Origin of the sequence: Cryobacterium sp. 10C3 (assembly GCF_034314285.1) — a bacterium.
Lineage (GTDB): Bacteria > Actinomycetota > Actinomycetes > Actinomycetales > Microbacteriaceae > Cryobacterium > Cryobacterium glucosi.
On sequence record NZ_JAVIWF010000002.1, the window covers coordinates 3,495,242 to 3,550,390 of the forward strand.

52 protein-coding genes, 1 tRNA gene and 5 pseudogenes (1 of these 58 running past the window's edge) are annotated in these 55,149 nt (G+C 68.3%); 28 read left to right on the forward strand and 30 right to left on the reverse strand.

Annotated features, from left to right (window positions below):
- Positions 1–47 precede the first annotated feature (47 nt).
- The 5 genes from RGU41_RS17540 (at position 48) to RGU41_RS17560 (ending at position 4,903) form a co-directional block, all read left to right on the forward strand.
- Complete coding sequence (locus RGU41_RS17540) at positions 48–278, forward strand: SDR family oxidoreductase (protein ID WP_134558324.1); 231 nt, start codon at positions 48–50, stop codon at positions 276–278.
- 57 nt (positions 279–335) lie between these two features.
- Complete coding sequence (locus tag RGU41_RS17545; protein WP_134449129.1) at positions 336–1,718, forward strand: M24 family metallopeptidase; 1,383 nt, start codon at positions 336–338, stop codon at positions 1,716–1,718.
- Between the two features lie 7 nt (positions 1,719–1,725).
- On the forward strand, positions 1,726–2,784 hold the full coding sequence (locus tag RGU41_RS17550) for a zinc-dependent alcohol dehydrogenase (protein ID WP_322136953.1): 1,059 nt from the start codon (positions 1,726–1,728) through the stop codon (positions 2,782–2,784).
- Positions 2,781–3,839: a 2,3-butanediol dehydrogenase gene (locus RGU41_RS17555; RefSeq protein ID WP_134449127.1), complete on the forward strand. Its 1,059-nt coding sequence runs from the start codon at positions 2,781–2,783 to the stop codon at positions 3,837–3,839. Before RGU41_RS17550 ends, RGU41_RS17555 begins: the two co-directional genes overlap by 4 nt.
- A gap of 83 nt (positions 3,840–3,922) precedes the next feature.
- Positions 3,923–4,903: a zinc-dependent alcohol dehydrogenase gene (locus tag RGU41_RS17560; protein WP_134558322.1), complete on the forward strand. Its 981-nt coding sequence runs from the start codon at positions 3,923–3,925 to the stop codon at positions 4,901–4,903.
- Positions 4,904–4,981: 78 nt separating this feature from the next.
- Here the strand turns inward: RGU41_RS17560 and RGU41_RS17565 are convergent, their stop codons facing one another.
- The gene (locus RGU41_RS17565) at positions 4,982–6,067 is read right to left on the reverse strand and encodes an SDR family oxidoreductase (RefSeq protein WP_322136954.1); all 1,086 of its coding nucleotides are present in this window, start codon (positions 6,065–6,067) and stop codon (positions 4,982–4,984) included.
- Positions 6,068–6,329: 262 nt separating this feature from the next.
- On the opposite strand from RGU41_RS17565, the gene RGU41_RS17570 reads away from it, so the two are divergent.
- From RGU41_RS17570 to RGU41_RS17580, 3 genes are all read left to right on the forward strand, one after another.
- Positions 6,330–6,977 (forward strand): helix-turn-helix domain-containing protein, encoded by a 648-nt coding sequence (locus tag RGU41_RS17570; RefSeq protein ID WP_134449124.1) that lies wholly within the window; start codon positions 6,330–6,332, stop codon positions 6,975–6,977.
- A 177-nt stretch (positions 6,978–7,154) separates the two neighbouring features.
- Positions 7,155–8,363, forward strand: coding sequence for a metabolite traffic protein EboE (eboE, locus tag RGU41_RS17575; protein ID WP_322136955.1), 1,209 nt, complete (start codon positions 7,155–7,157; stop codon positions 8,361–8,363).
- Complete coding sequence (locus RGU41_RS17580) at positions 8,360–9,421, forward strand: 2,3-butanediol dehydrogenase (RefSeq protein ID WP_322136956.1); 1,062 nt, start codon at positions 8,360–8,362, stop codon at positions 9,419–9,421. The genes eboE and RGU41_RS17580 overlap by 4 nt, the downstream gene beginning before the upstream one ends.
- 21 nt (positions 9,422–9,442) lie before the next feature.
- Here the strand turns inward: RGU41_RS17580 and RGU41_RS17585 are convergent, their stop codons facing one another.
- Complete coding sequence (locus RGU41_RS17585) at positions 9,443–10,135, reverse strand: GntR family transcriptional regulator (RefSeq protein ID WP_322136957.1); 693 nt, start codon at positions 10,133–10,135, stop codon at positions 9,443–9,445.
- On the reverse strand, positions 10,132–10,515 hold the full coding sequence (locus RGU41_RS17590) for a VOC family protein (RefSeq protein ID WP_322136958.1): 384 nt from the start codon (positions 10,513–10,515) through the stop codon (positions 10,132–10,134). Before RGU41_RS17590 ends, RGU41_RS17585 begins: the two co-directional genes overlap by 4 nt.
- 324 nt (positions 10,516–10,839) lie before the next feature.
- Here RGU41_RS17590 and RGU41_RS17595 point away from each other — a divergent pair, with 324 nt between their 5' ends.
- The 3 genes from RGU41_RS17595 to RGU41_RS17605 all read left to right on the forward strand — a co-directional run bounded on the left by RGU41_RS17595 (position 10,840) and on the right by RGU41_RS17605 (position 14,680).
- Positions 10,840–12,909, forward strand: coding sequence for an alpha-ketoacid dehydrogenase subunit alpha/beta (locus RGU41_RS17595; RefSeq protein WP_322136959.1), 2,070 nt, complete (start codon positions 10,840–10,842; stop codon positions 12,907–12,909).
- A 115-nt stretch (positions 12,910–13,024) separates the two neighbouring features.
- On the forward strand, positions 13,025–14,353 hold the full coding sequence (locus tag RGU41_RS17600; RefSeq protein WP_322136960.1) for a 2-oxo acid dehydrogenase subunit E2: 1,329 nt from the start codon (positions 13,025–13,027) through the stop codon (positions 14,351–14,353).
- 15 nt (positions 14,354–14,368) lie between these two features.
- Positions 14,369–14,680 (forward strand): hypothetical protein, encoded by a 312-nt coding sequence (locus RGU41_RS17605; RefSeq protein ID WP_322136961.1) that lies wholly within the window; start codon positions 14,369–14,371, stop codon positions 14,678–14,680.
- An 18-nt stretch (positions 14,681–14,698) separates the two neighbouring features.
- Here RGU41_RS17605 and RGU41_RS17610 read toward each other — a convergent pair whose 3' ends face one another.
- Positions 14,699–15,109 (reverse strand): helix-turn-helix domain-containing protein, encoded by a 411-nt coding sequence (locus RGU41_RS17610; protein ID WP_322136962.1) that lies wholly within the window; start codon positions 15,107–15,109, stop codon positions 14,699–14,701.
- 92 nt (positions 15,110–15,201) lie between these two features.
- Between RGU41_RS17610 and RGU41_RS17615 the strand changes: the two genes are divergently transcribed.
- Together RGU41_RS17615 and RGU41_RS17620 are read left to right on the forward strand one after the other, a co-directional pair.
- The gene (locus RGU41_RS17615) at positions 15,202–16,056 is read left to right on the forward strand and encodes an NAD(P)H-binding protein (protein WP_322136963.1); all 855 of its coding nucleotides are present in this window, start codon (positions 15,202–15,204) and stop codon (positions 16,054–16,056) included.
- 167 nt (positions 16,057–16,223) lie between these two features.
- Positions 16,224–16,721 (forward strand): GNAT family N-acetyltransferase, encoded by a 498-nt coding sequence (locus RGU41_RS17620; protein WP_134449115.1) that lies wholly within the window; start codon positions 16,224–16,226, stop codon positions 16,719–16,721.
- Between the two features lie 213 nt (positions 16,722–16,934).
- On the opposite strand, the gene RGU41_RS17625 is transcribed toward RGU41_RS17620, so the two are convergent.
- Positions 16,935–17,951, reverse strand: coding sequence for a zinc-dependent alcohol dehydrogenase (locus RGU41_RS17625; RefSeq protein WP_134449114.1), 1,017 nt, complete (start codon positions 17,949–17,951; stop codon positions 16,935–16,937).
- A 78-nt stretch (positions 17,952–18,029) separates the two neighbouring features.
- Positions 18,030–18,413 carry a VOC family protein gene (locus RGU41_RS17630; protein ID WP_134449113.1) on the reverse strand — a complete coding sequence of 128 codons (384 nt, stop codon included), beginning with the start codon at positions 18,411–18,413 and terminating at the stop codon, positions 18,030–18,032.
- Between the two features lie 99 nt (positions 18,414–18,512).
- Here RGU41_RS17630 and RGU41_RS17635 point away from each other — a divergent pair, with 99 nt between their 5' ends.
- Both RGU41_RS17635 and RGU41_RS17640 read left to right on the forward strand, forming a co-directional pair.
- On the forward strand, positions 18,513–19,076 hold the full coding sequence (locus RGU41_RS17635) for an isochorismatase family protein (RefSeq protein WP_134449112.1): 564 nt from the start codon (positions 18,513–18,515) through the stop codon (positions 19,074–19,076).
- A 145-nt stretch (positions 19,077–19,221) separates the two neighbouring features.
- A complete protein-coding gene (locus RGU41_RS17640) occupies positions 19,222–20,019 on the forward strand; it encodes a hypothetical protein (RefSeq protein WP_322136964.1) in 798 nt (265 codons plus the stop codon).
- Positions 20,020–20,044: 25 nt separating this feature from the next.
- Here the strand turns inward: RGU41_RS17640 and RGU41_RS17645 are convergent.
- Together RGU41_RS17645 and RGU41_RS17650 are read right to left on the reverse strand one after the other, a co-directional pair.
- A pseudogene (locus RGU41_RS17645) lies at positions 20,045–20,862 on the reverse strand (shikimate 5-dehydrogenase).
- 88 nt (positions 20,863–20,950) lie between these two features.
- Complete coding sequence (locus RGU41_RS17650; protein WP_322136965.1) at positions 20,951–21,808, reverse strand: PhzF family phenazine biosynthesis protein; 858 nt, start codon at positions 21,806–21,808, stop codon at positions 20,951–20,953.
- Between the two features lie 60 nt (positions 21,809–21,868).
- Here RGU41_RS17650 and RGU41_RS17655 point away from each other — a divergent pair.
- Positions 21,869–23,083: pseudogene (locus RGU41_RS17655) on the forward strand (alpha-amylase family protein); the annotation flags it as partial.
- A gap of 207 nt (positions 23,084–23,290) precedes the next feature.
- On the opposite strand, the pseudogene RGU41_RS21070 reads toward RGU41_RS17655, so the two are convergent.
- A pseudogene (locus tag RGU41_RS21070) lies at positions 23,291–24,084 on the reverse strand (DUF2461 domain-containing protein).
- Between RGU41_RS21070 and RGU41_RS17660 the strand changes: the two are divergent.
- Positions 24,083–24,679 carry a hypothetical protein gene (locus tag RGU41_RS17660; RefSeq protein ID WP_322136967.1) on the forward strand — a complete coding sequence of 199 codons (597 nt, stop codon included), beginning with the start codon at positions 24,083–24,085 and terminating at the stop codon, positions 24,677–24,679. The pseudogene RGU41_RS21070 and the gene RGU41_RS17660 sit on opposite strands and share 2 nt — an antisense overlap.
- A 37-nt stretch (positions 24,680–24,716) precedes the next feature.
- On the opposite strand, the gene RGU41_RS17665 is transcribed toward RGU41_RS17660, so the two are convergent.
- On the reverse strand, positions 24,717–25,205 hold the full coding sequence (locus RGU41_RS17665) for an Lrp/AsnC family transcriptional regulator (protein WP_134449106.1): 489 nt from the start codon (positions 25,203–25,205) through the stop codon (positions 24,717–24,719).
- Positions 25,206–25,350: 145 nt separating this feature from the next.
- Between RGU41_RS17665 and ald the strand changes: the two genes are divergently transcribed.
- Entirely contained in the window at positions 25,351–26,466 is a 1,116-nt protein-coding gene (ald, locus tag RGU41_RS17670) for an alanine dehydrogenase (RefSeq protein ID WP_322136968.1), read from the forward strand.
- Here the strand turns inward: ald and RGU41_RS17675 are convergent.
- The 3 genes from RGU41_RS17675 to RGU41_RS17685 are packed head-to-tail and all read right to left on the reverse strand — an operon-like array spanning position 26,463 to position 30,111.
- Entirely contained in the window at positions 26,463–27,953 is a 1,491-nt protein-coding gene (locus tag RGU41_RS17675) for an alpha-amylase family glycosyl hydrolase (protein WP_322136969.1), read from the reverse strand. The genes ald and RGU41_RS17675 overlap by 4 nt on opposite strands.
- Positions 27,954–27,995: 42 nt before the next feature.
- Positions 27,996–28,481 carry a DUF1003 domain-containing protein gene (locus RGU41_RS17680; protein WP_134449103.1) on the reverse strand — a complete coding sequence of 162 codons (486 nt, stop codon included), beginning with the start codon at positions 28,479–28,481 and terminating at the stop codon, positions 27,996–27,998.
- Between the two features lie 25 nt (positions 28,482–28,506).
- Positions 28,507–30,111, reverse strand: a complete 1,605-nt coding sequence (locus tag RGU41_RS17685) for an APC family permease (RefSeq protein WP_134449102.1) — start codon at positions 30,109–30,111, stop codon at positions 28,507–28,509.
- A gap of 301 nt (positions 30,112–30,412) precedes the next feature.
- On the opposite strand from RGU41_RS17685, the gene RGU41_RS17690 reads away from it, so the two are divergent.
- Positions 30,413–30,652 (forward strand): cell wall-binding repeat-containing protein, encoded by a 240-nt coding sequence (locus RGU41_RS17690; protein WP_322137389.1) that lies wholly within the window; start codon positions 30,413–30,415, stop codon positions 30,650–30,652.
- Positions 30,653–30,729: 77 nt separating this feature from the next.
- Here RGU41_RS17690 and RGU41_RS17695 read toward each other — a convergent pair whose 3' ends face one another.
- The gene (locus tag RGU41_RS17695; protein ID WP_322136970.1) at positions 30,730–31,392 is read right to left on the reverse strand and encodes a TetR/AcrR family transcriptional regulator; all 663 of its coding nucleotides are present in this window, start codon (positions 31,390–31,392) and stop codon (positions 30,730–30,732) included.
- A gap of 164 nt (positions 31,393–31,556) precedes the next feature.
- Positions 31,557–31,727 (reverse strand): hypothetical protein, encoded by a 171-nt coding sequence (locus RGU41_RS17700; protein WP_322137424.1) that lies wholly within the window; start codon positions 31,725–31,727, stop codon positions 31,557–31,559.
- On the opposite strand from RGU41_RS17700, the gene RGU41_RS17705 reads away from it, so the two are divergent.
- From RGU41_RS17705 to RGU41_RS17715, 3 genes are all read left to right on the forward strand, one after another.
- Positions 31,663–32,040 (forward strand): Hpt domain-containing protein, encoded by a 378-nt coding sequence (locus tag RGU41_RS17705; protein ID WP_322137390.1) that lies wholly within the window; start codon positions 31,663–31,665, stop codon positions 32,038–32,040. The two genes, RGU41_RS17700 and RGU41_RS17705, sit on opposite strands and share 65 nt — an antisense overlap.
- A gap of 158 nt (positions 32,041–32,198) precedes the next feature.
- On the forward strand, positions 32,199–33,731 hold the full coding sequence (locus RGU41_RS17710) for an alkaline phosphatase (RefSeq protein WP_322136971.1): 1,533 nt from the start codon (positions 32,199–32,201) through the stop codon (positions 33,729–33,731).
- 11 nt (positions 33,732–33,742) lie between these two features.
- Positions 33,743–34,276 (forward strand): hypothetical protein, encoded by a 534-nt coding sequence (locus RGU41_RS17715; protein ID WP_322136972.1) that lies wholly within the window; start codon positions 33,743–33,745, stop codon positions 34,274–34,276.
- Between the two features lie 127 nt (positions 34,277–34,403).
- Here RGU41_RS17715 and RGU41_RS17720 read toward each other — a convergent pair whose 3' ends face one another.
- The 4 genes and pseudogenes from RGU41_RS17720 to RGU41_RS17735 form a co-directional block, all read right to left on the reverse strand.
- Positions 34,404–36,044, reverse strand: coding sequence for an HNH endonuclease signature motif containing protein (locus tag RGU41_RS17720; protein ID WP_322136973.1), 1,641 nt, complete (start codon positions 36,042–36,044; stop codon positions 34,404–34,406).
- A 58-nt stretch (positions 36,045–36,102) separates the two neighbouring features.
- Positions 36,103–37,938, reverse strand: a complete 1,836-nt coding sequence (locus RGU41_RS17725) for an APC family permease (RefSeq protein ID WP_322136974.1) — start codon at positions 37,936–37,938, stop codon at positions 36,103–36,105.
- A gap of 174 nt (positions 37,939–38,112) precedes the next feature.
- Positions 38,113–39,618 (reverse strand): annotated as a pseudogene (locus tag RGU41_RS17730) (carboxylesterase/lipase family protein); the annotation flags it as partial.
- A 222-nt stretch (positions 39,619–39,840) separates the two neighbouring features.
- Positions 39,841–40,572, reverse strand: a complete 732-nt coding sequence (locus RGU41_RS17735; protein ID WP_322136975.1) for a flavodoxin family protein — start codon at positions 40,570–40,572, stop codon at positions 39,841–39,843.
- Positions 40,573–40,656: 84 nt separating this feature from the next.
- Between RGU41_RS17735 and RGU41_RS17740 the strand changes: the two genes are divergently transcribed.
- Entirely contained in the window at positions 40,657–42,042 is a 1,386-nt protein-coding gene (locus tag RGU41_RS17740) for an MFS transporter (RefSeq protein WP_322136976.1), read from the forward strand.
- Between the two features lie 101 nt (positions 42,043–42,143).
- Positions 42,144–42,216: transfer RNA gene (locus RGU41_RS17745), tRNA-Arg, on the forward strand.
- A gap of 85 nt (positions 42,217–42,301) precedes the next feature.
- Here RGU41_RS17745 and RGU41_RS17750 read toward each other — a convergent pair.
- Positions 42,302–42,907: a helix-turn-helix domain-containing protein gene (locus RGU41_RS17750; RefSeq protein WP_241985103.1), complete on the reverse strand. Its 606-nt coding sequence runs from the start codon at positions 42,905–42,907 to the stop codon at positions 42,302–42,304.
- A 78-nt stretch (positions 42,908–42,985) separates the two neighbouring features.
- On the opposite strand from RGU41_RS17750, the pseudogene RGU41_RS21075 reads away from it, so the two are divergent.
- Positions 42,986–43,375, forward strand: a pseudogene (locus tag RGU41_RS21075) (class I SAM-dependent methyltransferase); the annotation flags it as partial.
- 246 nt (positions 43,376–43,621) lie between these two features.
- On the opposite strand, the gene RGU41_RS17755 reads toward RGU41_RS21075, so the two are convergent.
- Positions 43,622–44,728, reverse strand: a complete 1,107-nt coding sequence (locus tag RGU41_RS17755) for a DNA alkylation repair protein (protein WP_134448768.1) — start codon at positions 44,726–44,728, stop codon at positions 43,622–43,624.
- A 160-nt stretch (positions 44,729–44,888) separates the two neighbouring features.
- Entirely contained in the window at positions 44,889–47,681 is a 2,793-nt protein-coding gene (locus RGU41_RS17760; RefSeq protein WP_322136977.1) for a cation-transporting P-type ATPase, read from the reverse strand.
- 260 nt (positions 47,682–47,941) lie between these two features.
- On the opposite strand from RGU41_RS17760, the gene RGU41_RS17765 reads away from it, so the two are divergent.
- Both RGU41_RS17765 and RGU41_RS17770 read left to right on the forward strand, forming a co-directional pair.
- Positions 47,942–48,220, forward strand: coding sequence for a hypothetical protein (locus RGU41_RS17765; RefSeq protein ID WP_322136978.1), 279 nt, complete (start codon positions 47,942–47,944; stop codon positions 48,218–48,220).
- Between the two features lie 150 nt (positions 48,221–48,370).
- Positions 48,371–48,787: a PLD nuclease N-terminal domain-containing protein gene (locus RGU41_RS17770; RefSeq protein WP_322136979.1), complete on the forward strand. Its 417-nt coding sequence runs from the start codon at positions 48,371–48,373 to the stop codon at positions 48,785–48,787.
- Here the strand turns inward: RGU41_RS17770 and RGU41_RS17775 are convergent.
- From RGU41_RS17775 to upp, 6 genes are all read right to left on the reverse strand, one after another.
- Positions 48,731–49,681, reverse strand: coding sequence for a DNA-3-methyladenine glycosylase family protein (locus tag RGU41_RS17775; protein WP_134562043.1), 951 nt, complete (start codon positions 49,679–49,681; stop codon positions 48,731–48,733). The genes RGU41_RS17770 and RGU41_RS17775 overlap by 57 nt on opposite strands.
- Before the next feature lie 109 nt (positions 49,682–49,790).
- Positions 49,791–49,961 (reverse strand): hypothetical protein, encoded by a 171-nt coding sequence (locus tag RGU41_RS17780; protein ID WP_166788304.1) that lies wholly within the window; start codon positions 49,959–49,961, stop codon positions 49,791–49,793.
- 173 nt (positions 49,962–50,134) lie between these two features.
- The gene (locus RGU41_RS17785) at positions 50,135–50,326 is read right to left on the reverse strand and encodes a DUF1918 domain-containing protein (RefSeq protein ID WP_134448813.1); all 192 of its coding nucleotides are present in this window, start codon (positions 50,324–50,326) and stop codon (positions 50,135–50,137) included.
- A gap of 45 nt (positions 50,327–50,371) precedes the next feature.
- The gene (locus tag RGU41_RS17790; protein ID WP_241975294.1) at positions 50,372–50,839 is read right to left on the reverse strand and encodes a MarR family winged helix-turn-helix transcriptional regulator; all 468 of its coding nucleotides are present in this window, start codon (positions 50,837–50,839) and stop codon (positions 50,372–50,374) included.
- A 307-nt stretch (positions 50,840–51,146) separates the two neighbouring features.
- Positions 51,147–51,848: a winged helix-turn-helix domain-containing protein gene (locus tag RGU41_RS17795; RefSeq protein WP_134448772.1), complete on the reverse strand. Its 702-nt coding sequence runs from the start codon at positions 51,846–51,848 to the stop codon at positions 51,147–51,149.
- Between the two features lie 567 nt (positions 51,849–52,415).
- A complete protein-coding gene (upp, locus tag RGU41_RS17800; RefSeq protein ID WP_134448773.1) occupies positions 52,416–53,048 on the reverse strand; it encodes a uracil phosphoribosyltransferase in 633 nt (210 codons plus the stop codon).
- A 33-nt stretch (positions 53,049–53,081) separates the two neighbouring features.
- On the opposite strand from upp, the gene tadA reads away from it, so the two are divergent.
- Positions 53,082–53,561 carry a tRNA adenosine(34) deaminase TadA gene (tadA, locus tag RGU41_RS17805; RefSeq protein WP_206750881.1) on the forward strand — a complete coding sequence of 160 codons (480 nt, stop codon included), beginning with the start codon at positions 53,082–53,084 and terminating at the stop codon, positions 53,559–53,561.
- Here the strand turns inward: tadA and RGU41_RS17810 are convergent.
- Positions 53,530–54,279, reverse strand: coding sequence for a glutamine amidotransferase (locus RGU41_RS17810; RefSeq protein WP_322136980.1), 750 nt, complete (start codon positions 54,277–54,279; stop codon positions 53,530–53,532). The genes tadA and RGU41_RS17810 overlap by 32 nt on opposite strands.
- On the reverse strand, positions 54,276–55,149 hold the 3' portion of the coding sequence (locus RGU41_RS17815) for a cation diffusion facilitator family transporter (RefSeq protein WP_134562045.1). The gene runs 89 nt beyond the window's last position; only the last 874 of its 963 coding nucleotides appear in the window; the start codon falls outside the window, past its right edge — the gene reads right to left on this strand; the stop codon is at positions 54,276–54,278. The genes RGU41_RS17810 and RGU41_RS17815 overlap by 4 nt, the downstream gene beginning before the upstream one ends.

A 55,149-nucleotide genomic window follows, 5' to 3' on the forward strand; every position in this document is an offset into this window, starting at 1 on the left:
CGGCCCCGACCGGACACCAGACTTCGTACTGCAAAGGAGCAGAACACGTGGGCATTCGACTTGCCGAAAAGACCGTCGTCGTCACAGGCAGCGCATCCGAGCTCGCCGAAATGGGGGCCGGCGACTCCCGCTTCGACTCGATGGCCGGCGACATCCTGATGGGCCGGCCTGCCGCGCCCGAAGACATCGTGCCCACAGCGGTGTTCCTGGCAGCGAGCGATTCCGACTGCATCACCGGTCAGGTCATCCCCGTCGAGGGCGGCATGATCCTCGTCTGATCCGGCAGCCCGCCCTCCGGCACTCTGCACGACACTCAGCAAAGGAATGACACGACCGTGACCACAGCCACTTTCGGAACCAACGCCGTCGACTGGGAGGAGCGCATCCAGTTCGATCGCCTGCGCACGGACAGGCTCGCCAAGCTCCGGCGCGAGTTGTCCGGCTCGGACCTCGGGGCCGTGCTCGCCTTCGACTTCTCCAACATCCGCTACATGTCGTCGACCCACATCGGAACCTGGGCCATGGACAAGCTCATCCGCTTCTCGCTGCTCACCCGGCACAGCGACCCGATCGTCTGGGACTTCGGGTCCGCGGCCAAGCACCACCAGCTCTACAACCCCTGGCTGCAGACCACGACGGCCGAAGCGGATGCCGACCCGCACGCTCCGCACCACGGCGCGGTCCGGCCGCGGGCCGAGAACGGTGCCCGCGCCGGAATCTCGACCCTCCGCGGAGCCTTCCACCCTGACGCGGGGATCGCCGAGGGCGTCGCCAAGAAGATCAAGCGCGAACTGGAGAAGTTCGGCCTGCAGAACGAGCCGCTCGGCGTCGACGTGATCGAGCTGCCCATCCTGATGGCCCTGCAGAAGGAGGGGATCCGCGTCGTCGACGGCCAGCAGGTGTTCCTCAACGCCCGGGCGGTCAAGACCGGTGACGAGATCGCGCTGCTCACGCAGGCCGCGTCGATGGTGGATGCCGCGTACGAATCCCTGTATGAATTCCTTAGGCCGGGCGTGCGTGAGAACGAAGCCGTCGGGCTGGTTTCCAAGGTGCTCTACGACCTGGGGTCTGAGTACGTCGAGGGAGTGAACGCCATCTCGGGGGAGCGTTGCTCACCTCACCCGCACGTCTTCTCCGACCGGTTGATCCGGCCGGGCGACCCCGCCTTCTTCGACATCCTGCACAGCTACCAGGGCTACCGCACCTGCTACTACCGCACCTTCGCGGTCGGGTCGGCGAGCCGGGCGCAGCACGACGCCTACAAGATCGCCCGCCAGTACATGGACAGGGCGATCGCGCTCGTGCGCCCGGGGGCCACCACCGCCGACATCGTCAAGGTCTGGCCGACGGCCCAGGAATTCGGCTTCCCCGACGAGGAAGCCGCCTTCGCCCTGCAGTACGGCCACGGCGTCGGCCTGTCCATCTGGGAGAAGCCGATCTTCTCCCGGCTCGTGTCCCTCGACCACCCGGAGGTGCTCGTGGAGGGCATGGTCTTCGCCCTCGAGACCTACTGGCCGTCCGCCGACGGCATCGGGGCGGCCCGCATCGAAGAAGAAGTCGTCGTCACCGCCACGGGGTGCCAGGTGATCACCAAGTTCCCGGCAGAGGACCTGCTCGTTGCCGGCCAGCGCTACTACAGCGTCGGGGGGCCGTTGTCCCTGGTGCGCGACTCCCAGTCGCACCTCAACACCGCCGCCGGTCGCGGCGAAGCCGAGTAGGGCGCCGATGCGCGCCGCGGTCTACCACGCTGATCACGATGTCCGCCTCGAGGAGGTGCCCGCGCCCGTCCGGGCTCCGGGCGAAGCGCTGCTCGAGGTGCTGCGCAGCGGCATGTGCGGAACGGACGCCACCGAGTGGAAGGCCGGCCCGCTCACCTTCCCGGTGCAGCACCGCCACCCCGTCACCGGCCAGACCGGCCCGATGATTCCCGGCCACGAATTCGTCGGGAAGGTCCTCGAGGTCGACGAGTCGAGCCACTTTTCCGTCGGCGACATCGTCGCGAGCGGTGCGGGTGTGTCCTGCGGCGTCTGCGACCGGTGTGCGGAAGGTCGCACGAATCTCTGCGACCGGTACTACACACTGGGGCTCAACACCGACGGCGGTATGGCCGAGTTCGTCTCCTGCCCGGAGAGCACCCTCGTCCTCGTTCCCGAGGGACTTCCGATCGACCTCGCTGGCCTCGCCCAGCCGCTCGCCGTCGGCCTGCACGCCGCCCGTCGATCCGGGGTGCGTGACGGTGACCGCGTGGTCCTGATCGGGGCGGGGGCGATCGGCTCCTTCGTGCTCGCCGGGCTGAAATCGCTCGTGTCCGCCGACGTGACCGTGATCGACTTCCCGGGGGCGCGGCTCGAGCGAGCCCGTCGCCTCGGCGCGACACGGGTCGTCGAGGCAGGTGCGGATGCCGCCGCCCGCGTCGCCGAGGCCATCGGGCCATTCGGCGCCGACGTCGTGGTCGAGGCCAGCGGGGCGCCCGGACAACTGAACAATGCCCTCGCGATGGTGCGCAAGGGCGGAACCATCCTCCAGGTCGGGCTGCCGTCCGCCGAGCAGCTGGTCGACATCCATTCGCTCGTCATGCGCGAGATCACCGTGCGGACGACGCTTGCGCACGTGTGCGGCACCGACCTCGCCCCCGCTCTGGGTATTCTGGCGACGACCAATCTGGGCACCGAACTTCTCGACTCCGTCCGACCTCTTGACGACCTCGCCGAACAGCTCGAGCGACTCGCGACGGGCCGGCTCGAGGGCAAGGTACTCTTCGATCCACGACAAGGGGCAGCATGAAGGCAGCAGTTTTCCACGGCGCGCACGACATCCGCATCGAAGACGTGGACGGGCCGCCACCCCTCGGCAGCCTCGACGTGCTGCTGCGGCCGTACTGGTGCGGCATCTGCGGCACCGATCTCCACGAATACGCTATGGGGCCGATCGTCATCCCCTCGCACCCGCATCCGCTCACCGGGGCCACCGCCCCGCAGATTCTCGGGCACGAGTTCTCGGCGGAAGTGCTCGAGGTGGGTTCCGGGGTGCGGTCGGTGCGCGTCGGCCAGCGGGTGTCCGTGATGCCGCTGCTGTACTGCGGCAGCTGCTACTACTGCCGCCGCGGCCTGAACCACCTGTGCCAGTCGATGGCCTGCGTCGGCCTGAGCTTCGCCTCCGGAGGAATCTCGGAACTCGCGGTCGTTCCGGCCAGTCACGTGAGCGTGCTGCCCGATTCCGTCTCCGACCTCCAGGGCGCCCTCGTCGAGCCGGGAGCCGTGGCCGCCTACGGAGTCGACACGGCGCAGGTCCGGCCGGGGGACACCGTGCTCATCACCGGCGCCGGTCCGATCGGCGCACTCGCCTCGCTCTACGCCTCGGCGCTCGGTGCCCGCGTGTTCATCTCCGAGGTCAATCCGACCCGCGTCGCGCTCGCGAGGAGCCTGGACGTGGGCGAGGTGATCGATCCGTCCAAGATCGACGTCGCCGCCTGGGTCAAGGACCAGACCGAGGGAATCGGCGTCGACGCGGTGATCGAGTGCTCGGGCAACGAACGGGCCCTCCAGACGGCCATCGCCTCGGTGCGCTCGGCCGGGCGCATCTCGCAGACCGGCCTGCACACCAGGCAGGCGGCCATCGACCCCATGGTCCTCTCCGAACACGACATCACCCTCGCAGGCACCTGGTGCTATCCCGTCACGGACTGGCCGCGCATCATCGACCTGATCGCCCGCGGCCGGTACCCGGTCGAGAAGGTCGTGAGCGCCCAGATCAGCATGGCGGATGTCGTCGAGAAGGGCTTCGAAACCCTGCTCTCGCCGACCGGCGACCAGGTCAAGGTCCTCGTCAACGCACGCTGACGTCGATTCACACGGCTGACCTCGATCCACACTGACGCGCACCCCTCGCGCACCCTCTCCGTCCCCACGATTGGAATCCCGTTATGAAAGCGCTGCGCTTCGCGGAACAGAATGTTCCCCGGATTGACGAGCTGCCCATCCCCGCGATCGGAGCCGACGAAGTGCTCGTCGCCGCGCGATCCGTCGGGGTCTGCCACTCCGACATCGACCTGCTCGAGGGTCGGTACATCATCCCGTTCGAGTACCCGATCATTCCCGGACACGAATGGTCCGGTGAGGTGGTCGCGGTGGGAAACCGGGTGCAGGACTTCGCGGCCGGCGATCGGGTCGTCGGCGAGTGCGTCATCGGGGAGGACCACTTCGGGTTCTCGATCAGCGGTGCGGCCGCGGAGTTCTTCGTGGCCAGGCCCGAATGGCTGCACAAGCTTCCCGCGAGCGTGTCGTACACGAACGGCGCTCTTGTCGAGCCGTTCAGCGTCGCGTACTACGCGCTGATGCGGGTCGGGAACGTCAACGCGAGCGACACCCTCGTCGTGCTCGGTGCTGGACCGATCGGACTCGCCGTCACCGCGGCCGCCTCGGCCCTCGGCGCCGTGACGATCGTCGTAGAGCCTTCGCCAGAACGCCGCGATGCCGCGCTGCGACTCGGCGCCCGCCACGCCGTGCACCCCGACGATATCGTCGAGTTCCTGAACGAGCAGACGGACGGGCGCGGAGCGGATGTCGTCGTCGAGGCGAGCGGCCGGCCGGCCGTCATGGCCCAGGCGCTCGAACTCGCCGCCTTCCGGGGCCGGGTCGCCTACATCGGCATCGACGTCGGGCGCGAGGCGCCGGCGAAGCTCGGGCTCATCCAGTCCAAGGAGCTCAAGATCACCGGTTCGGTCGGCTCGCCCGGAGTGTGGCCGGAAACCCTGCGCTTCCTCGCTCACACCGGAATCGACCTGAGCCCGCTCGTCACCCAGAGGTTCGGGGCCGCCGACGCACTGGGCGCCCTGGAGGCCGCGCACCACCCGGCGACCACGATCAAGGCGCACATCGAATTCGACGCCGTGCTGCCCGCATAGCGAACAGATCTGAACGACGGATGTCCCGGACGAGCGCTGCTTGTCCGGGACATCCGTCTTTGGGGTGGGGGAAACGGCCTAGGGGATGATCTTCGCCGCGCGGTACCGCTCCACCTTGTCGAGGAAGCTGTCCGGCGTGGACCGGAAGCCCAGGAACCCGGCTTGGCGGCTCTTGTTCATGTCGGTGAAGCACTCGATGTTGCGGCCGAGGTCGCTGTCGGTGTGCCACCAGGAAGCGAGGCGGGTGACGTCCGTTTCGACGAGTCCTTCCCGTTCGGCGATGGCGCTCCAGACCTCGTCCTTGCCGGCCATCTGCGCGGTCAACGGGCGGGGTTCGCCCTCGAAACCGGCCCAGGGAACATCGAAGATCGCGGCGACCCGCGGCCAGAGCCAGCGCCAGCGGAAGACGTCGCCGTTGGCGATGTTGAACGCTTCGTTGGCACCCTCCGGGTGCGTGCCCGCCCAGATGATCTGCTCGGCGAGCAGGTCGACGTCGGTGACGTCTGTGACGCCGTTCCACTGGGTGGCTGAGCCGGGAAAGGTGAACGTCAGCCCGAGTTCCTTGCAGATCGCGGCGTAGACGGAGAGGGTGAGCACCATGTTCATCGCGTTGTCCGTTGCGAACCCGAAGACGGTGTGTGCGCGGTGCACGCTCCAGGTGAAGCCGTTCCGGGCGGCGGACCCGAACAGCTCGTCCTCCTGCGCGTAGTAGAAGTTCGGCTGCGGCAGCCGTAGCTCGTCCTCGTGGAACGGGGTCTCCGCGGTGACGCCGGTCGCATAGTTGTCGAACGGGCCGAGGTAGTGCTTGAGCCCGGTCATCAGGGCCACGTGCCTGACCGACTTCTCGCCTTCGAGCGCCGCGAGCACGTTGCGCACGAGGGCGCTGTTGACCTCGATGTTCTCGGTCTCGGTATCCCGCTTCACCCACGCCGTGATCACGACGAGTTCCGGTCGGGTGCCCGTGAGCGCGGCGGCGAGGGACTCGGGGTCCAGGAGGTCTGCCGTCACGGCGGTGATGCCGGGCGTCTCGGAGTGGCCTCGCCTCGAGAGGCCGGTCACGTCCCAGCCCGCGTCGACCAACTGCTTCACGACCGTCTGGCCCGTGATGCCCGTCGCTCCGACGATGAGCGCGCGCCGCCGGGGAACTGTTGAGGGGGATGTCACAAGTCGATCCTTTCCTGATGGACGGGACTTCCTTGTCGCCGTCCTGAGGTGTTCAATGATACTTAACATTGGAATTCCCGGCAAGCCGCGCCGGAACCGCCAGAACCGCCGATTTGGCCCTAGTGGCGGGGTATTCGGGGCTCTTCCTGTGTATATTTGTCCGTACTCACCTTTTTTCCGGAGCGTGGGGTGTATAGCCGGGCTTCAATGATGATGCGAGGCAGGTCCTCGTCGTCGTCATGCTGATGTGTGACAGAGGAACATGATGGACAATTTAGGGTCTCGGCTGAAAGACATCAGGCTCAAGGCCGGCCTGACGTTGCGCGAGCTGGCCAGACAGGTCGACGTTTCGCCCTCCTTCGTCTCCCAGATCGAGAACGGCAAGTCACAGCCGTCCGTCGCGACCCTGTATGCCTTCGCCCAGTTGCTGAACGTGTCCGTCGACGACCTCTTCGAGAGTAAACCGGCCCTCGACCCTGGAGTTCCGGCAGTCCACCCCGAAGAAGTCCTGAATCGGGGCGACGTGACGAATCCCTCGGAGGCGTGGCATCCGTCCGAGTATGCGAACCGGGTCTCCGTGGTGCATCCCTCTCATCGGTCGCGGCTCAACATGGCCGCAGGGGTCAACTGGGAACGTCTTGCCGCCACGCCGGAGCGCGACGTCAACTTCATGAAGATCGTCTACGCGCCGGGAGCCACGTCGACGGACGAGGGCGACACCGTCTCCCACGCCGGCTACGAGTACGGCTATGTCATCGCGGGTGAGTTGCAGGTGACGATCGGCGACGAGGCATTCACGCTGCATGCGGGCGAGTCGCTCGGCTTCGATTCCTCGATCCCGCACAGCCTGAAGAACACCGGAAGCATCGACGTCCAGGGAATCTGGTTCGTTCACGGCGCGCACGCTTAGCCGATCCATTCCGTAAGGCACGCGTCAGGCGTTCGGTTGACAGCGATGCTGGAGCCGTCGTAGCCTGTGTGTTAAGGAATACTTAACGGGTGTTCACTCTCGTCTTAGACGACGACACCCTTCCTTGATATCACGACGATGTGAGCCGGATGACCGGCGGAAAAGGACCAGACCTCCATGGATCTCGGACGCGGCCTCGGCCACCTGTCATATTCCACCCTCGTGCACGCGGGCGACACGTGGGCGGAGATGAAGGAGAGCCTGCACACCTTCGTCCCCGACGTCAAAGCCCGGGTCTCGCCCGATCAGCGCTTCGGGGTCTCACTGCGCATCTCGGCCGACTCGGCGAAGACCCTCGCAGCAAACCCTGGAGAACGGGCAGAGCTCCGGACATTCCTCGACGACAACGACCTGTACGTCTACACGGTGAACGCGTTCCCGTATGGGCCGTTCAAGGGCGATCTGGTGATGGAACGGGTCTATGAACCGGACTGGTCGACCGACGACAGGGTCGCATATACGAACTCGGTCGCGGACATCCTCGCGGAGATCGCTCCGGCGGACGTGAGCCCCAGCATCCAGACGGCCCCACTCGCGTTCGCTCCGAATGTCACGGACGACGACTACGTCGCCCGGTTCACCACCAACCTGTTCCTGGTCGTCGCCCACCTCGTCGAGCTCGAGGCGCGCACGGGTCGGCGGGTCAAGCTCGCCCTCGAGCCGGAGCCCGCGTGCTTCCTGGAGACCACGGCGGAGACCGTCGCGTTCTTCACCGAGCGGGTCTACTCGCCGCAGGGCATCGCCGAGCTCGCCCGGCTCGCCGGGCTGCCCCTGTCGGAGGCCGAAGGTGCGATGCGCCGATACCTCGGCATCGTCTTCGACATCGGCCACCAGTCCGTCGGATTCGAGGATATTCCGGCATCGCTCCGCAGCCTGGTCGACGCCGGGATCCCGATCTTCAAGCTCCAGGAGGCGGCGGCGCTCTGGGTCAGGGACCTCACTCCTGCACTCGTCCCCCAGCTGCGCGTCTTCACCGACACGATCTACCTGAGCCAGACGACGATGCGCCAGGACGGTGCGGTCACGAAGTTCCTCACCCTCGGCGACGCGCTCGACGCGTTCGAGGAGCACCCGGTGCCCACCGAGATCCGCACCCACTTCCACGTTCCGGTCTTCCTCGAGGAACTCGGCCCGTTCGTCACGACGCGGTTCGCCGTGCAGCAGGCGCTGCAGATGCACCGTGAGACACCGCTCTCCGACCACCTGGAAATCGAGACGTATACCTGGGACGTGCTCCCGGCGCACCTCAAGACCGGCGACATCACCGACTACGTGACCCGCGAACTCGAGTTCGTCCGCGCCGAGCTGCTGGACCCCCGTCCATGAGGGCTGCCGTCTTCCACGGAGCCGGCGACATCCGCGTCGAGGAGGTCACGGCTCCCGAGTCGCCCCGCGCCGGCGAAATCCTGGTCAGGCCGTTGTGGTGCGGCATCTGCGGCACCGACCTGCACGAATACGCCCAGGGCCCGATCGTGATTCCGCGGGAACCGCATCCGCTCACCGGGGCGTGCGGCTCGCAGATTCTGGGCCACGAATTCTCGGCCGAAGTGGTCGAGGTCGGCGACGGGGTGACCGCGGTGCGGCCGGGCGAGCGGGTGTCGGTGATGCCGCTGCTGTCCTGCGGGCACTGCTACTTCTGCCGCAGGGGACTGAACCACCTCTGCCGCACCATGGCCGCCGTCGGGCTCAGCTACCAGTGGGGCGGCATCGCCGACCTCGCCATCGTTCCCGCCGCGAACGTCACAGTGCTCCCCGACGGCGTGTCCGACCTGCAGGGCGCCGTCGTCGAACCGGGCGCTGTCGCGGCGTACGGGGTGGACACCGCCCGTGTGCGCCCCGGCGACAACGTGCTCATCACCGGGGCCGGTCCGATCGGCGCCCTCGCGTCGCTCTACGCAGCCTCGCTCGGGGGGAACGTCTTCGTCTCGGAGGTCAATCCGGTGCGCGCGACGCTCGTGCGCAGCTTCGACGTCGGAGTGGTGCTCGACCCGACCGCCGTCGACGTGCCGGGCTGGCTTCGCGACCGGACAGAGGGTATCGGTGTCGACGCGGTGATCGAATGCTCGGGGAACGAGCGGGCGCTGCAGGCGGCGATCGCCTCGGTACGTTCTGCCGGGAGGATCTCCCAGACCGGGCTGCACACGAAGGCTGCGGCCATCGACCCGATGGTCATCTCCGAGCACGACATCACGATCTCGGGCACCTGGTGCTTCCCGGTCACCGACTGGCCGCGCATCATCGACCTGATCGACAGGGGTCGGTACCCGGTGGAGAAGGTCGTGACAGCCCAGATCGCGATGAAGGATGTCGTGGCCCAGGGCTTCGACACGCTGCTGTCACCGACCGGCGACCAGGTCAAGGTGCTCGTGCGCGCCGGCTCGTGATGCCGCGCCCCGAGTGGCCGCCTACTGGGCGAAGAGCGCCGGATGCGTGGACAGCTCGAGCCTGGTGCGGCGGATGTGGCCGGCCAGCATCCGCTCGGCCTCGTCGCCGTCGCCGCGCCTCAGCGCCCCGACGAGCAACTGGTGTTCGTAGTGGACGGCGCGGTTGACATCGGGCCCGATCAGGGTCGTGAAAGCGCGTCGATAGTGCTGGGTCGAGTTCCATAACCGGTGGATGGTCTCGCCCAGGATGGACGTCACGGCGCCGGAGTAGGAGAGCAGGTGGAACTCGCGGTCGAGGCGCAGGAACGTTTCGACGTCCGTGCCGGCCTGCATTTCATCGGCGAGTTCCTGCAGGCGGCCGAGGGTCTCCGGCGACAGATTGGGCAGGCTGTAGCGCAGCAGCAGGGGTTCGATGCGCTCGCGGATCTGGTACATCTCCTCGCACTCCGCGAGGCTCAGGTGGGAGACCCAGGCGCCGGTGTTCGCGACGAGGGTGACGAGGCCATCGGATTCCAGGATGCGCAGCGCCTCGCGAACGGGGAGCCGGCTCGCGCCGAACTGTTCGGCGACGTCCTCCTGGCGGATCCGGGTGCCGGGGGCGTATGCGCCGGACAGGATCTCGTCCCGCAATCGCGCGGCGATACGGCTGCCGGCGCTGCCGTCGCGGCTGGGGGCGCTGGCCATGGGGTCCGTCCGGTCGGTGGTGTCGGTCATTCGGCGGGGTGGGCCGGATGCCACAGTTTAGTGGCAGCATCCTTTTCGTAGGCCTTGCCGTCCGGGTAGCTCACGAGCTCGAACTGCATGCCCCAGGGGCTGCGGAAGTAGACCCAGCGCTGGCCGGTGCTCCAGCTGGAGCTCGACGTCGGTGCACCCATGATCTCCACACCGTGCTCCCGCAGGTGCTCGAGGGCGGCATCGAAGTCGTCCACGTAGAACGCCAGGTGATGCCCGCCGATGTCGCTGTTCCTCGGTTCGGGAGCTGCGGCATCCGCCGGTTCGTACTGGAAGACCTCGAAATTCGGCCCGTGACCGCACCGGAAGAAGCGGAGTTCGCGCATCACCGTGCGCGGGTGCACGCCGAGGTGCTCGAGCATCCACTCGTCGTCGGGGTGGGCGAACGGCCCGAGCGCGTAGACGAGCTCGCCAGCCGATCACGTCGACCAGGAACCGCTCTGCCTCGGCGAGGTCGGGGACCGTGAAACCAATGTGTTCCGTGCCGCGCAGACCCGGGATGCCGTGGACCATCGAGAACTCCTTCGTTCGTCGTTGATTTCTCTCATTGTATCCAAAGACCCGAAATGCGTGCATCCAGATCGGAGATATTGCGAACAATCCTTGGCATTGGATTCAATCAACGATACAGTGTTGGTCACATGTAGTCGATCCCCGCGATCGACACGACCAATGGAGACCGGCACATGCCTGAACGACGACGTTTGGATCCCCTGGCCCCGTGGATCGAACTCAGCACCACGGCGCAGGACTGGGCGAGTGCGGACCCGGCACTCCTGGCCACCATGCTCGGCCAGCTGCATCTCATCCGTGCCTTCGAAGAAACCGTGCTCGAACTCGCCGGCGAGGGCCTCGTGCACGGGCCAGCGCACTCCAGCATCGGCCAGGAGGGCGGGGCGGTCGGCTCGATCGTCGGCCTCGGGTCGACGGATGCGATCAACGGCTCGCACCGAGGGCACCACCAGTTCCTCGCCAAGGCGATCAACCATGTCTCCGGCGGCGCCCTCGACCCCGCGGCGCTCGTGACCGCGGACATTCAGACCGTGCTGCAGCGCACCCTCGCCGAGATTCTCGGGCTCGCCCAGGGCTACTGCCGGGGCCGCGGCGGCTCGATGCACCTGCAGTGGTTCGAGGCCGGCGCGCTCGGCACCAACGCGATCGTCGGCGGCGGGGTTCCGCTCGCGGCCGGCAACGCCTGGGCCCAGAAGCACGCGGGAACGACGGATGTCACGGTGAGCTACTTCGGGGACGGCGCGACCAACATCGGCTCGGTCCTTGAAACGATGAACCTCGCTTCGGCGTGGAAGCTGCCGCTTGCCTTCTTCATCGAGAACAACCTCTACGCTGTGTCGACCACGGTGGCCGAGTCGACCGGTGAGCCTCGGCTCTCGGCCCGCGCGCTTGGGTTCGGCATTCCCAGCTGGCGCGTCGACGGTATGGACCCGCTCGCCGTGCACCTGGCGACGAAGGAGGCCGAGCAGGTGATGCGGTCCGGCCAGGGACCCGCTGTCGTCGAGGTCGAGGTCTACCGCTTCTTCCACCAGAACGGACCGTACCCGGGCAGCGCCTTCGGCTACCGGACCAAGGAGGAAGAGACGGCGTGGCGGGCCCGTGACCCGCTGGACCGGGTCGCCCGCGAAATGATCGCGCTCGGCCAGATCGACACGGCCGGCATCGCCGCGGTGCGCGAGCAGGCCCAGTCCGCGATGCGGGATGCAGTGGCCCAGCTGCTCGAGGCCGACCCGGAGTCGGCGGGGAAGCGCCGGATCCGGCCGGAGCTCTGGCCCGACGTCGACTTCGTCAATGTCGGGGTGCGGGGCGACGCGAGCGAACTGACCGGACTGCGCACGCTCGAGCCGACCGAATACCGGGGCGAGCTCGAAACGAAGAAGTTCGTCGACGCCGTCGCCGGCGTGATGGACCGCCGCATGGCAGAGGACGCACGGATCGTCGTGCTCGGCGAAGACGTGCACCGCCTCAACGGCGGCACGAACGGCGCCACCAAGGGGCTTGCGAAGAAGTTCGAGGGCCGTGTGCTCGGCACGCCGATCAGCGAGAACGCGTTCGCCGGCCTCGGCGGCGGGATGGCGCTCGACGGGCGCTACCGCCCGGTCGTTGAATTCATGTATCCGGACTTCATGTGGGTGGCCGCCGACCAGGTCTTCAACCAGATCGGCAAGGCGCGGCACATGTTCGGCGGCGAGAATCCGGTGCCCCTCGTGCTGCGCACGAAGGTCGCGATGGGAAGCGGCTACGGCTCGCAGCACCTGATGGACCCCGCGGGCATCTTCGCGACGAGCCCCGGCTGGCGGATCGTCGCACCGTCATCGGCGGCTGACTACATCGGCCTGATGAACACCGCTTTGGCCCTGCAGGACCCGGTGCTCGTCATCGAGCATGTCGACCTCTATGCCGACAGCGGTGACGTGCCCGCCGGCGACCTCGACTACTTCATCCCGCTGGGGAAGGCGGCCCTGCGCCGTGAAGGCACCGACGTCACCGTGATCAGCTACCTGTCCATGGTCAAGCACTCCATCGAGGCCGTCGACCTGACCGGCATGAGCGCCGACGTCGTCGACTTGCGCTGGCTCGACCGGGCCTCGATCGACTGGGAGACCATCGGCACGAGCATCCGCAAGACCAACAGCGTGCTCATCGTCGAACAGGGGCCCGCGGCACGTCGTATGGTGCCTGGCTGTCCGATGAGATCCAACGCCGGTTCTTCGACTACCTCGACCAGCCGGTCGAACGCGTGACCGGCGGCGAGGCAAGCCCGAGCATCTCACGCGTGCTCGAGCGGGCGGCCATTGCGCGCACCGAGGACGTCGTCGCCGGCCTCGAGATCATCAAGCTCGGTCTGGGAACCCGCTGATGGCAACGCTCGTGCGCATGCCGGAGGTACTCGCCAATGCCGCAGAAGCCGCCATCCAGACCTGGCTGGTGAAGGTGGGCGACACTGTGGCGATCGGCCAGCCGCTCGCCGAGATCGAAACGGAGAAGGCGGTCGTCGAGTACCGCGCCGAGACGGAAGGTGTGCTCGCGCGCGTCATCGTCCCCGAGGGCGTGCCCGTCGAAGTGGGCGTGCCGATCGGCGTGATCGCCGCCGTCGGTGAGGCGGAGTCGGACATCGATGCCTTCCTCGCCGGGGACGTCCCGGAGCAGGCAGGGCCTGCGACCCCGGTGACGGCGGCCGCGGAGGCGGCGACGCCGGTCGGAGTGGTCCCGGCCGAATCGGCCCCGGACGGGGCGCAGGTACCGCTCGCCGCAGCCAGCGGCCAGCGTCAATTCGCCAGTCCGCTCGTGCGCCGCATCGCCAGGGAACGCGCGCTCGACCTATCCCGCGTCGTCGGCAGTGGCCCGAACGGGCGGATCGTGCGCCGAGACCTCGACACCCTCAAGCCCGCGCCCGTGACTGCAGCCGAGTCCCGGCCCGAGCCCGTCATGCCTGTGGCGTCTCCTGCGGTGTCCGTTCCAGCGGCACCCTCGGCCCGCACCACCGGCACATCCGTGGTCGACGCCTCCGGATTCACCGATGTTCCCCACACGGGGATGCGACGGGCGATCGCGCGCCGCCTGACCGAGAGCAAGTCGACGGTTCCACACTTCTACATCACGGCGGACTGCCGCGTCGAGCGCCTCCTCACCCTCCGCGGCGAGATCAACGCGACGTCGCCGCGGAAGATCTCGGTCAACGACTTTGTGGTCAAGGCAGTCGCGGTAGCGCTCGTCCGGGTGCCCGCGGCGAACGTGATCTGGACCGAGACCGCTACGAGACGATTCGAGCACGTCGATCTCTCGGTGGCGGTGTCCACCGAAACGGGACTGCTCACTCCGGTCCTGCGTGGCGTCGAAGGCCTCACGCTGGCGAGCATCAGCGAGAGGGTCGCCGACCTCGCCGGACGGGCGCGGAAGGGGAAGCTGAGGCAAGAGGAACTCGAGGGCGGCAGCTTTGCCGTCTCGAATCTCGGCATGTTCGGGGTCGACCAGTTCTCGGCCATCCTGAACCCGCCCCAGTCCGGCATTCTCGCCGTCGGCACCGCGAAACAACGGCCGGTCGTCGACGCGGGACAGCTCTCGGTCGGCACCGTGATGACCGTCACCCTCTCGGCCGATCACCGTGTGGTCGACGGTGCGGTGGCCGCCGAATGGATGGCGCAGTTCGTGGCCTGTATCGAGAATCCACTCTCTATAATCATTTGAAGTCGGCGGGCTCTGATGACCGTCGACTTCCCCGTGAGCAAAGGCGCGCATATGGATCCCCGACTCGAACGTCTCGTAGCAGAGCGGGCATCCCTTGCCGCGGAATCGGAACGGCTGGCCGCGCTCCTCGCTGCAGAACGGAGCGGCAGGGCGCTGCGAGCGATCTCCCTCGCCTACGGGACGGGCTGCAAGGATGACTTCGAGCGGGAGCGCCAATGCCGCGCGGATGAAGAGCAGATGAAGCAGGTGCGTTCCCTCACTCGCGCCCTCGATCGTCAGTACCACCATCTGACCACAAGCGCCCGCGCCGCCCGCGAAAGCGGGTGAATCGTCGTTCTGTCGCGCTCAGAACGACGATTCACCCGCTTTCGCGCCAGGGAAAGCGGGCGTGCCGGTGATCTCGTCGGCGTTGTCCGCGATCCAGTCCATCAGGGGGACGAGGCGGTCGGCGAGCTCGTGGCCCCTGGCCGTCAGTTCATAGTCGACGCGCGGCGGGATCGTCGCCTGCGCCTCCCGGTTCACGAAGCCGTCTGACTCGAGGGTGCGCAGGGTCGATGCGAGCATCTTCTCGCTGATGCCCTCGATGGACCGCCGGAGCTCGCCCCAGCGGAGCGAGTCCTGCTGCAGGGCGAGCAGGATGAGCACGCCCCACTTGCTCGTGATGTGGTCGAGCACGGTGCGCGTGGCGCATTTGGCCGGGTAGACGCCGGCGACGGCGCCGGGACGCGCCCGCGAGACGTCGAAACTAACCTTCATGCAGGTAGCTTACCTAAAGGTGGGTACCTGTGCGCGGGAAGGTACTCGACCGTCCCGTGGTTGACTCTGACACGCCACCGAAAGGACAACACATGTCATACATCGTCACCGCCACCTCTGGTCACCTCGGCCACCTCATCGTCGAATCCCTCCTCGCCCGCGGCGCGGCCCCGGAGAGCATCGTCGCGACAGCCCGCAATGTCGACAAGCTGTCCGCTCTCGCCGCACTCGGCGTGCGCACCGCAGTCCTCGACTACGGCAACCCCGAGACCGTGACCGCCGTCGTCGAACCGGGCGACGTGCTGATGCTCGTCTCCGGCAGCGAGGTCGGCCAGCGCGTGCCGCAGCACACCGCCGTGATCGCGGCCGCCCAGGCCGCCGGCGTCGGGCGCATCGTCTACACGAGCGCCCCGAAGGCCACGACCTCCGCGCTCCTGCTGGCCCCGGAGCACAAGGCGACCGAGGAGTTCCTGATCGCCTCGGGGGTCCCCTTCAGCATCCTGCGCAACGGTTGGTACACCGAGAACTACACCGGTGAAATCGAGAAGGCACGCCAGGCCGGCGAGATCGTCGCGAGCGTCGGCGACGGCCGGGTCGCGAGCGCGAGCCGGGCCGACTATGCGGATGCCGCGGCCGCGGCCATCCTCGACGACTCGCTCGCGGGCAAGACCCTCGAGCTCTCGGGCGACCACGCCTGGGACTTCGACGAACTCGCAGCCACGATCGGAACCCTCATCGACTCATCGGTGGCCTTCCGGAACCTGACACCCGCAGCACACGCGGAGCTGCTCGCGTCCTTCGGCCTCGACGAGGGCACGGTGGGCTTCGTCGTCGGTCTCGACGCCAACATCCGCGACGGGCTGCTCGGCGAGACGAGCGGCGACCTGGCCCGCCTGATCGGACGGCCGACGACGCCGCTCGCGGAGGGCCTCGCCGCGAGCGTCTAACCTCGCCTGTCCCGGCCCGGCCATGCCCCGGAGGTGGACCTGACGGCATCCGCCCCGGCCATGCCCCGGGGGTGGACGCGGCGGCATCCGCCCCCGGGTCGGTAGGCTGTGCGATTGCAGAGATCGCACTGCACACACCCGAGCAGACGCAGATGAAGGACCCGACGATGAGTGGCAGTACCGAACGCCTGTTCCGTTTCGAGCGGGTGGAGTGGGACGACCCGCGCGCCGCCGTGCTGCGCGCGCGGATGGACGTGGAGATGACCGCGCGCTACGCCGGCCCTGGCAGCCCCGAACTCGATGACGCCGTGACCGCGGCGCTCAGGATCGACCCCGCCGACATTCTCGCGACCGTGCTCGTGGTCGACGGCGACGGCACCCCCATCGCCCACGCGGCCCTGCGCACCCATGATGGCGACTGGGAGGTCAAGCGCGTGATCGTCTCCGACGACCAGCGCGGGCGCGGGGTCGGCCGTGCCCTGATGAACGAGCTCGAGCGCATCGCCCGTGCCGCCGGCGTGCCGCGGCTCATCCTGCAGACCGGCAGCAAGCAACCGGATGCGGTCGCCCTCTACGAGAAGATCGGCTACACGCCGATCCCGATCTACGAACCGTACATCGAGGCGATCCCGCACTCGTTCTGCTTCGAGAAGCTGCTCGCCTGACCTGCACCGCTCCACATTCCCGCGTCGCCCCGCATCCGCTCGCCCCGCCGTGCCGCGAGAGTGCACGTGTGGCCCTGAAGGCCGCTTGACTTTGCCTGCGATTCAACGGCCGAAAGCGCACTCTCGCGAACGCCGGCGCGGGAGACGCTCCGTCGAATCGAATCGGTGCAGTGCGGGGCGGTGTCGTTTTTGGCGGCGTTGTCGGGAACGACGTCAGGCGAGCCGGGGGTCGACGTGCAGTTTGGGACCGAGGCCGGCGCCGGCGGGGCGATGCCCGGCCAGGATCTCTCGCACACCGCTGAGCCCGACCGTCGCGGCGACGAGCGGGCGCGGGTCGACGGCACCGCTCGCGTAGAGGTCGATCGTGCCCCTGAGCCCCGGGGAGGCGCTCAGGATGCCGACCGCCGTCACGTCCTTGAGAGCGAGGGTTCGGGTGTCGATCAGGCTCGGGCTGCCGGCGAGACCGACGTAGACCACGCGCTTCCCCGGCTCGACCAGGTCGAGGGCGCGGGCGGGCAGGGCGGCCGCGTTGGAGGCGTCGATGACGGCGTCGAAGGGCGACTCCGGCAGGTCGGCGTCGGTCCAGACTCCGTCGAAGCCGAGGCTCCTGGCGTAGTCCAGTGAGCGCGCGGACCGTCCCATCACGTGCACCTCTGCACCCTGCTGCCGGGCGAACAAGGCGATGAGCAGACCGATCGTGCCCGCTCCGAGGACGAGCGCCCGGTCGCCGGGTTCCAGTGCTGCACCCCGAACGGAACGCAGCGCGTTGCCGCCCGGTTCGACGAGCGCGCCGAGCACGTCGTCGGCGGTGTCGGGCAGCTCGAACAGCGAGGTGGCGGGCACCGCGAGCTGTTCGGCGAGGGCACCGGGGAAGCCGCCGAGGATGCCGACCTCGAAGCGGAACTCGCAGACATGCTGCAGGCCGCGGAGGCACCGACGGCACACCCCGCAGCCGAGCATGGTGTCACCGGTGACCCGGCGACCGAGCCACCGCCGGTCGACGCCTGCGCCGAGCGCGGTTACGGTCCCTGTCCACTCATGGCCGATCCGCATCGGGTACCGGGCCTTGCCGTCGTGCAGGTACTGCATCTCGCCGGTGAAGAACTCGACGTCGGTTCCGCAGACGCCGACTCTCGCGACATCGACGACGACCTGGCCGGGCCCCGCAACCGGCGGGGCGACATCCTGCACGGATGCTTCCCCGGGCGCGGTGATGACAAAGGCCTTCATGGTGCTTCCTTTCGGCGTGGATCACGAGATCAGCCTGGGAAGCTCCACGAGCTGGTACGAAGCGGGTTCGGGTGCGCGTCAGGCAGGCTTCGCGTACCGGCCGATTTCCTGAAGCGCCCAGGAGTTGCCGTCAGGATCGCTGAAGTACGCGTACTTGACGCCACCCATGTCGTGGATCTCGGTGATCTGCAGGCCACGGTTCACGAGTTCGTCCCGTGCTGCGCCGATGTCGGAGACGACCAGGTGCAGGTTCTTGACCGTGCCGTGCTCAGGTCCGTTCCCCATGCCGGTCCCGATGACCACGGAGCACGCCGAGCCCGGAGGGGTCAGCTGCACGATCCGCATTCCGTTGCCTGGCTGCACATCGTGATCCAGGTGGAAGCCGACAACATCCACGTAGAAGGCCTTGCTCCGTTCGACGTCCGCAACGGGCAACGGCACAAGCTCCAGTCGCATGTCCATGGTCGTCACTGTATCAAGGAGCGACAGCCACTCGCGGCGAACGGCGCCGCGGCGTAGCGTGGCCTCGTGACACCGTCCGACAGCTTCTGAGGAGGAATCGTGACCACCCTCGACAACCGGCCGAACACCGCTCTGCTCGTCATCGACGTCCAGACCGGTTTCGTGAAAGACGCCTACGATCGGGACGCGATCGTCGGGAACGTCAGCACCGTCGTCGACAAGGCGCGAGCCGCCGGCGTCGACCTCATCTGGGTGCAGCACCACAACGACGACCAGCCGCAGGGGAGTGCTTCCTGGCAGCTCGTACCCGAACTCGTGCGCCTCGAGGCGGAACCGCTCGTGCACAAGGCGTACGCCGACGCCTTCGAGGACACCGACCTCGAGTCCGTGCTCGCCGAACGCGGCATCGGCGGTCTTGTGATCGCCGGTGCGCAAACGGATGAGTGCATCCGGTCGACGCTCCACGGCGCGATCGTCCGCGGCTACGACGCCATCCTCGTCAGTGATGCCCACACCACCGAGGACCTGAGCGGCTTTGGTGCGCCGCCGCCGGACCTGGTGATCGCCCACACCAACCTGTACTGGGAATACCACACGGCCCCCGGGCGGACAGCGGGCACGGTGACCACTGCCGACCTTGACTTCACGGCGCCGTCCTCCTGAGGCGACCGGGCCGGCGGACGGAAACAGCGCTTCGATCGAGGCTGGGAAATCGCCGGGACGGACTTCCGTGGCCCGCGGGGGCGCAGCACACTGGATGCCGAAAGTGGAAGCTCAAACCTCGCGCGACCCGAACGTGGAGTGACGAATGGGCAGAATTACGCAGGCCTCGATAGTGCGACCGGGTCGGATCGGAAGGCGAGCCGGCGTCGGCATCCTGGCGGCGGCGCTCATCGTCGCGGGTGTCACGGCGGCCGCGCCGCGCGCCGAGGCGGAGGTCCGGACAGTAGCAACCGCTGCCGCTGCCGCGCACTCCGTGTCAGAGACAGTCCCCGCTGCCGCGGCAGTGTCCTCGGTGAAGGCCCTCGACTCCGACCAGGTCATCACCGACCCGGCGTGGTTCACCGCAGCCTATGCCGAGGGATTCCGGCTCTACATTCTGGCGTCGACCGACTGGGGCACCTGCACCCCCGCGGCCCACGCCCAGCCGCAACTGCAGATGGCCCTCGACGCCGGGCTGAAGGTCGCCGCATACACCCGCAATCCCGCCTGCTGGCAGGCCGGCATCGCTGCGACGGGTCCGTACAGCACCCGGCTCCAGTTCTTCGCCCTCGACATCGAGACCGGCAGCCCGCCCCTCACCCGGGACATGATCACGGGGGTGCAGGAGCTCGGAGTGCGCCCGGTCGTCTATAGCGGAGCGGCGATGTGGCCGCTCCTGATGGGAGAAACGACCCAATTCTCCGACGTCGCCCTGTGGGACACCGCAACCGGTCCCCTCGACTATCCGAGCTGGACTGCCGACGTCCTCGCACCCGAACCGGTGCCGTACGGCGGCTGGAATGACTCGGGCAACCTGCGGATCGGCGTGCAGCAGGAGTTCGAGCGCACCCTGAACGGCGTCAGGGTCGACCTTGATTCCTTCGACGCCGAATTCCTGTATTGAGACGGCCTCCCGCCGGTGCCGCCCTCTACTGACGCGAGAAAGCGGATGCCGCGAGCACCTGCTCCGGGGTCGGCCGCACCCCGGTGTACAGCTCGAACTGGTGAGCGGCCTGCAGCGCGATGACCTCGGCCCCGGTCACGACCCGCTTCCCGGCCGCACGCGCCGCGCGGATCAGGGCGTTTCCGCCGGAAGGGCGACCACATCGAAGACGGTCGTGGCCGCGTCGACGGTGCCGAGCGGGTATGCGAAGCTCTCGGACTCTGCGCCACCGCTCATCCCGATCGGGGTCACGTTGACGATCAGCGGTGCGGTCTCGGCTCCCGGGTCCGGCAGCCACCGGTAGCCGAGCTCGTCAGCGAGCAGGCGACCGCTGGTCTCGTTGCGGGCGATGATGGTTCCGTCGGAGAAACCGGCGTCCCGGAAGGCCGCACCGACGGCCTTCCCCATTCCACCGCTCCCTCGGAGCAGGAACGGTGTGCCCGGATCGATGCCGTGCTCGGCGATGAGCTCGGCAATGGCCAGGTAGTCGGTGTTCGACGCCTTCAGGACCCCGTTGTCGTTGACGATGGTGTTCACCGAGCGGATGGCGGTCGCGGAGGCATCCATCTCGTCGACGAGCGCGATGACGTCCTCTTTGAAGGGCATCGACACGGAGCAGCCGCGGATGCCGAGCGCCCGCACGCCGCCGATCGCCGCGGTGATGTCGGTTGTCGTGAATGCCTTGTAGATGAAGTCGAGGCCGAGCTCGTCGTAGAGGTAGTTGTGGAAACGGGTGCCGATGTTGCTCGGGCGGGCCGCGAGCGAGATGCACAGCTGCGTGTCCTTGTTGAGCGCTGGTTTCATGGTTCTTCTCCCGGGATGAGGTGCGGTCTTTCCACGGTAACCCGGACGCCCCGTCCGAAGGTCCGAGACGGGGTCGAGGAGATCGGGTTCAGGAGATGACCGAGGCTGTCCCGGACACCACGATGCCGCCGGTCTCGGGGATATCGACGGTGAGCAGGCTCGGGCGGCCGACGTGACGGCCCTGGTGGATCAACACTCGCGCCGGGGCGTCGACGAGGCCCAGCGCCCGGAGGTAGCCGCCGACGGAGGCCGCCGCAGAGCCCGTCGCCGGGTCCTCGGTCATGGTCCCGACCGGGAAGAGGTTCCGCGCCTCGAACTCGAGCGGCCCCAGCACGCGGAGGGTCGTCACGGTGCCCGCCCAGCCCTCTGCGTCCATCAGGGCACGCACCTGGGCAGGGTCGAACCGGAAGCCGTCGAAGGTCGCCGTCTCCGCGAAGACGAGCACGGGGTGCACGTTGCCCGCGAAGGCGAGCCGGGGCGGGTAGTCCGGGTGCAGGTCGGCGGTGTCGACGCCGAGCAGCCGCAGCAGGTGCTCGAGCACCGATGCCCCGATCGGCTCCACCCGCGGCTCGACACTCGTGAACGAGGCCACGATCCCGTCAGCGGTGCGCCGGGTGGCGATCCTCACCTCCCCGATCTTCGTCTCGAACACGAAGGATTCTGCGTCACCGCGGCCGGCGAGCGCAACGGCGGTCGCGATCGTCGCGTGACCGCAGAACGGCACTTCCGCCGTGGGGGAGAAGTAGCGGATGCCCGCTCTTCCCGGGTCCTGCGGGGTCGGCGGCCGGGTCAGGAACGCGGTTTCCGCGTATCCGAGCGCCGCCGCGATCCGCTGCATCTCGGCGTCGGGGAGCGTGCTCGCGTCGAGCACGACACCGGCCGGGTTGCCACCGGTGGGCTCGGCGGCGAAGGCGGTCAGGCGCAGGATCTCGGTCTCGTCGGACATGCTCAACACCCTAGGCCACCGGTGCGACGCCGCCCCGGGGGTGCAAAGCTGAGAGACATGATGATCAGCAACACGGATGCCGCCGGGCGAGTCGAACCCGACTGGGTGCGCCACGCGATCTGGTGGCAGCTGTACCCGCTCGGTTTCGTCGGTAGCTACCCGATCGCCCCTGGCGAACCCGTTCCCGGTGCCGGCGAGCACCGCCTGCTGCGGATTGTGGCCTGGCTCGACCATGCGATCGAGCTCGGCGCATCGGGCGTTGCCCTCGGCCCGGTCTTCGCCTCGACGAGCCACGGCTACGACACGAGCGACTACTACCGTATCGACCCGCGCCTCGGCGATGAGGCCGACTTCGACACCCTCGTCGCCGAAGCGCACGCCCGCGGGCTGCGCGTGCTCCTCGACGGGGTGTTCAACCACGTCGGCCCGGATTTCCCGCGCTACCGTGAGGCGATCGAGCAGGGCCCCGGAAGTGCCGCGGCCGCCTGGTTCCAGGCGGGAACCCGGGCCGGCCTCCCGGGAGGCGAGGCCGGTTTCGGAACCTTCGAGGGGCATCCGGGGCTCATCAGTCTCGACCACGGCAACCCGGAGGTCGCCGACTACGTGACCGGCGTCCTCGAGCACTGGCTCGACCGCGGCGCGGACGGCTGGCGGCTCGACGCCGCATACGCGGTCCCCGCCGAATTCTGGGCCGGGGTCCTGCCGCGGGTGCGGGAACGCCACCCGCAGGCGTGGTTCCTCGGCGAGGTCATCCACGGCGACTACCCGGCGATCGTCTCGGCGGCCACCCTCGACTCCGTCACGCAGTACGAGCTCTGGAAGGCGATCTGGAGCAGCCTCAACGATCACAACCCGCACGAGCTGGCCTGGTCGCTCGGCAGGCACAACGGCTTCCTCGACAGCTTCACCCCGGCGACCTTCGTCGGCAACCACGACGTCACCCGGATCTCGACCCGCCTCGAGGATCCGCGGCACCTCGCCCACGCGCTCGCCGTGCTCTTCACGACCGGAGGAACCCCGTCGATCTACGCGGGGGACGAATACGGCTACGCGGGCCTGAAGACCGAGGAGTACGGCGGCGACGACGCGATCCGGCCGGAGTTCCCGGCGGACGGCCCTCCGGCGCTCACCGACACCGAACGCACGGTCTACCGGCTGCACCAGGACCTGATCGGGCTGCGCCGGCGGCATCCGTGGCTGCACGACGCCCGAACCCGCATCCTGGACAGCGGGGCCGACCACCTCGTCTACGAGGCGCGGGCCGGTGACGACACGCTCGTCGTCGCGCTCAACCTCGGCGACCAGCCGTGCGGCGTCGACCTGGGCTGCTCGGGGCTGACCCAGCTCCTGCCGGGGGCACGCCGGCGCCGCTGGGGCCGCGTGTCACGATCGCGCCGCACGGCTGGCAGGTGCTCGCGCCCGCCGCGAGCGACTCGGCACGGTAGACCCGATGCGGTCGGGGCCGGGGCGGCGCGGCCCCGGTCAGCGCCGCTGCTCGAGGCGCAGCGTGGCCAGAGGCACGTTCAGGAAGTCGATCAGGGGTGTCAGCGCCTCGAAACGTTCGATCACGAGCGTGAGGAAAGCATCCGTTTCGGCCACCGATGCCGGCAGGGTCGCGAAGGCGGCCCACTGGCGGCGGCGCAAGAGGTCGACCGCGGGGTGATCGACGGGGTATCCGCGCGGCGGACGCACCAGCGGATTGCCGTCGGCGGGGTCGAACATGCCCGTGAGCCGGGGATCGGCGAGCAGGGCGCGAAGCTCCCCGTGGTGCGCGACGATGTGGTCGCGAATCGCCGTGAGCTGCTCGGGGAGGGCGCATAGCTGCCGCCCGCGACCAGGACCTCGTGGCCGGAGACGCTGAGGAAGTAACCGGCACCGGTCTTCTCCGAACCCCCGAGAGGCCAGGACGCGGCGACGTTCGTCTTGTACGGGGACTTGTCCTTCGAGAACCGCACGTCGCGGTAAATGCGCATGATCGCCTTCTGCGGCGGCCGCACGTGCCCGGGCGCGAATCCCGCGAGGGACTCGTTGACCCGGTCGACCAGGTCGAGCATCGGCTCCCTGACCTCGCTCAGGTACGCCGGCTTGTGTTCCTCGAACCAGCCCCGGTCGTTGTGTCCTTCCAACTCGCGCAGGAACTGCAGCGCCTCACCGGAAAAGTGCGTTGTCATACTCTCGCCTCCTCTCGTAGTCTGGCAGCACCGGTGGTCGGGCCGACGCCCGAATGCGGTCGAACGCTGGTCAGCGTCAGTGGCCCGTGCTACTTTTTGCGGCATGGAGCAGAGAGAGCTATTTCTTCAGTCGGATGCCGCGTTGCGCTCCGTCATCGACCGGATCACGCCGGAGCAGCTGACCCTGCCGGCTCCCGCGGAGTGGACCAGCACGGAGAATCCCACGATCAGGGACATCCTCGCCGCGCACGCGCGCGACGAGGCCTGGGTCGGGGACGTGCTCGCGGGCCACACCATCGAGGAAGTCGGTGACCGCTTCAACGGTGACCTGCTCGGCGCGGACCCGATCGCGAGCTACGACCGGCTCAACGACGAGGCCACCGCCGCCGTGCGGCAGGACCTCGATCCCGCGGCGATCGTGCACCTCCAGTATGGCGATTACCCGCTCGCCGAGTACCTGCAGCACACGAGCATCTACCGGGCCTTCCAGGCGTGGTCGATCGCGAACTACCTCGGCCTGGAGTACGCGCTGCCGGCTCCACTGGTCGACTTGCTCTGGGAGCAGATCCTGCCCCAGGTGGACGCCTGGCGCCAGTATGGAGTCTTCCCTCCCGAGGTCGAGGTTCCCGCCGACGCCGACAAGGAGACCCGGCTGCTCGGCACGACCGGCTTCTGGAAGCCCAGCCGCAGCACGGACTGACCGGCGCCAACCGACGGGGTCCCTCGGCGCCCGGCTGCTACTTTCCCGAGGAGAGCCCGTTGTAGTGGTGCTCGAAGACCAGGCTCGTGCGCGTCGAGGCGACCGCGGGGTTCGCCGACAGGTTCTCGAGCACGAAGTCGCGCACATCGTCGGAGTCGCGGGCCACGAGATGGATGATGAAGTCCTCTGTGCCGCCGAGGAAGAAGACCTGCACGACCCGCGGCATCGCCCGGATCTCGTCCCGGAACGCCGGGATCTGCGTGCGCGCCCCCGAGCGGATGCTGACACTGATCAGCGCCTGAAGGCCGAGCCCGAGCGCCTTCGGGTCGACGAGCGTCGTGAACCGGGTGATGATGCCGCGCGTGACGAGGGAGCGCACCCGGGCGATGCACGTCGATTCCGCGATCCCCGCCGCGGTCGCTAGCCGGCTGTTGCTCATCCGCGAGTCGGCCTGGAGGAGGGCCACGAGCGTACTGTCCACGGTATCGAGTTCATCGCCGCCCCGAATCCTCTTCGTTTCCGTCATGCGTGGGCCCCTCTCAACTGAATATCGCGCTGTCTTTCGACCAAGTATCGCGGATTCCACGCTTGTCACGTGCACGAAACGAATACCGAGCATTATTTTCCCTATCCACCGGTAAGTCCGGCCCAAACCGCAGACGGAGCTCCCCATGAAGGTCGGCATCCCCACCGAGATCAAGAACAACGAGAATCGGGTGGCCATCACCCCGGCCGGCGTGCACGAACTCTCCATCCGCGGCCACGAGGTCATCGTGCAGGCGGGCGCCGGCGTCGGCTCCGGGTTCAGCGACGACGCCTTCCGCGTCGCGGGCGCGGCCATCCTCGGCACTGCCGCCGAGGTCTGGGCCGCCGCGGAGCTGCTGCTCAAGGTCAAGGAACCCATCGAAGCCGAATACCCGCTGATGCGCGACGGGCAGGTGCTCTTCACCTACCTGCACCTCGCCGCGTCCCGTCCGACCACGGATGCCCTCCTCACCTCCGGCACGACGGCGATCGCCTACGAGACCGTCCAGCTCGCCGACCGCAGCCTGCCGCTGCTGTCCCCGATGAGCGAGGTCGCCGGGCGCCTGTCCGTCCAGGTCGGCGCGTTCCACCTGATGAGCGCGAACGGCGGAAACGGCATCCTGCTCGGCGGCGTCGCGGGCACCCCCAAGGCGAAGGTCGTCATCATCGGCGGCGGGGTCGCAGGTGAGCACGCCGCGGCGAACGCCCTCGGCATGGGAGCGGACGTCACGATCATCGACCTCTCGATCGCCCGGTTGCGGCAGCTGGAGAACCGGTTCACCGGCGCCATCCAGACGCGCGCATCCACCCGCTACGAGATCGCCGAGCAGGTCCGTGGCGCCGACCTCGTGATCGGCTCCGTGCTCATCCCCGGGGCGCAGGCGCCGAAGCTCGTCACCGACGCCATGGTCGCCACGATGAAACCGGGTTCCGTGCTCGTGGACATCGCGATCGACCAGGGCGGCTGCTTCGAGGGATCCCACGCCACGACCCACGACAAGCCCACCTTCGCCGTGCACGACAGCATCTACTACTGCGTCGCCAACATGCCGGGAGCAGTCCCCGCGACGTCGACCCGTGCGCTCACCAACGCGACCCTGCCCTACGTGATCGCGCTCGCCGACAAGGGCTGGAAGCAGGCCATCTCCGACGATGCCGCACTCGCCAAGGGCCTGAACGTGCACGCGGGCCGCATCACGAACGAGCACGTGGCCGCCGCGTTCGGCGCCCCGGTCCTGACCCTCGCGGAGATCGTCGGCTAGCCGACGGTCCACGCTGCGAGGGACTCGACCGTGTCGAGGACCTCGCTGCCGTCGGCATCCGCGAGCTGGATGCGGAAACTCGTCGCGGCCCGCGCGGTGCACACCGTCAGGACCGCACGGGAACCGTCCGCGGCGTTCGCCCAGCGCAGCTCGAGCACGTCCCTGCCATAGGCCGACCAGGTGAACTGGCCGTCGAACGCGGGATGGGCGGAACGGAGCCGCACGAGGCCGAGCTGGGCGCGGGTCACGTCGCTCGCGAGCGCCTCCTCGACCTCGGCGGCCGGGTAGCGGTGCCGGTTCACGTCACGCCCGCTCCCGGTCTCGGCGAACTGCTCCCGGTCGTCGAAACCGCCGAGCAGGCCGACGTAGTAGGTCTGCGGGCGTCCGGGCAGGAAGTGCTGCACGGCACGCGCGACCAGATAGGCGACGACGTCGCCGCCGAGCGTACTGAAGAACGTGGCATTGATCTGATGTGGCAGGGTCGACCATTCCGGCACGACCGAGGCGACGGATGAGTGCCCGTGCGTGGCTTCGGCGGCTCGCGCGAACACCTCCGCCATTTCCGCTTCGCTCAGCAGTCCCGGCCGTCCTCCGGCCGGACCGGCGTCGATCACGCCGATGCCGTCGTGGGTGTCGAGCACCGTGACCGCGTTGGCCGGACGGATCTCGAACCAGTGCGCGAGGCGGTCGACCGTGCCGGTGCCCAGGGAGTGCAACAGGAGCGGCGCGAGCGCGAAGTCGTAGACCCAGTCGACGAGGGGCGCGATCGCGAGCTGCTGGGCGTAGTGCCCGTGCACCTCGACGAGCACGGCGAGGTTCTCCGCGCGGGCGAGGTCCGTGACGACCTCGAGGAAGGCGAGAGTCTCCGGGGTCATGAAGCTGTCGGTGCCCGGGGTCTTCACGGCGTAGCCGACCGCGTCGAGCCGCACCGTCGATACGCCGCCGTCGGCGAGCACGCGGAGCACCCGGCGCAGGTAGGCGATGGCGACCGGGTTGGCGACGTCGAGGTCGACCTGGCTGGGCAGGAACGTCGTCCAGACGAGATGCCGGGAGCCGTCGGAACCGCGGTACCCCGTGAAGGGCAGTCCTGGCCGCGGTCGGTAGAACGCCGTCAGTTCGGCCTCGGTTGCGCCGTGCGGGAAGACGGTGCCATAGGTGAGGAACATGCCGTCCCAGGGCGACTCCGCGCCGCGGGCCAGCCAGTCGGTGAACTCCACCGAGGACGCCGAGACGTGGTTGACCACGAGATCGGCGGTCAGCCCGCGGTCGCCTGCCAGGTCGCGGACCTCGGGCCACGTGCCGAGGCGTGGATCGACCGCAGTGTGGTCGACCGGGTCGAAGCCGGCATCCGCCCCGTCGAACGGCACGTAGAACGGCAGCACGTGCACACTGCCGAAGTCCCGCAGGGGCCCGTCGAGGAGCGCGGCCAGCGCGGGGATCGTGCCGCCGATACGGTCGGCGTAGACGAGGAGTTCAACGTCGGTCATGGGTACCTGCCTTCCCTAGAGCCGCCACCCTACGCTGCACGGTCAACTCGCGGGTGAACCCAGGGGAGCTGCGGTGACCGGGGCGACGGGAGCGGTTCCGACGATGTGGGCGTGGATTTCCTTCGTGAGCTCATGAACGCGCCGGGTGAGCTCGGTGTTGGTGAGCAGTTCCTGGTCGCTCATCTTGAAATCATGGTCGGCCTTCGCCTGCTGGAATCCGGCCTGCCGGTTCTGGCCGATCATCACGAACGTCGAGAGGAAGATGGCCTCGAGAGACACCACGAGGGTCAGGGTCGGCCACGGGCTCGGTTCGAAGAACAGCATCCAGCCGGCGAACACGACGGCATGCAGGTAGACGAACCGCATCGATCCCGCGAAGGCCGTGACGGCATCCGCGATGCGCAGCTGCACACTCGCGGCACGACGCTTCGCCTCAGCGAGCACGATCGGGTGGTGGTCGCCGGTCGCCAGGATGTGCCTGGGGAGGATGGACGACAGGTGCGGGGTAGCCGCGGTGCTGGTGCTCATGCCCCGAGGCTACCCGGCGCGCGTGCTATTCGGGCACGACCAGTGCGGGGGTGTCCTGGCGCAGCGTCTCTCCGCGGAAGAAGCTCGGCCTGGCCAGGAAGGTGAGGCCCATGACGGCGAGTCCGAGTACGAGCAGGCCGACGCCGATCACGAAGACCAGTCCGATCCCGAAGAGCTCCGAACCGCTGCCGAAGTCGGGGCTCCAGGCGCTCACGGCGGTCTGCACGAACACGACGGTGAGGATCAGCCCGCCCGCCGCCGGCACCAGGAGCCGCAGGAAGAAGTTGCGCACACTGGAGAACAGGCTCTGGCGGAAGTACCAGACGCAGGCGAAGGAGGTGAGTGCGTAGTAGAAGCAGATCATCAGCCCGAGCGACTGGATGGTGTCGTTCAGGACGTTGACGCTGATGATCGTCATGACGGCGTAGAACCCGGCCGCGATGGCCCCGGCTGCGATCGTCGCGAAGCCGGGCGAGCCGAAGCGCTTGCTGACCCTGGCGAAGTGCGGCGGGAGGGCGTGGTAGTGCGCCATCGACAGCAGGGTGCGGGCAGGGGAGGCCATCGTCGACTGCAGCGAGGAGGCGGAACTGGCCAGCACGGCCATCGACATCAGGATCGCGACCGGCCCCATCACGGGTCCGGCGATCGCGGCGAAGATGTTGCCCTGGTTGTCCGGGTTGCTCAGGCCGATTCCCTCGGCGCCGACGCCGGACACCATCATGGTGGCCACGATCAGCACGAGGTAGAGGCCGAGCACGACGAGGGCGGTCAGGGTGCCGGCCTTGCCCGCGGTCCCCTTCGTTCCCTTGGTCTCCTCGTTCACGGTGAGGCAGACGTCCCAGCCCCAGTAGACGAAGATCGCCAGGGAGATGCCGGCGGCCAGCTGGCTGAAACTGTCGACCCTGGTGGGGTCGAACCAGGTCCAGTCGAAGGCGAGCGCGGTGGTGGACGCACCGTTCGTCGCGTTGACGATGGCCGAGACGCTGAAGATGAGGAGGACGACGATCTGGAAGCCGACCATGCTGTACTGCACGAGCTTGGTGGCGTGCAGCCCGCGGTAGCTCACCCAGACGGCGAGGGCCACGAAGACGAGACAGGTTGCGATGTTGATGAAGGTATTGTCGGCGAGCGCGGCGAGATCCGGGTTGGCGAAGACCTCGCCGAGGAAGACGTAGAAGAAGCTGACGGCCACGCCGGCGAGGCTCGAGAGCACGATGATGTTGGCCGCGAGCATGCCCCAGCCGCTCATCCAACCGACGAAGGGACCGAACGCCTTTGTGGTCCAGGTGAAGGAGGTTCCGCTGTCGGGGGAGTCGGCATTGAGCTCCCGGTAGGCGAGGGCGACGAGGATCATCGGGATGAACGCCAGGATGAACACGGCCGGCAGCTGCTTGCCGACCTCGGCAACGGTCGCGCCGAGCGAGCTTGTGAGGCTGTACGCCGGGGCGACGGAGGAGATGCCGAGCACGACGACGGCGAGCAAGCCGAGCTGCCCGCCTTTGAGGCCCTTCTTCGTGATGCCGTGCTTGCTCCCCGCCGCGTCGTGCAGCGTTGAGCTGTGCACGAGGTGGACGTCGGTGAACGGCTGCGATGAGGTCGGCGCCGACCCTCGGGTGGACTGCTGGGTCATGTGTGGTCCCTTTCCTCGGGCCGGGCGCATCGACGCGCGAACGGCCCGTTCGGGTACTGCGGTGTATCCGATGGACTAAATGAATTGAGTTCGTTTATTCTGGGGGTGAGTCAGGCGGATTGCAAGCACTTACCGCAGATTCACCGGCGGGCGCCAGAGCGGCGCGTGTGGTTAACCGCAAACTTGCGTGGTAATTCGCAGGTAAACCGCCTTTTCCGGCGCTCTGCTTGTTCGGGGATCAATCGCTCAGCACACTGGGCGCAGGTGCTGGGATTCCGGGATCAGTCACGATTCACTCGACCTGAACGCCTTCACGTCCGTTTCGACCGTGTACATTGCGAGCGGAACGAGCTACCAGGATGCCCTGGTCGGCTCGGCGTTCGCCGGGGCGAAATCGGCGCCGCTGTATCTCACGCCGGCGACGTGTGTGCCCCGGGCGACGCTCACCGCGATCATCCGCCTCGGCGGGACGCGGGTGGTCCTGATCGGAACGGCCACCGCCCTCACCGGAGACGTCGCGGCACTCAAGCCGTGCCCGTGAGCGAGCGATGCCGCGAGCTCGGCAGGGCCGGCGGCGCTCGCGGCACCTCGCACGGCAGGACGTGGCCGGGCGGATGCTCAGGGTCGGCGCAGGCCGTCGATCCGGTCGACGAGGGCCTCGAGTCCGAACTCGAACGCGACATCCGCCCGCGCCCTGCCCGCGTTCTGCTGCCCGTGCCGCACCGCTGCGCTGAAGATCGGGCTCGACTCGGCGAGCGCACCGGTCTCGAAGATGTCGGCCGGAGCCGTCACATCGAAAGCCGCGCCGAAGATGAACGACTCGAGTGCGACGATCGATGGCACGATCTGTGCAGAAGGCACCCCGGCGGAGGACAGTCCCGCCGCGACGGTCTCGTACATGCGCAGGGTTTGCGGTGCGCCCGTGACCGGGAGCACCGCCACAATCGAGATCAACGGAACGTGCGTTGCGAAGATGTCCCGGTACGACCAGGCCCAGCGGCGCAGGGCCGTGTCCCACGGCTCTGAGCCGAAGCCGGCCACATCGACCATCGTCATCACGTGGTCCTGCAACCACTGCAGTACGACGTGCTTCGATGCCGCGTGGTTGTACAGCGCGGAGGGAGCCACTCCCAGACTCCTGGCCAGGCCGGACATCGTGAAACTTTCGTAGCCGGCCGCCCCGATCAGCCGGAGGGCCGCAGCGGTGATGCGCGGCTTCGTCAGAACCGTCTCAAGCGGCCTTCCGGCCCTGCGATGACCGGCGTCGTCTGCGTCGCTCATCGGGCTCTTCTCTCGGTGGGCAGTCTCGGTGGGTGGCCTCGTTACAGTACATCACCCTGGTGACGCATCACCCAGGCGACGACACGGGGTCAGGTCGCACTGTCGAGGAGAACCTGAACGAGTTCGTCATAGCGGATCGGCCGGGAGTTAGAGGAAACCCTGCGCTAAATGGCAGCCGCGTGCGACCAGCCACTGCGGCTGCACCGGTGTTTCCACCCCTCGGCGACGATCTCGAGCGACGGGGCGGTTGCGAGGCCGATCGCGAGGTCGATGACGGGTGCCTCCGCCGCGTCGACACCGTCAGTAACGGTCTGGAAGCCGTTCAGGCGGTCCACTCGGCGACTTCGACGTCGTCCTGATGGACGTGTACATGCCGATCGTGGACGGGCTCGAGGCCACCTGGCGACCCTTCGGGCGGAGCTCGACCGCGGCAACCTGGTGCAGGCCGCGTTCATCGCCCACCGGCTGCGCGGGAGCAGCGCCACGATCGGGGCAAGCGGGCTCGCCGCCGTATGCGGGGAGATCGAAGCATCCGCCAACCATGGTGGACCGGTCACGGAGGATCACCTGGCCAGGCTGGAGGCAGTCATCGCCGAGGTGACGGCGGTGCTCACTCCCCACCTCGCGGCCACGCTCGACGCGAGGTGACCCTGCTCGCCGGGCAGCATCAACCGTCGACCGGGCAACGGTCAGAGTCTGTTCACCGGGGGTACCCGTCACTGTTACCGGCACGCCATACCGTGTGAGCAGTGGCAACATGAGCTGCCGCTCCGAGTGCTCCATCGCACAGTTTTGGGAGAATCCTCATGAAGAGACAGACCTCCGTTTTCACCTCGACCACCCTTGTGACCGCACTGGTCGCGAGCGTCATCCTCACTGGATTCGGCGGTGCCGCTCTAGCGGCCTCAGCCGATGACGGAAACGACAGGGCCCGCGCCACCAACGTCATCTACCTCCTGGGCGATGGCATGGGTCGCACCCACGTCACCGCCGCCCGCGAACGCTACTACGGCGCCGCAGGCAAGCTCGCCATGGAAACGCTGCCTGCCCAGGGCTTTGTCAGTACGTACGCCGTCGAGAAGCTCTCCGGCCAGCCGGGTGCCACCGACTTCAAGCCCAATCCGGTGACCGATTCGGCCTCTGCGGCGACGGCATGGTCGTCCGGTGTCAAGACTTACAACGCGGCCCTCGGCGTCGATGCCAAGGGTACGGTCGTTCCCACGATGATGGAACTGGCCAAGAAGGCCGGCTACCGCACCGGAAACGTCTCGACCGCTGAGATCACGGATGCCACTCCCGCCGGCCAGATGAGCCACGCCCTCGCCAGGGGATGCCAGGGTCCGGTGTACTCCGATGCGGCCTGCCAGGACCTGTCGATCACGGGGGCAGCCCTCCCGACGAGCGACGTACGGGTCACCCCCATCGCCGACCAGATCGCCCGCAACGGCACGGCCGACGTCATCCTGGGTGGCGGGCTCAGCCGTTTCGATGCCGCTGACGAGACGGCGCTCAAGGGGCAGGGCTACTCGGTCCTCGGCTCCATCACCGGCCAGTCGATCGCCACGAAAGCCGACCTGGCCGCCGCCTCCGGTGCCAAGGTCTTCGGACTCTTCAACAAGGGCAACCTGACCGTTGAGAAGACCAAGCAGGACAACCCGTCTTCGGTCCAGGCGCAGGAACCGACCCTGTCGGAGATGACGAGCAAGGCCATTGACTTGCTGCAGAAGGGCAAGAACAACGCGGACAAGAACGACCGGAGCGGAAAGGGAGGCCAGGGGTTCTACCTTCAGATTGAAGGCGCCCTGATCGACAAGCGCTCACACGCCAACGACGCCGCGCAGACCCTCGGCGAAATGAAGGCATTTGATGACGCGGTCGCCATCGTCAAGGACTTTGCCAAGCGAGACGGACACACCCTCGTCATCGTGACCGCGGACCACGAGTGCGCCGGATTCAACATCATCGAGAAGGGCACCTTCACGAACGCCGAGGCCGGGACTCCGCCGGCCAACGTCGACAGCGGGAACTCTGCGAACAACTCCACCCCGACCCGGCCGTCCAATTCCAAGGATGCCGCCCGCTCAACGGGCATCGTGAACGGTGCCGGCGCCGCAGACCCGAAGAACTTCGGGCCGGCGACCTTCCGGACCCCGACGGATGCGGCGGGTGTCGTCGACGGCTCCCCGGACGCCGGACTCTGGTTGACCTATCTCTCCGGCAATCACACCGGGGCGGATGTCCCGGTGTTCGCCACGGGACCCGGGTCGGATCAGCTCCAGGGCACGATCGATAACACGGCGCTCTTCGGGATAGTCGGGCGCGCGCTCCGAGTGGTGTAGTCGGACCTCGCATGAAGACCAGATCCGGAATCGCCGCGGCGCTGAGTGTCGTCGCCATCTGTGCGGTCGTCGGCGTTGCCGTGTATGCGGCGGCGACCGGCGCCCACAGTGACGCGCAAACGGCCGCCGCGACGCAGTTCACTCCTCAGGCGATCTTTGCAGGACTGACACCGTCGACCGGGAACCCTGAGCTTGAGAGCCTGAATCTGGTGCACCCGAGCCCGGGGACGATCGTTGCGGCGGCCGGTCCCTTCGACGACCGGTTCGTGCTCGAGGGCCTCACCTTCGACGGGGGTGCGGTATCGGGTGCCGTACGTGTGACGAGCGACGTGAGCGACGTGCTCGACCTCGAGGTGCTGGCCGGGTTCTATGACGCCGATGGTGTCCTGGTCGGCAGTGGTCGTTTCGTCCACCACCTGAGCGAGGACACCACCCACACCGAGCCGCCGATAGAACGTCAGGAGTTCACAATCGCGGTACCCGGGGATGTGTCCGGCCGGGCCGTGGCCGTGTCGATCGGGGTCCCGGTCCTCGTCAACGAATGACCCGGTGAGTCGCGGGCCGGCCTGTTCCCCGTGTGCGTTCGCAGGCCGGCCTGTTCCCCGTCATGAAGCACCCGCGCTGCACCATTCCTGGTGCGAGCATCGCGACCTCACGCGAGCCCCATTGGGATCAGACCCGGTCATCGTCGCGGAGGATCTCGTTCTTGCTGGTGAGGGGGATGGGTTTCTGGTCGGGGTCGAGTCCGGGTGGTGGGGTGAGCCAGTACTGGCCGGTGTCGTCGCGGGTGATGTGCCAGTGTTCGTTGTGGAGCCTGAGGTGGTCGGCCCGGCAGAGCAGGATGCCCTGGTCGAGGTTGGTCTGGCCGGTGTCGTCTTTCCAGTGTTGGATGTGGTGGGTTTCGGTCCAGGAGGGTGGCCGGTCGCAGCCGGGCCACATGCAGCCGCCGTCGCGGAGGGAGAGGGCCGCGCGTTGGGCGGGGCTGAAGGTGCGTTGTTCGCGGCCGAGGTCGACGCCGTGGCCGTGGTCGTCGAAGGTGACATCGAGGAGTCCGCTGTCGCACCGGTTCCGTTCCAAGGTCTCGGCCGAGACCGTCACCGCGGTCCCCTCGATGACGCCGGGCTGGAGCGCGGGTGCCGCGGTTTCGGGGTTCGCCGCAGCGTCGGCTGTGGGTGACGGGGCCTCGGTTGGCGCGGCATCGGTGGGTGTGGTTCCCGTTGGCGCGAAACCGGTGGGTGTGGCGCTGGTGGGGCGGATGGTGATCATGCGGACGGCGGGGCTGCGTCCTCCGGCGATGCGTTTCGGGTCGGCTTTCACGCCGAGTTTCATCAGGGCCAGGAACGCGTCCGCGGTGAGCTGTTCGGTGGTGCGCGGGTCGTCCTGCACCCGCTTCGCCCACGCGGCCTGCTCCTTGTCCACGAAGCGGACCCCGCCCCGGCGGGGGCTGGTGATGGCGTCGTAGGTGTTCATCAGGTACTCGCCGTCTTCGGGGGCGAACAGGCCGACCATGCGCACCTGTCCCGTGTTGAGTCGCCAGAACCGCAGCGACCGGTCGTCGTAGACGGCTTTCTCGCGGGCGGCGATGCCGGCTTCATCGAGCACGTCCCGCACCCTTCGGGCGCGCTTGAACAGCTGGTCCGCGTTCAGGGTTCGCGCTTCGGCGAGGAGCCGGGCCAGGGCGGTCGCGAGTTTCTCCGCGGTGATCGCCCGGTCCAGATCGCCCAGGCCCTTCCGGAGCGAGTCTGCCTTCTCAACACTGAGCCAGCCTTCTCGCAACGCCCGGCCGATCGGCGCGTGCCACGGCGGAACCGCGGCAGCAGGAACCGGCGGGTCGACTGGCGGCAGGTCTGGAGCGGCCTCGTTGAGGGGCGGAGTCCCGTCGAGTAACTTCTGCGCCTCGGCGGCTTCGCGGGCGGCCTTCTGGGCGGCGTCGGCCTCGGCCAGCAGCCGGCCCACCCCGAGGAGCTTGACAGCATCGCCCTTGCTTGACCCAGACACGCTCTGCAGCAGGTCTTCCGGAGTCCGGAAGCCTTGCCGGGCCGCGAGGCCCTTCCCGCCGAGTTCCGGACGGGACCGCCGGGCGAGTGTCGCGGCGAACCAGGCAGCCTGGGTGTCCAAGGCCCGCCGGGCTCCCGCGATCAACACGTGCCCCTCGAGCACCGCCTCGTCACTGAGAGTGTCGACAGCGGCGGACGAACCACCCAGCCCGGTGACGACATCCGCCATCGACCGCAACCCGCCGAGAACACCGCCCTGCACCCGTTCGCCATGCGGCTGATCGGGTGAAGCGGGTGACTCGGGAAGGTTGATCATGCCCCCACGCTACGACCAACCACCGACACTCTCTGAGCATGGCTCAGGTCTGTGGAAACTAACTCTGATCAGGTATCTGGTGAAGACAGGGTCGCTCGATCACCCGCAGGCTACTCGTCGTCGACCTCGGCGCGCGGATGCCGTTTCGCGTCGGCAGGGGGAGGTCGCCGGGCGTGCTGACTTCCTCGCCGGTCTCCGCGTTGACGGCGGTCTGGCCGGGCGGAAGGTTCGACAGGTCCGGCGCGATCATCGTCGGCATCAGCTTGGAGTCCGGCAGTCCGAATCGAGGAATCGACTCCGCTTCGGTTGTGGCGAGCACGAGGTCGTCGGACTGGCGCGGCAGGGTGCGGCCGCGGAAGAAATTCGGGTTGACCGCCCACCAGACCAGCATCACGACCACACCGAGCACCAGTGCGCCGATCCCGACGACGGCGACGGCGCCGATGCCGAAGATCGTGACGTTGTCCCCGTTATCGTCGGTGAGCCAGTCGACCGTGGCGTACTGCTGCAGCCCGTAGACGAAGGCCGCGGTCAGCATCAGGCCGCCGAGCAGTGGGAAGAGGCCCCGCATGATCACGTTCCGGAACGACGACCACATCGACCTGCGGTAATACCAGACGCACGCGAAACCGGTGAGCCCGTAGTAGAAGGCGATCATCAGGCCGACGGAACCGATCAGCGCCCCGAGCAGCTGGACACTGATCAGGGTGAAGAGCAGGTAGAACCCGATCGAAATGCCGCCCATGGCGAGGGTGGCCCAGGTCGGGGTGAGGTACCGCGGGTGGATTTTCGCGAAGCGTGCGGGCAGGGCGCGATAGACACCCATCGACAGGGCCGTGCGGGCGGTGGGCAGGATCGTGGTCTGCGTCGACGCGGAGGCCGAGGTGAGGATCGACGCCGAGAGGAGGAGCATCGCGAGGTTGCCGAGGGTACTGTCACCGAACAGCGCCGGCCCGATCGCGGCGAAGACGTCCGCCGAGTTCGCGTCGTTGCCGAGTCCCACACCGTCGGTGCCGACGCCCGCGAAGGCGACCGCCGCGACGGTCACGAGGGCATAGGTGCCGAGCAGGAGCAGGGTACTGATGATGGCGGCCCGGCCAGGGGTCTTGCTCGGGTCGGCCGTCTCCTCGTTGACGGAGACGGCTGTGTCCCAGCCCCAGTAGATGAACACGGCGGTCAGCACGGCCGGGGCGATCACGCTGCCGAAGTCGAGCGTGAACGGGTTGAACCAGTCGAGCGTCGGGGTCAGCGAGTAGCTTTCCGCGCTCCCCGTGTACACGCGGATGAGCGCGAAGACGGCGAACATGATCAGCACGACAACCTCGATGCCCAGGAGCACGTACTGGATGCGGGCGGAGAGTTCGATACCGCGGTAGCAGATCCAGGTCATGATCACGATCCAGAGCACACCGGCGACCGTCGACCAGAACTGGTCGTTCGCGAGGTCGGCGACACCCGTCAGTCCGAGGTCGCCCATGAAGGTGAATGAGTAGGAACCGGCCACCTGTGCGAGGTTGGCCATCACGATGACGTCTGCGGCGATGATGCCCCAGCCACCGAGCCAGCCGGTGATCGGGCCGAACGCACGGGTGGCCCAGGTGAAGGTCGTTCCGCAGTCCGGCTCCGCCTTGTTGAGTTCCTGGTATGCGACCGCGATGAGGTACATCGGGATGAAGGCGAGCAGCACGATACCCGGCGCCTTGACGCCGGCGAGAAGGGCTCCGCCGCTCGCGACGATGAAGCCGAGGCTCGCGGCGAGGCTGTACGCGGGGGCCGTTGACGCCATTCCGACGACGACGCTCGACAGCAGGCCGAGCGCCCCGCCTTTCAGCCCCTTGCTGTCGACCTGGTCGGAACGTTTCTCGCCGGCTTGGGACGAAGCGCTATCGGTCATCGGTACTCCCCACGTGAGGGCCGACCGGGGTCGGCAACAGGGCGGAACAGGACGAACGCGGTCCCTCAGCGGTGAGCGATCGTGATTGACACCGTTCTACCCCTGTTTCCCGCGGCCCGCACCTGCCCAATGTTCCGGTTTCGCATGTTTCTGGGCCGAGGGAGGGACCCGCGATCACCAGTCGGGCAGGAATTCCTGCCACACCGCCCGACGGTCCCCGCGGGGATCCGACTCGACGCGGTCCTCCGCATCGATGATCAGGGTCAGGCGGTCCTCCTCGGTGAAGCGGGGCCAGTCGGCGTCGGGACGGCCGGTGAGCGCGAAGTGCAGCCAGTTCCGGCGCATCCGCTCGCCCGCGTTGATGAAGAGCTCGCGACCGCCGAGCACGCTCATGATCCGGGCGACCGGCAGGTCGGTCTGGTCGAACAGGGCGAAAAGCTCGATTCCGTGGGTCGCGCCGAATCCGAGCATGTGCATCAGGCGCGGCGCGAGGTCGAAGCGGTAGACGTACACCGGCGCGACCCTGGAGTGCAGCTCCCCGAGCTGCAGGCTCGGGTACCAGAACACGAAGTCGCTGCCGAAATCGACCGAGCCGCGCAGCGGTGACAACCCCGCGTACACCGCGCGCATCGCCTCGTGTGAGCTCTCCGGTGCCTGGTCGAAGATGGCGCTGATCCGGGGAGCCGAATGCGGCAGGATGTCGACCCTGCCGCGGAAGAGGGTGCCTTCCCGCTCGTTGGAGCCGATGATGAGCGGGACCCGGTGTTCGCGACCGGCGCGGAAGGCATCGACCGGGCGTTCCGGCAGGAAGTCGCCGTCGACGACGGGCACGAGGCAGAAGGTGCCCGGGTTCGAGTCCGGGGTCCGGGTCTGCACCGCGATGACAGCCTGGGAGATCACGTCGGCTGGTGCCATGGCGAGCAGCTCGTCCGGGGCCAGGCCGACCGCTCCGGCGTCGGCTTCCGTGAGCGTCCGCAACTCCTCGACGACCTCCGCGGCCCAGGCATCCGTGAGTTCCCGCGAGAACGCGGCGTTGGACGGCGAGCTCTGGGCGATCGCGCGCGCGAAGAGCCCCTCGGCCGCCGGTGTCGCCATCAGTGTGATGACGGCGTTCCCTCCCGCCGATTCCCCGAACACGGTGACGTTGTTCGGGTTCCCGCCGAAGGCGCGGATGTTGTCCCGCACCCAGCGCAGGGCGGCGACCTGGTCGCGCAACCCGAGGTTGCTCTCAATGGGGTGGTCCGGCGTCGAGTATCTGGTGAAGTCGATGTAGCCGAGCGCCCCCAGGCGGTAGTTGAAGCTCACGTAGACGACGCGGCCGCTGCGCACGAAGCGCTCGCCGCGGCCGGTGAAGTCCTGGGAGGACCCCACGCTGTACCCTCCGCCGTGGATGAACACCATCACCGGCAGGCCGAGCCGGCGCGGGTGCCCCGCGGCCGGGCGCATGACATTGATCGTCAGGCAATCTTCCCCTGAGGCGCTGCGCGGCCCGTGCGCCCGAAACTGCCCGCGGTGCGGTTGTGAGGCGATCTTCCCGAACCTCGAGGCGTCACGGATGCCTGCCCACGATTCCACAGGACGCGGCGCCCGGAAACGCCCGTCGCCGACCGGTGGCGCCGCATACGGGATGCCGCGCCAGGCCAGGATCCCGTCCTCGTGCACTCCGCGCACGATCCCGCCGCTGACGCGGACGTCGAGCCGGCCCCGGGGGAGCGAGACGGAGCGAAGGGGGCTCCCAAACCGGGGCCGGGGCCTGGATGCGGTTCATCGTCGAGGGTCACTGCTGTGGACATGCGCTCCTCCTCGTGGGAATCTTCTGGAGTTGTCTTGGTCCTTCGTGTGGGTGGTGGGTCTGGGTCTGGGTCGGGGTTCTGGTGGGTTCTGGCGGGTACCGGGTTCGGTTCAGCGGTACTCGGGGTTGGGCTCGAAGCCGAAGCGCTCGCCGGAGTCCCAGTCCTTGCGGAGGTTCCCGTAGGCGGGGAAGCCGCCGTTGGCCTTCAGGATCGCCGCGAGGTGCATCAGGTTCCAGGTCATGAAGGTCGTGTTGCGGTTGGTGAAGTCGTTCAGGGGGCCGCCGGACCCGGCGTCCAGGTAGCTCGGACCCGGCCCGATCTCGCCGATCCAACCGGCGTCCGCGGCCGGCGGGATCGAGTAGCCGATGTGCTGCAGGCTGTAGAGGATGTTCGACGAGCAGTGCTTCACGCCATCCTCGTTGCCGGTGATGATGGCGCCGCCGACCTTGCCGTAATAGACGTACTGGCCCTTGTCGTTGAACTCTCCACTCATCGCGTAGAGCCGCTCGATCACGCGTTTCGTCACCGAACTGTTGTCGCCGAGCCAGATCGGGCCGCCGATCACGAGGATGTCCGCCGTCTGCACCTTGTCGAAGAGCGCCGGCCAGGCATCCGTCTTCCAGCCGTGCTCCGTCATGTCGGGATAGACGCCGGTCGCGATGTCGTGGTCGATCGCCCGGATCGTTTCGGCGTAGACGCCCTGCTCGTGCATCAGGTTCATGCTCAGGTCGATGATCGCCTGGGTATTGCTGGCTTCGGGGCTGCGCTTGAGCGTGCAATTGATGAACAGGGCACGCAGCCCGGAATAGTCGTAGGCCTGGGTATTACGGCTCGGGGTCATGGCGCCAGTGTTGCACCCGCTCCGCGCACCGGCTACCCCGGGGCGCGGGTTCACTTCGTCCGGGATCCGGGGTTAGATTGCCGGGTGACTCCTCGCGAACGCCGCATCCTGATCGTCGCCGTCCTCTCCTCCTTCGTCGCGTTCCTCGACGGGTCCATCGTCAACGTCGCACTCCCCGCGATCTCCCGCGAACTCGGCGGCGGCCTCACCCTGCAGCAGTGGGTCGTCGACGGCTACCTGCTCTCCCTCGGCGCCCTGATCCTCGTGGCCGGCTCGCTCTCGGATACCTTCGGCCGGGTGCGCGTTCTGCGGGTCGGCCTGATCTGGTTCGGGATCACTTCTCTCGCGTGCGCCGTCGCACCGTGGGGCGCCGCCCTCGTCGTCGCGCGGATCCTGCAGGGCGCTGCTGCCGCCCTTCTCGTTCCGAGCTCCCTCGCGCTCATCACCTCGACGTTCACCGGTCCTGCCCAGGGCCGGGCGATCGGCGTCTGGACAGGCTGGACCGGCATCGCGGGCATCGCCGGGCCCATCCTCGGCGGCGTCCTGGTCGACACGAGCAGCTGGCGGCTCGTGTTCGCGATCAACGTGCTCCCGATCGTGGCGACCCTCATCGTGCTCGCCGGAGTGCGGGAACCGGCGCGCACCGCTCCGGCCGCCCGGATCGACGTCGCCGGGGCCTGCCTCGCCGTCGTCGGCCTCGGCGGTCCCGTTTTCGCGCTCATCGAGCAGGGTCGGCTCGGCTGGGGCAGTCCCATCGTGTACCTGCCGCTCGTCGTCGGGCTGCTCTCCCTCGCCGCGTTCCTCTGGTGGGAGGCGCGCGCTCCGCACCCGATGATGCCCCTCGGCCTCTTCCGGGTGCGCAATTTCTGGGCAGGCAACCTCGCGACCGTCGGCATCTACGGTGCGCTGAGCCTCGGTTTCTTCATCTTCGCCGTCTACCTGCAACAGGTCGGCGGCCTCTCGGCGACGAGCGCGGGACTCGCGGGCATCCCGGCGACCCTGATGATGCTGTTCTTCTCGACATTGTTCGGCGGGCTCGCCGGCCGGTTCGGCCCGCGACTCTTCATGACCCTGGGTCCGATCGTGGCGGGCATCGGCTTCCTGATCCTGACCCTGGCCGTTCCCCCGGTGGATGTCTGGCGCACCGTGATCCCCGGCATCGCCGTCGTGGGCCTCGGGCTCTCGATCACGGTGGCACCCCTGACGGGCGCCGTGCTCGGCTCCATCCATCCTGAGCAGGCCGGAATCGGCTCGGCGATCAACAACGCCGTCTCCCGGGTCGCCGGACTCATCATGATCGCCTTCGCCGGCACGATCGCCGGCGAACAGCTCGGCGTCGCCGGGTTCCAGCGGGTCCTGCTGGTCACCGCCACGCTCATGTTCGCCGGCGCACTCGTGTCGTGGCTCGGCATCCGCACCCCGAAGAGCGGGGCGGATGCCGCAGCGCCTGCGGCAGGGGAACCCGCCTGAGCGCGGCATCCGCGCCTCTCCCACCTGCCCTCGAACGGGAGGGGCCGGGAAATCTGTTATAGTTTCTAAGTTGTCTTCGCGAAGGATTTCGCCTGACACATGCGCTCGTAGCTCAACGGATAGAGCATCTGACTACGGATCAGAAGGTTGGGGGTTCGAATCCCTTCGGGCGCACAGGACAAAAGCCCCGCACTCACTGAGATGCGGGGCTTTTTTGTGGCTGTCCGCGGGATCCGCGGCCGAGCCCCCCAGCCGCGTCTCACTCGCCCAGGCGCCCGGGTGGAGCTGCGCGCACGTGCATCCGCTCGCCCTGGCGGCCGAAGAGGGTGAGGAACTCGACGTCGCCCGGACCGACCCGGCCGAACCAGTGCGGCGTGCGGGTGTCGAACTCGGCGGCCTCCCCGGCCGGGAGCACCAGGTCGTGCGTGCCGAGCACGAGCCGGAGGCGGCCCCGGAGCACGTAGATCCACTCGTATCCCTCGTGCACCCTCGGATCCGGCTCACGCTCCGCTACCGTTGCGGGGATCAGGTGTTTGAACGCCTGCGGCCCGCCGCTCGCGCCGCGGGACAGCGGCACGATCGTCTGGTCGCGGTGCCGCGTCGGCCGGAGGTGGATGCGCGGGTCACCCGTCTCCGGCGCCCCGACCAGTTCGTCCAGCGGAACGCCATAGGCCCGCGCCAGTGGCAGCAGCAGCTCGAGTGCGGGACGCCGTTGCCCGGATTCGAGCCGGGACAGCGTGCTGACCGAGATGCCCGTGGCGCGCGACAGTTCGGCGAGTGTCATACCGTGCTCGCTGCGCCGCGCCCGAAGGAGCGGGCCGACGGCGGCGAGCATCGTCTCCGTTGTGGCGGAAGTGTCGTCCATGGGTCGATCTTGCCACTTCGGCAAACGGGCTTGGCGATTCCGTCGATCCTGTCCGAGCATCGAAGCAGGAGGTCTGCCATGACACACGAGGAACACCCGTTCGGCCGCGACTACTGGGAGGAGCGTTACGCCGCCCCAGGGCTGGCGTGGAGCGGCGACCCGAACCCCGTGCTCGTCGCCGAAGTGACACCGCTCGCGCCGGGCCGCGCCCTCGACATCGGCAGCGGGGAAGGCGGCGACGCACTCTGGCTGGCGATGAGCGGGTGGCACGTCACCGGTGTCGACATCTCCACGAACGCGCTCGACAAGGCACGTGCCCGGGCGGAGTCCGTCGACGGACCCGCCGCGGCGCGCATCCGCTGGGAGCAGCACGACCTGACGTCCTGGTCGCCAGAGCCCCGCTCATTCGACCTCGTCACTTCGCAGTTCATGCACCTGCCCGAGAGCGCCCGAAGCGTGCTCTTCCGGGCCCTCGCGGCGGCCGTCGCGCCGGGCGGCACGCTGCTCATCGTCGGTCACGACGTCTCCAACGCTGATGCAGGCGAGCACCGGGCGCACTTCCGCGAGCTGATGTTCGGGGTCGACGACGTGCTCGCCGCGATCGACGGCGCGGAACTCGAGGTCGAGGTCGCCGAATCGCGTGAGCGGGAGGCGCCCGCCCCCACGACGGCGCGACCCCCGTGCGCGACGTGGTGGTCAGGGCGACCCGGCCGGTCAGGCCTCCGGCAGCAGGATGAACGGCGTCCGGCCGTGGGTCACACCGTTCACCTGCAACTCGACGGCGTGCTCTCCGGGGTAGTAGCGACGGGTGGTGATCGCCCGGAGCGAGTGCCCCTTGGTCAGCAGCACGACCTCGCCTGGCTCCAGGGTCAGGGTCGTGAGCTTGAACGTCTTGCCGGTGAGGGTGCCGTTCGCCTTCTGGTGGTGCAGGACATAGTCGACGGCCAGCCGGGTGGCCACACGGGCGTTGTTGCGGATGCTTGCGGTGAAGTCGACCGTTCCGCCGAACGCCACCTTCGTCTCGGCCAGCACCGGGCCGGCCACCGTCACATCGGCCGCATGGAAGCCGAGCTGGGCGAGGGCGGCAGGATTGCCTCGCTTCACGAGGGTGCGCAGCGCGTGCCGCACGAGCCGGGCGGTGTGCCCGTCCGGCTCGGCGAGCCACTCGGCCGTCGTGGCGACCGCGAGCTCCGGCTGCTGCCTGCTCAGGTCGTTGAGATGGTTGGCGACCGACCGGCGCACGGCCTCGTCATCGTCGCGGTAGAGCGCGTGCAGGATCGGCAGGGTCGCGGTCGGCTCGGCGAGGATCCCCGGGACCCGCCGAGCCCAGGGCAGGAACGGCCGGGTGCCCTCGGTCGCGAGCCTGCGCACGTCGACGTCGGTCGAGGCGGTCCAGCCCAGCACGACCGGGAGCGCCCGCTCGAGGTCGTGGTCGAGGAGTAGCCGGATCGCGAACTCGGAACTGAGCCGGCCGGTGAGCTCGGCGAGCATGCCCAGGGCGTCGTCGAAGGCGGCATCCGTGCCCGCCTCGATGCCCTTGACCGCGATCGCGGTCGACACCGGCCAGATCAGCCAGCCGGTGAACGGCGCGGTTCCCGACGCGGCTGCGCGGATGGTCGCGGCGAATGAGTCGTAGCCGCCCGGCAGGTCTGCCAGCAGGGCGTCACGCAACAGGTCGCTCCGCTCCCGCAGTGAGAGCGGGTCGAGCGCTTCCGTGGCTGCGCGCAGCGCGGTGAGCGGCGCGTGCGGTGTGACGGCCTGGATCGCCGCGGTGAGGGCGACCGCGGTCGGCACTCCGATGAGTTGGTCGGCGAAGGGCATGGGGCTCCTGGTGCTGGTGTAGCGGTGTACCCCTCCAGCGTGCCAGATTGCGGTCGCGCCGAACACCCCGCCGGTTTCTTCCGTCCGCGCCCGCAACGGCGGGCGCGGTGTGCCGAAACCGGCGCGGGCGCGGTGCCGGTCGCGGTGAGAAGCGGATGTCTCAGGCGCGGCCGGCGTCCGCGCTCGCACCGCGGCGCCGAAGGGCAGCAGCCCCCTCCCGGATCCCGAGGAACACGATCGCGGCACCGAGCACGAACGCCCAGTCCAGGACGCCGAGCCCGCTCGTGCCGAAGAAGCCCGCGACCACCGGCACGTAGACGATGACGAGCATGATCGTGATAGCGAGGGCGACTGCATACCAGAACGAGGGGTTGCTGAACTGGTACCTCGTGAAGAACCCGTGCACGCTGCGGCGCTGGATGATGCTGACGAGCTGGCAGACCATGATCGTGACGTAGGTGATCGACATCGCCTGGGCGAGCGGCAGAGCGGGCACGGTCTGTCTGAACGGGTCGATGCCGTTCCGGTCGTAGAACAGCAGGTAGTTCGTGATGGCGAAGATGCCCATCAGGGCACCGCACGAGAGCACGTCGACGATCGACCGTCCGTTCAGGATCCGGGCGCGGGAATCCCGGGGCGGGTCCTTCATCGTCTCCCCTTCGGCGGGGTCCTTGCCGAGCGCCGCGATCGGGAAGATCTCCCCGAGCAGGTCGATCGCGAGGATCTGCAACACGTTCAGGGCGAGGGGCACGCCGAACAGGGAGGCCAGGGCCAGGCTCGCGGTGTTGACCACGAACTCGGCGATGTTCGAGGTCAGGCAGCTGAGAACGCCCTTGGTGATGTTGCGGTAGATCGTCCGTCCCTCGGCGATCGCGTTCACGAGGGTTGCGAAGCTGTCGTCGAGCAGCACGATCTCGGCGGCCTGCTTGGCCACATCCGTCCCGGAGGCGCCCATCGCGACCCCGATGTTCGCATGCCGCAATGCTGGCGCATCGTTGATGCCGTCGCCGGTGACGGCGACGATGTGCCCGGAGGCCTTGACGAGGTCGACGATACGCACCTTGTCCTCCGGCGCGACCCTGCTGAACACCGTGCCGCCACCGAGTGCGTGACGGAGAACCTCGGCGTCGGGCATCGCCGCAAGCTCCGCGCCGGTGACGATGCTGAGCCCGTCGTCGCCAGAGAGCCCGGCCTGGTGTGCGATGGCCTCGGCCGTGAGGGAGAAGTCGCCTGTCACGATGTTGACCTTCACCCCGGCTGCGAGCACGGTCGTCATGGCGGCGGGGACGGCAGCGCGGATCGGGTCCTGCATCGAGACGAGTCCCAGGATGGTCAGGTCGCGTTCGATGACATGGATGTCCCCGCTGGCGGCATCCGCTTCGGTGAGCACCCGCGTCGCGAAGACGAGGTTGCGGAGTGCGCGGCCCGCCTTCTCGGTGTGCCGGGCGAGCAGGGCCGCCCGGTCGGCGTCCGTGAGCGAACGCACGGCGGTGCCGTCGTCGATCAGGGTGGCCCGGGCGAGCAGGCTTTCCGGGGCGCCCTTCGAGTATGCGGTGAGCACTCCGTCCGGGTCCCGGCGGATGCTGGTCATCAGTTTCCGGGTGGAATCGAACGGCAGTTCGTCGATCTCGGGGCAGCGGGCGCGCAGGGCCTCGAGGTCGACTCCGGCCTTGCCGGCCGCGACGAGTAGCGCGCCTTCCGTCGGGTCGCCGAGGATGCGCCAGTCGTCGTCCCCGGCAGGGGCGACGAGGCGGGCGTTGTTCGCGAACACCCCGACGGTGAGGAACGCGCGCAGCCGGGCCGTTGCCGTGTCGCTCCGGGATTCCGGCTCGAAGACGCCGACGGGCGCGTAGCCGATCCCGGTGACCCGGTAATCGGCGCCCCCGACGACGAGTTCGCTGACCGTCATCTCGTTCTTGGTGAGCGTGCCGGTCTTGTCGGTGCAGATCACGTGCGTCGCCCCGAGCGTCTCGACGGAGCTGAGCTTCTTGACCAGGGCGTTCTGCCGGGCGAGGGTACCGGCCGCGGCGGCGAGCGCAGTGTTGACTTCGGCGGGCAGCCCCTGCGGGATGAGGGCGCAGGCGAATCCGACGGCGAAGAGCATCGCCTCGCGGAGCGGAAGCTCGGACTGCACGGCGATGACAAGCACGACGAGAGACACCACGGCGACGCCATAGCTGACGTACTTCGCGATCTTGCCCGTCTCCACCTGAAGTGGGCTGCGGGTCTGCGGGGCCGACTGGCTGAGCCGGGCGATTCGGCCGAGCTCGGTGTGCATCCCGGTCGCGGTGACGAGTCCGAGCGCCTCACCGGTGGCGACGCTCGTGCCCGCGAAAGCCAGGTTGTGCCGGTCCGCGAGCGGCACCTCGTGCGGGATCGGCCGCGCGTACTTCCGGGTCGGGTCGCTCTCCCCTGTCAGGGCGAAGTCGTTGGTGGAGAAGGCGGTGGTGTCGACCAGTCTCACGTCGGCGGGTACTGAGGCGCCTTCGGTCAGGCGCACCACGTCCCCGGGCACGAGCGCCCGGGATTCGATCTCGGTCAGGGCGCCGTCCCGATAGACCTGGGTGGTCGGGTCGACGAGCCTTTCGAGCGCCTCCATGGTCTTCTCCGCGCGGTTCTCCTGGACGAAACCGATCAGGGTGTTGAATCCGACGAGTGCGACGAGGACGCCGGCGGTGCCCAGGTCGCCGAGGAACCCCGTGATGGCGGCGCTCGCGAGGAGCAACACGATCATCCAGTCGGCGAACTGGCGCAGGTAGCGCCTCAGCGTGGATTCCTTCTTGAGGGTGACGATCGCATTGCTGCCTGCGCGGATCCGCCGCTCGTCCGCGGCGCCGGTCGTGAGGCCGGAGCGGGAGCTCCCGAATGCGCTGAGCACCTCATCAGCCGTTTCCCGATAGATCGACGCGGCGGGGTCAGCAGAATCGGCAGGGTGGAGCTGCGGCAAGCTCATGGACCAAGGCTACGCTTCGGCCCGGGCGGCGGATGCCGGCGCCCACCGGCCGGGGCGTCCGCGCTCAGTCTCCGCGGGCGGTGGTCTCCTGCACCAGCGGGGCCGCGTGCACGAGGTATCCCACCCCGCGTCGGCGGGGAAGGAAGCCTGCCGCGGATCTGCGGCGACAAGGAGTCCTCCTCCCCGGTCACGACCAGACCGGCAGAACTGTTCGCCGATTCGCTCAGGCAGTGCAGCCATCTCTCGTTGATGCTCGGGGCGTGGCCGCCGGAGAACCGGAAGTAGAGCGGAATCGACGGGTTCAACCACGCCGAACTGTGACCGCCGGATTTCCCGACATCGGGCCAGGAGAGCAGGAAGCTCTCGCCCCTGCGGAGCTTCTGCACGATCACGATCTGCAGGTGAGCGAGAATCCGATCGTCGAAATCGACGATCATCCCCTTGTACATCAGATATCCCATGGCGCGCCATTCCGGATCGGCCTGAGGCCCAGCGCCATCGATGTCGCCTCGAAGCATATTGCCCAGTTATACGCGTGAGAATTCGTCACTACAACCAATTAAGCGAGCTTCTAGGCAACCTTCGGATCAGGGGAAAGACGGCGTGGCAGCGCGTGAGGGCGGGGCCGGTGGACCGGGCGTACGCTGTGCTCGTCGGCTGCCGCAGAGGGTGCCAACGGGGAGAATCTCATGACACAGGCCAGGAAGAACGTCGCGAAGCGATCGGCACGGAAACGGGCCTGGAGCGACCTCAGCCCCCGGGAGCAGACCGGGGTCCTCGTCGCCGGGTCGGTGCAGCTGGCGCTCGCCGCGACAGCATGGGCAGACCTTGTGAAGCGGCCCGCCGCACTCGTCAACGGACCCAAGCTCCTGTGGGCCGCCATCATCGGACTGAACTTCGTCGGGCCGATCGCCTACTTCGTCTGCGGCAGGCGGAAAGCACCCTCGGCAGGACCAGTGCCGGCAGCGGTCACCGTGCCCGCGGCGCCTTTGGCGCCCGCGGAGCCCGACGCGAGTCCAACGCCCGCACCGACACAGTCCGAGTCCGCCTCAGTGACCCCTGTGGTCGACGAAGGCGAGCCGGGGCCCGTGCCGGGGCTTGCCTAGGCTCCCCGAGGCCTCCAGCAGGCGGACGACCCGGTAGCGATGCGGCTGCCAGATGCGCATCGCGGAGACCATGAGCGCGTCGTCGAAGTCCGCGTCGAACAGGGTATGGCCGATCGCCCCGGCGAGGTGGTAGTCCCCGACCGAGAGCGCATCGGCGTCGCCGAACGCCCGCTGGGCGACTTCCGCCGCCGTCCACTCGCCGATCCCCGGCACCGCCCGCAGCCGCGCGCTCGCCTCGGCCGCCGACAGGTCGCTCGCCGCTTCCAGCTGCCGCGTCACGGCGAGGCAGACCATCACCGTGCGGGACCGCATCGGGTCGACACCGGCCCGATGCCACTCCCACGAGGGAATGAGCTGCCAGGCCCGTGCCGAAGGCGGCACGCGCATTCCGGCAGGTGCCGGGCCGGGAGCAGGTGTCCCGTGCGCGCGGACGAGGGTGCGGAACGAGGCCGTCGCCTGCAGGCTGATGACCTTCTGTTCGAGGATCGCGGGAATGAGCGATTCGATGACCCGCCCGGTGCGGGGGATCCGCAGGCCGGGCCAGCGCCGGTGCGCATCCCGCACGAGCGGATGCTGCGCCTCGAACCCCGAGGGATCGTCGCGCTCCCCGAGAAGTTCCGGTGCGTCCTCGACGGCCTCCCTCGCGCCCTCGCCCCACGCCTCGCAGCGAAGCTCGGTCAGGCCGGACTGGGTCAGGCGCAGGGTCGCGGGTCCCGATCGGGTGAGCGTCGTGCGCCACACGGCACCGTCCAGGCTCACCTGGAAGGTGGGGTCTGTCCGGCCCCGGCGCAAGCGGGAGAGAGTGAGCCCGACATCCGTCGGATGGGCGGGCTTCCACCGGCTCGAGCAGTCCGCCGCCCCCGGTGCGTTGTCAGGTCCCGTCGCTGTGCCCACCCTGACAGCCTAGGGACTGCGTACGACACAGGCGCGTTCCCGGAGGCTCACTGCGCTTCGGGTGCGCTCCGAACCCCGGACCCTGAACCTTCGAACACCGGGTGCCGGGTCAGTGCGCCCCGACCGTGAGGTGCTGCTTGCGAATCGGCTCGATCCGCACGCTCGTGCGTTCGCAGCCCGAGCACTTGAGCACGTAGAGCGGCAGGGTGACCTGCTTCGCGTGCGCGGCGTTCGGCGTGAGCTGTGCCGGCGAATGACAGAACGGACACGTGATCAGCATGGTTGGGTCCCCTAATCCTCTTACCCGCCACGGTTTGTAACGTGTACTTCAACGGTAGCTCTCGAAACCGGCCGTGGTACCCCCTAGACGGATGTGACGAAGTATGTATCCAAACCGAAACGAAACGTATGCCGCATGGGTGCAGGCGCGCCGGCCGACGGTTCTCAGCGGTCTCAGTCCGTGTCGGAGCGCTCGACGACGAAGTCCGTGCCCGGGTAGACGACGCTCTGGTGGCCCTCGCCGAAGCGGACGAGGTACGGCGGTTCGCCGTCTGGCCCGCGGACCTCGATGATCTCCCCGTGCTTGTCCGGTGTCTCGACCGTCCGGCCGCGAATGATGATCCTGTCGCCGATGATTGCGTGCATGGTCACGAACCTCCTGCGGCTCACGCTACGCCGGGGCGGCGGTTCTCAACAGGGCAGGTCCTCCGGCGGCGGGCAACCCGCCGGCCCGATCCGGAGCCGGTCGCACAGGGATGTGAGCTGCTCGAGCTCTTCGTTGGAGAGGGCATCGCCGAAGCGGGCCGAGATCGACCCCATGTGGTCGACTGCGACACTGCGGAACAACGCGTACCCGGCATCCGTCAGCTCGACGATCGCGCCGCGCCCGTCGTTCGGGTCGGTGAGTTTTCGGATATACCCGCGCGAGGCCAGGCGATCGATCAGGCGACTCACGCTCGGCTGGGTGAGCAGCACGTGCTGGTTCAGGTCACGCAAGCGGATGCGCCGGTCCGGCTCCCTCGAGAGGTTGAAGAGCACGTCGTACTCGTTGAAGGAGATCTCGCGGGACGGGAAATCGCTCGCGAGGCTGCGCATAATCGCCACCTGCGCGCGGAAGAGCGACTCCCAGGCGGATACTGCGGCCGCTCGATCCGTCACCGGTCCTCCTCAGTCGTGTCTTCCCAGACTAGAGAATCTACGCCAACCCTCGCTGCACGCCTCTTGGCGAATTCGCAGAAAGAATACAGCCGCACAGCTAGCTTTCCGTTACCGGTTCGTTATATATTCGTTGTGCGTCAACCGTTTGCTGTGGCGGAAGACGCGAAATGTGATTGCAGGACACTCTTGGTGCAAGGGAAGAGGGTCGGTCGTTAAGCCTCTACGACCGGCCCTCAATCACGTTAACGGCCCGTCCGCGTCATGAACCCGCCGCTCGTCGCGCATCGCGCACGGCCGGGGAGAAGGCCTAGAAGATGTCGGGGCTCGGCGTCGTCGACTGGCGGATGGAGACATCCGCGTGACGGTCGAAGCGGTAGCCGACGCCACGCACCGTGCGCACGATGTCTTCGTAACGGCCGAGCTTGGCGCGCAGGCGGCGGACGTGCACGTCGATGGTGCGCTCGTTGGGTGCGTCGTCCTCATCCGCGGCGTCCCAGAGCTTTTCGATGAGTTCGGCACGCTCGATGGTGCGGCCCTCACGCAGCACGAGGTACTGCAGGAGTTCGAATTCCTTGTAGGTCAGCGCCGCGGTCTCGTTGTCGAGCACCACGCGCTTGCGGGAGATGTCCACGACGACGCCGCCGGCGGCGCGGTCCGGGTCGGCCACCGTGCGGTGGCGGGCCAGGGCGGCGGGGTCCTGGAGGGCGAGGCGCACGACGTCCACGTCGCGACCGCCGGCACCTGCCGGCGCGAGCGCCACGGCGGCGTGGGTTTCCGCGTTCGGGGCGAGTTCCTCGGTGAGGGCCTTGAGCGCCTCGACGATGCGGTGCAGCGAGGTGCCGGCCGCGGCGGCCTTGGCCTCGTCGATGCCGACGTAGAGGACGAAGCCGCGGGCCTCTGTGCCCTCCGGCACGGCGCGGATGCGGGGAGCAGCGGGGGCAGGCGCCAGGGCGAGTGCCGGGCGGGCGTTGTGGATGGAGCGGGCGGTGTCAATGTGTGCGAGCGACATGGCAGGAGTCCTTGGGAATGATGATGCTGGGGTGAACCCGGCGCTCTGCGCGGTTGTGGGTTCGACAATGGCCGTTGCGACCGGGTGCGGAGCGTACGAAAGGCTCCGGGAGTTCAACCGACTGACTCAGAACCGCTCAGTGCAGAGGCACGGGGTGCTACTGCGCGGGGTTCGGAGGCGAGAGGGGAACTCGGCGATGATGTCGCGATTCAGCGGCACATTCGGCAACACTCGGCGCGCATGCCGGGCATCATCATGCCGGCATTCCCAAGGGCCTCGAGGGCGGTCAGGGGGCGGTGAGGGGTTGTCATAACTGTGAGTAAAGCCCACTGTTACGGCGTGTGTCAACTTTGTGACGCAGGAAGCCAGGAAACCTGCTGCATCACGTTCGCCCCGGTCGGGTCGAACGGGAGGATCCGTGCTCGATGGGCACTTCATCACATGTTCCTCGATGGAAAGGCACTTCATCAAAGATTCGTGAAAGTACTGCGCTGCGACGCCCGTGTGTCGCAGGACCTGCGTGTTCCGCCGGCGTGGTCGCAACCGGCGGAACGGGTGGACTGTGCCCTAGACGAGTCCGTACAGACGGTCGCCGGCGTCGCCGAGTCCGGGAACGATGTAGCCGAGCTCGTTGAGGCGTTCGTCGACGGCGCCGAGAATGATCGACACCTCACGACCGGGGAACGCCGCCTCGACGGCGGCGAGACCCTCTGGCGCCGCCAGGATGCAGATGGCGGTGACGTCGACGGCGCCGCGGTCGAAGAGGAACTTGATGGCCGCGATCAGCGAGCCTCCGGTGGCGAGCATCGGGTCGAGCACGAAGCACTGGCGGTCGGAGAGGTCGTCGGGCAGGCGCTCGGCGTACGTGGTCGGCTGGAGGGTTTCCTCGTTGCGGGCCATTCCGAGGAAGCCGACCTCTGCGGTCGGCAGCAGCTTGACCATGCCCTCGAGCATGCCGAGGCCGGCGCGCAGGATCGGCACGACGAGCGGCTTCGGGTCGCTGATCTGCACCCCGTGGGCCAGCCCGACCGGGGTTTCGACGGTAATGTCTTCGACCCGCACCCCGCGGGTTCCCTCGTAGGCGAGGAGCGTCATCAGCTCCTCCACGAGGGAGCGGAAGAGCGGTGAGGAGGTGCGTTTGTCCCGCAGAACCGTCAGTTTATGGGTGATGAGCGGATGGTCGGCTACATGGACTCGCATAGGCTCAATCTACTAGCTGGGGGAGGTATCCGGATGGGCGAGCAGGCTCGCGAGCACCGCGAATGGATGCGGCTTGCCCTCCGGGAGGCCCGCGCGGCCCTCGAGACGGGTGACGTCCCGGTCGGCGCGGTCGTGATCGATGCCTCCGGTGTCGTCGTCGGCCACGGCCGCAACGACAGGGAGGCACGGCAGGACCCGACCGGTCACGCCGAGATCGTCGCCATCCGGGCCGCGGCCGCCGCTCTCGGCGACTGGCACCTCACCGGCTGCACTCTGGTGGTCACGCTCGAGCCCTGCGTGATGTGCGCCGGCGCGATCCTGGCCGCGCGGATCCCGGTCGTCGTCTTCGGCGCCTGGGACGAGAAGGCGGGAGCAGCGGGCTCCGTGTACGACGTGCTGCGCGACCGCAGGCTCAACCATCGTGCCGAGGTCTACGCGGAGGTCGACGCCGAGGAGTGCGGCGCCCTCCTCCGGGAGTTCTTCAGCGATCCAGCCCGTCGAGCCATTCGCTGAACAGCGCGCGGGACGCATCCTGCATCGTCCCGGCGTAGAGGTCGCGCTCGGCGCGCAGCGTTTCCGGGTCGAGGCCGGCCGCGGTGACCTCCGCGGCCGAAGCGCGCAGCCAGACCTCGTGCATGGCCGGTGTCACTTCGGGGTGGAACTGCACCGCGAGCGCCCAGTCGCCGATACCGAACGCCTCGTTGCCGTACTGCGGCGAACCGGCCAGGCGTGTCACGCACTCCGGAAGGTCGAAGGTGTCGCTGTGCCACTGCAACACCGGGACGCCGGCCACGTGGCGGAGCGGCCCTGTGGCGCCGAGGCTCGTCGGTTCGACCGTGCGGAAGCCGATTTCGTTGGTCGGCCCGGGGTAGACCCTGGCGCCGAGCGCGTTGGCCATCAGCTGCGCGCCGAGGCACACGCCGAACACCGGGCGCTCGGCGGCGAGCCGGTCCTGCAGGATCGTGATCTCCCGGGCGAGCGCCGGGAATCGGTCGATCTCATACGCGCCCATCTCCCCGCCGAGCACGACGACGAGGTCGGCGGAGGTGGGGTCGATCGTGCTGAGGTCGTCGCTGAGGATCTCGACGTAGGTCACGGAATAGCCGTGCTCGTGGAGCACGGGCTCGAGGTTGCCGAGATGGATGGTGGCGTCGTGGCGCAGCACGAGTGCCGTCCGCGTCCCAGCGACCGGTGCGGCATCCGTCGCCGGCGCGGCAGGCACTGCGCTCATTCCCGGCCCCGGATGATGATGGTGTCGGTGAGCGGGCCGTGCTGGCTCGGGTCGTGGAACACGTCGGGCTCGAGATAGATCGCGCGGGCGCTCGGCATCGCCGCCCGCACGCGTTCCTCGATCACGTCGATCGACGCCGCGACATCCGAGAAGCGCAGCTCGGCGTCGAACGCGAGCTTCGCGGCCACGAGCAGTTCGTCCGGCCCGAGGTAGAGCGTCTTCATGTGGATGATGCGCTGTGTCTCCGGGCCGTTCAGGATCGCGCGCTGGATCGTCGCCGTGTCGGTGGGTCGGGCGCCCTCGCCGACGAGGAGGCTCTTCGTCTCGATGCCGAGCACGATCGCGACGAGCACGAGGAGCACACCGATGCAGATGGTCCCGATCGCATCCCAGATCGGGTCGCCGGTGACGATGGTCAGGCCGACGCCGAGGAATGCGAGCACGAGGCCGCTGAGCGCCGCGACGTCTTCGAGCAGTACGACGGGCAGCTCGGGGGCCTTGGCGTGGCGGATGAACTGCACCCAGGTCTCCCCGCCCCTGGTGTGGTTCGACTCCTTGATCGCGGTGCGCAGGGAGAACGACTCGAGGCCCATCGCCACGAGCAGCACGAGGATCGGCAGCCACGGCACGTCGAGGTGGTGCGGGTCCTGCAGTTTCTGCACCCCTTCATACAGCGAGAAGACGCCGCCGATGGAGAACAGGATGATCGAGACGACGAAGGCGTAGACGTAGCGTTCGCGCCCGTAGCCGAACGGATGCTCCGTGTCGGCGTCCTTCCGCGACTTACGGGCTCCGAGCAGCAACAGGAGCTGGTTGCCGGAGTCTGCGAGGGAGTGCACGCCCTCCGCGAGCATCGAGGACGAACCGGAG

Bases quoted from the DNA above. Each gene is read 5' to 3' on its own strand.
- RGU41_RS17610 (WP_322136962.1), bottom strand. From the start codon at position 15,109: ATGAAGGTTAGTTTCGACGTCTCGCGGGCGCGTCCCGGCGCCGTCGCC.
- RGU41_RS17550 (WP_322136953.1), top strand. From the start codon at position 1,726: ATGCGCGCCGCGGTCTACCACGCTGATCACGATGTCCGCCTCGAGGAG.
- RGU41_RS17665 (WP_134449106.1), bottom strand. From the start codon at position 25,205: ATGACGGAAACGAAGAGGATTCGGGGCGGCGATGAACTCGATACCGTG.
- RGU41_RS17770 (WP_322136979.1), top strand. From the start codon at position 48,371: ATGACACAGGCCAGGAAGAACGTCGCGAAGCGATCGGCACGGAAACGG.
- tadA (WP_206750881.1), top strand. From the start codon at position 53,082: ATGGGCGAGCAGGCTCGCGAGCACCGCGAATGGATGCGGCTTGCCCTC.
- RGU41_RS17705 (WP_322137390.1), top strand. From the start codon at position 31,663: ATGACGGGTGCCTCCGCCGCGTCGACACCGTCAGTAACGGTCTGGAAG.
- eboE (WP_322136955.1), top strand. From the start codon at position 7,155: ATGGATCTCGGACGCGGCCTCGGCCACCTGTCATATTCCACCCTCGTG.
- RGU41_RS17695 (WP_322136970.1), bottom strand. From the start codon at position 31,392: ATGAGCGACGCAGACGACGCCGGTCATCGCAGGGCCGGAAGGCCGCTT.
- RGU41_RS17710 (WP_322136971.1), top strand. From the start codon at position 32,199: ATGAAGAGACAGACCTCCGTTTTCACCTCGACCACCCTTGTGACCGCA.
- RGU41_RS17720 (WP_322136973.1), bottom strand. From the start codon at position 36,044: ATGATCAACCTTCCCGAGTCACCCGCTTCACCCGATCAGCCGCATGGC.
- RGU41_RS17785 (WP_134448813.1), bottom strand. From the start codon at position 50,326: ATGCACGCAATCATCGGCGACAGGATCATCATTCGCGGCCGGACGGTC.
- RGU41_RS17640 (WP_322136964.1), top strand. From the start codon at position 19,222: ATGGGCAGAATTACGCAGGCCTCGATAGTGCGACCGGGTCGGATCGGA.
- RGU41_RS17675 (WP_322136969.1), bottom strand. From the start codon at position 27,953: ATGACCGACGTTGAACTCCTCGTCTACGCCGACCGTATCGGCGGCACG.
- RGU41_RS17750 (WP_241985103.1), bottom strand. From the start codon at position 42,907: ATGGACGACACTTCCGCCACAACGGAGACGATGCTCGCCGCCGTCGGC.
- RGU41_RS17625 (WP_134449114.1), bottom strand. From the start codon at position 17,951: ATGAAGGCCTTTGTCATCACCGCGCCCGGGGAAGCATCCGTGCAGGAT.
- RGU41_RS17660 (WP_322136967.1), top strand. From the start codon at position 24,083: ATGGAGCAGAGAGAGCTATTTCTTCAGTCGGATGCCGCGTTGCGCTCC.
- RGU41_RS17795 (WP_134448772.1), bottom strand. From the start codon at position 51,848: ATGTCGCTCGCACACATTGACACCGCCCGCTCCATCCACAACGCCCGC.
- RGU41_RS17615 (WP_322136963.1), top strand. From the start codon at position 15,202: ATGTCATACATCGTCACCGCCACCTCTGGTCACCTCGGCCACCTCATC.
- RGU41_RS17810 (WP_322136980.1), bottom strand. From the start codon at position 54,279: ATGAGCGCAGTGCCTGCCGCGCCGGCGACGGATGCCGCACCGGTCGCT.
- RGU41_RS17590 (WP_322136958.1), bottom strand. From the start codon at position 10,515: ATGCTCGAGCACCTCGGCGTGCACCCGCGCACGGTGATGCGCGAACTC.
- RGU41_RS17570 (WP_134449124.1), top strand. From the start codon at position 6,330: ATGATGGACAATTTAGGGTCTCGGCTGAAAGACATCAGGCTCAAGGCC.
- RGU41_RS17630 (WP_134449113.1), bottom strand. From the start codon at position 18,413: ATGGACATGCGACTGGAGCTTGTGCCGTTGCCCGTTGCGGACGTCGAA.
- ald (WP_322136968.1), top strand. From the start codon at position 25,351: ATGAAGGTCGGCATCCCCACCGAGATCAAGAACAACGAGAATCGGGTG.
- RGU41_RS17595 (WP_322136959.1), top strand. From the start codon at position 10,840: ATGCCTGAACGACGACGTTTGGATCCCCTGGCCCCGTGGATCGAACTC.
- RGU41_RS17580 (WP_322136956.1), top strand. From the start codon at position 8,360: ATGAGGGCTGCCGTCTTCCACGGAGCCGGCGACATCCGCGTCGAGGAG.
- RGU41_RS17585 (WP_322136957.1), bottom strand. From the start codon at position 10,135: ATGACCGACACCACCGACCGGACGGACCCCATGGCCAGCGCCCCCAGC.
- RGU41_RS17555 (WP_134449127.1), top strand. From the start codon at position 2,781: ATGAAGGCAGCAGTTTTCCACGGCGCGCACGACATCCGCATCGAAGAC.
- RGU41_RS17680 (WP_134449103.1), bottom strand. From the start codon at position 28,481: ATGAGCACCAGCACCGCGGCTACCCCGCACCTGTCGTCCATCCTCCCC.
- RGU41_RS17605 (WP_322136961.1), top strand. From the start codon at position 14,369: ATGACCGTCGACTTCCCCGTGAGCAAAGGCGCGCATATGGATCCCCGA.
- RGU41_RS17760 (WP_322136977.1), bottom strand. From the start codon at position 47,681: ATGAGCTTGCCGCAGCTCCACCCTGCCGATTCTGCTGACCCCGCCGCG.
- RGU41_RS17780 (WP_166788304.1), bottom strand. From the start codon at position 49,961: ATGCTGATCACGTGTCCGTTCTGTCATTCGCCGGCACAGCTCACGCCG.
- RGU41_RS17620 (WP_134449115.1), top strand. From the start codon at position 16,224: ATGAGTGGCAGTACCGAACGCCTGTTCCGTTTCGAGCGGGTGGAGTGG.
- RGU41_RS17715 (WP_322136972.1), top strand. From the start codon at position 33,743: ATGAAGACCAGATCCGGAATCGCCGCGGCGCTGAGTGTCGTCGCCATC.
- RGU41_RS17755 (WP_134448768.1), bottom strand. From the start codon at position 44,728: ATGCCCTTCGCCGACCAACTCATCGGAGTGCCGACCGCGGTCGCCCTC.
- RGU41_RS17650 (WP_322136965.1), bottom strand. From the start codon at position 21,808: ATGTCCGACGAGACCGAGATCCTGCGCCTGACCGCCTTCGCCGCCGAG.
- RGU41_RS17725 (WP_322136974.1), bottom strand. From the start codon at position 37,938: ATGACCGATAGCGCTTCGTCCCAAGCCGGCGAGAAACGTTCCGACCAG.
- RGU41_RS17735 (WP_322136975.1), bottom strand. From the start codon at position 40,572: ATGACCCCGAGCCGTAATACCCAGGCCTACGACTATTCCGGGCTGCGT.
- RGU41_RS17560 (WP_134558322.1), top strand. From the start codon at position 3,923: ATGAAAGCGCTGCGCTTCGCGGAACAGAATGTTCCCCGGATTGACGAG.
- upp (WP_134448773.1), bottom strand. From the start codon at position 53,048: ATGCGAGTCCATGTAGCCGACCATCCGCTCATCACCCATAAACTGACG.
- RGU41_RS17600 (WP_322136960.1), top strand. From the start codon at position 13,025: ATGGCAACGCTCGTGCGCATGCCGGAGGTACTCGCCAATGCCGCAGAA.
- RGU41_RS17685 (WP_134449102.1), bottom strand. From the start codon at position 30,111: ATGACCCAGCAGTCCACCCGAGGGTCGGCGCCGACCTCATCGCAGCCG.